At 72.3% G+C, this 55,686-nt stretch carries 55 protein-coding genes and 1 pseudogene (1 of these 56 only partly in view); 27 read left to right on the forward strand and 29 right to left on the reverse strand.

Features of this window, described 5'->3' with window-relative positions:
• The 7 genes from AB0K28_RS42130 to AB0K28_RS42160 all read left to right on the forward strand — a co-directional run.
• On the forward strand, positions 1-2,677 hold the end of the coding sequence (locus tag AB0K28_RS42130; protein WP_364381557.1) for an amino acid adenylation domain-containing protein. 8,261 nt of this gene lie to the left of the window's left edge; 2,677 of the gene's 10,938 nt are visible here — the last part of the coding sequence; the start codon falls outside the window, past its left edge; its stop codon occupies positions 2,675-2,677.
• Position 2,678: 1 nt separating this feature from the next.
• Positions 2,679-4,373, forward strand: a complete 1,695-nt coding sequence (locus tag AB0K28_RS42135; RefSeq protein WP_364381560.1) for an ABC transporter ATP-binding protein — start codon at positions 2,679-2,681, stop codon at positions 4,371-4,373.
• Between the two features lie 21 nt (positions 4,374-4,394).
• Positions 4,395-4,604, forward strand: a complete 210-nt coding sequence (locus AB0K28_RS42140; protein WP_345404707.1) for an MbtH family protein — start codon at positions 4,395-4,397, stop codon at positions 4,602-4,604.
• A 37-nt stretch (positions 4,605-4,641) separates the two neighbouring features.
• Positions 4,642-5,913, forward strand: a complete 1,272-nt coding sequence (locus tag AB0K28_RS42145) for a cytochrome P450 (protein ID WP_364381563.1) — start codon at positions 4,642-4,644, stop codon at positions 5,911-5,913.
• Positions 5,914-5,955: 42 nt separating this feature from the next.
• On the forward strand, positions 5,956-6,684 hold the full coding sequence (locus AB0K28_RS42150; protein ID WP_364381566.1) for a peptidase E: 729 nt from the start codon (positions 5,956-5,958) through the stop codon (positions 6,682-6,684).
• 86 nt (positions 6,685-6,770) lie between these two features.
• Entirely contained in the window at positions 6,771-7,829 is a 1,059-nt protein-coding gene (locus tag AB0K28_RS42155; RefSeq protein WP_364381569.1) for an LLM class flavin-dependent oxidoreductase, read from the forward strand.
• A gap of 31 nt (positions 7,830-7,860) precedes the next feature.
• Positions 7,861-8,256 (forward strand): VOC family protein, encoded by a 396-nt coding sequence (locus tag AB0K28_RS42160; protein WP_364381572.1) that lies wholly within the window; start codon positions 7,861-7,863, stop codon positions 8,254-8,256.
• Between the two features lie 3 nt (positions 8,257-8,259).
• Here AB0K28_RS42160 and AB0K28_RS42165 read toward each other — a convergent pair whose 3' ends face one another.
• The 4 genes from AB0K28_RS42165 to AB0K28_RS42180 form a co-directional block, all read right to left on the reverse strand.
• Entirely contained in the window at positions 8,260-9,624 is a 1,365-nt protein-coding gene (locus AB0K28_RS42165; RefSeq protein ID WP_364381575.1) for a hypothetical protein, read from the reverse strand.
• 32 nt (positions 9,625-9,656) lie between these two features.
• Entirely contained in the window at positions 9,657-10,991 is a 1,335-nt protein-coding gene (locus AB0K28_RS42170; protein ID WP_364381578.1) for a hypothetical protein, read from the reverse strand.
• A 169-nt stretch (positions 10,992-11,160) separates the two neighbouring features.
• Positions 11,161-12,120, reverse strand: a complete 960-nt coding sequence (locus tag AB0K28_RS42175) for a hypothetical protein (protein WP_364381581.1) — start codon at positions 12,118-12,120, stop codon at positions 11,161-11,163.
• A gap of 376 nt (positions 12,121-12,496) precedes the next feature.
• Complete coding sequence (locus AB0K28_RS42180) at positions 12,497-13,618, reverse strand: hypothetical protein (protein ID WP_364381584.1); 1,122 nt, start codon at positions 13,616-13,618, stop codon at positions 12,497-12,499.
• Between the two features lie 222 nt (positions 13,619-13,840).
• Between AB0K28_RS42180 and AB0K28_RS42185 the strand changes: the two genes are divergently transcribed.
• The 3 genes from AB0K28_RS42185 to AB0K28_RS42195 are packed head-to-tail and all read left to right on the forward strand — an operon-like array spanning position 13,841 to position 16,646.
• Complete coding sequence (locus AB0K28_RS42185; RefSeq protein WP_345404674.1) at positions 13,841-14,839, forward strand: ABC transporter substrate-binding protein; 999 nt, start codon at positions 13,841-13,843, stop codon at positions 14,837-14,839.
• Positions 14,836-15,879, forward strand: a complete 1,044-nt coding sequence (locus tag AB0K28_RS42190; RefSeq protein ID WP_364381588.1) for an iron ABC transporter permease — start codon at positions 14,836-14,838, stop codon at positions 15,877-15,879. The genes AB0K28_RS42185 and AB0K28_RS42190 overlap by 4 nt, the downstream gene beginning before the upstream one ends.
• Positions 15,876-16,646 (forward strand): ABC transporter ATP-binding protein, encoded by a 771-nt coding sequence (locus tag AB0K28_RS42195; protein WP_364381591.1) that lies wholly within the window; start codon positions 15,876-15,878, stop codon positions 16,644-16,646. The genes AB0K28_RS42190 and AB0K28_RS42195 overlap by 4 nt, the downstream gene beginning before the upstream one ends.
• On the opposite strand, the gene AB0K28_RS42200 is transcribed toward AB0K28_RS42195, so the two are convergent.
• The 4 genes from AB0K28_RS42200 to AB0K28_RS42215 form a co-directional block, all read right to left on the reverse strand.
• The gene (locus AB0K28_RS42200) at positions 16,602-17,477 is read right to left on the reverse strand and encodes an alpha/beta fold hydrolase (protein WP_364381594.1); all 876 of its coding nucleotides are present in this window, start codon (positions 17,475-17,477) and stop codon (positions 16,602-16,604) included. The two genes, AB0K28_RS42195 and AB0K28_RS42200, sit on opposite strands and share 45 nt — an antisense overlap.
• Before the next feature lie 57 nt (positions 17,478-17,534).
• On the reverse strand, positions 17,535-18,044 hold the full coding sequence (locus AB0K28_RS42205; RefSeq protein WP_364381597.1) for a hypothetical protein: 510 nt from the start codon (positions 18,042-18,044) through the stop codon (positions 17,535-17,537).
• Positions 18,045-18,090: 46 nt separating this feature from the next.
• Positions 18,091-18,609: a hypothetical protein gene (locus tag AB0K28_RS42210; RefSeq protein WP_364381600.1), complete on the reverse strand. Its 519-nt coding sequence runs from the start codon at positions 18,607-18,609 to the stop codon at positions 18,091-18,093.
• Positions 18,610-18,787: 178 nt separating this feature from the next.
• Positions 18,788-19,402: a TetR/AcrR family transcriptional regulator gene (locus tag AB0K28_RS42215; RefSeq protein ID WP_364381603.1), complete on the reverse strand. Its 615-nt coding sequence runs from the start codon at positions 19,400-19,402 to the stop codon at positions 18,788-18,790.
• A 58-nt stretch (positions 19,403-19,460) separates the two neighbouring features.
• Here AB0K28_RS42215 and AB0K28_RS42220 point away from each other — a divergent pair, with 58 nt between their 5' ends.
• The gene (locus AB0K28_RS42220) at positions 19,461-20,117 is read left to right on the forward strand and encodes a CatB-related O-acetyltransferase (RefSeq protein WP_364381606.1); all 657 of its coding nucleotides are present in this window, start codon (positions 19,461-19,463) and stop codon (positions 20,115-20,117) included.
• Entirely contained in the window at positions 20,114-21,271 is a 1,158-nt protein-coding gene (locus tag AB0K28_RS42225; protein ID WP_364381609.1) for a macrolide family glycosyltransferase, read from the forward strand. Before AB0K28_RS42220 ends, AB0K28_RS42225 begins: the two co-directional genes overlap by 4 nt.
• A 107-nt stretch (positions 21,272-21,378) precedes the next feature.
• On the opposite strand, the gene AB0K28_RS42230 is transcribed toward AB0K28_RS42225, so the two are convergent.
• From AB0K28_RS42230 to AB0K28_RS42250, 5 genes are all read right to left on the reverse strand, one after another.
• The gene (locus AB0K28_RS42230; RefSeq protein ID WP_364381612.1) at positions 21,379-22,155 is read right to left on the reverse strand and encodes an integrase; all 777 of its coding nucleotides are present in this window, start codon (positions 22,153-22,155) and stop codon (positions 21,379-21,381) included.
• Positions 22,156-22,255: 100 nt separating this feature from the next.
• Complete coding sequence (locus AB0K28_RS42235) at positions 22,256-22,489, reverse strand: hypothetical protein (RefSeq protein ID WP_364381615.1); 234 nt, start codon at positions 22,487-22,489, stop codon at positions 22,256-22,258.
• A gap of 177 nt (positions 22,490-22,666) precedes the next feature.
• On the reverse strand, positions 22,667-27,820 hold the full coding sequence (fxsT, locus tag AB0K28_RS42240) for an FxSxx-COOH system tetratricopeptide repeat protein (RefSeq protein WP_364381618.1): 5,154 nt from the start codon (positions 27,818-27,820) through the stop codon (positions 22,667-22,669).
• A 70-nt stretch (positions 27,821-27,890) separates the two neighbouring features.
• Positions 27,891-28,088 carry a hypothetical protein gene (locus AB0K28_RS42245; RefSeq protein WP_364381621.1) on the reverse strand — a complete coding sequence of 66 codons (198 nt, stop codon included), beginning with the start codon at positions 28,086-28,088 and terminating at the stop codon, positions 27,891-27,893.
• 27 nt (positions 28,089-28,115) lie between these two features.
• Complete coding sequence (locus AB0K28_RS42250; protein ID WP_364381624.1) at positions 28,116-28,763, reverse strand: TetR family transcriptional regulator C-terminal domain-containing protein; 648 nt, start codon at positions 28,761-28,763, stop codon at positions 28,116-28,118.
• A 62-nt stretch (positions 28,764-28,825) separates the two neighbouring features.
• On the opposite strand from AB0K28_RS42250, the gene AB0K28_RS42255 reads away from it, so the two are divergent.
• Positions 28,826-29,494 carry a GAP family protein gene (locus AB0K28_RS42255; protein WP_364381627.1) on the forward strand — a complete coding sequence of 223 codons (669 nt, stop codon included), beginning with the start codon at positions 28,826-28,828 and terminating at the stop codon, positions 29,492-29,494.
• Here AB0K28_RS42255 and AB0K28_RS42260 read toward each other — a convergent pair.
• From AB0K28_RS42260 to AB0K28_RS42270, 3 genes and pseudogenes are all read right to left on the reverse strand, one after another.
• Positions 29,475-30,353, reverse strand: coding sequence for a YceI family protein (locus AB0K28_RS42260; RefSeq protein ID WP_364381630.1), 879 nt, complete (start codon positions 30,351-30,353; stop codon positions 29,475-29,477). The genes AB0K28_RS42255 and AB0K28_RS42260 overlap by 20 nt on opposite strands.
• 110 nt (positions 30,354-30,463) lie before the next feature.
• Positions 30,464-31,366: a carboxypeptidase regulatory-like domain-containing protein gene (locus AB0K28_RS42265; protein ID WP_364381717.1), complete on the reverse strand. Its 903-nt coding sequence runs from the start codon at positions 31,364-31,366 to the stop codon at positions 30,464-30,466.
• A 108-nt stretch (positions 31,367-31,474) separates the two neighbouring features.
• A pseudogene (locus AB0K28_RS42270) lies at positions 31,475-32,441 on the reverse strand (MFS transporter); the annotation flags it as partial.
• A 142-nt stretch (positions 32,442-32,583) separates the two neighbouring features.
• Between AB0K28_RS42270 and AB0K28_RS42275 the strand changes: the two are divergent.
• From AB0K28_RS42275 to AB0K28_RS42285, 3 genes are all read left to right on the forward strand, one after another.
• The gene (locus AB0K28_RS42275) at positions 32,584-33,228 is read left to right on the forward strand and encodes a TetR family transcriptional regulator (protein WP_364381633.1); all 645 of its coding nucleotides are present in this window, start codon (positions 32,584-32,586) and stop codon (positions 33,226-33,228) included.
• 53 nt (positions 33,229-33,281) lie between these two features.
• Positions 33,282-33,767, forward strand: coding sequence for an Rrf2 family transcriptional regulator (locus tag AB0K28_RS42280; protein ID WP_364381636.1), 486 nt, complete (start codon positions 33,282-33,284; stop codon positions 33,765-33,767).
• 66 nt (positions 33,768-33,833) lie between these two features.
• Entirely contained in the window at positions 33,834-34,274 is a 441-nt protein-coding gene (locus tag AB0K28_RS42285) for a carboxymuconolactone decarboxylase family protein (protein WP_345404626.1), read from the forward strand.
• Positions 34,275-34,283: 9 nt separating this feature from the next.
• On the opposite strand, the gene AB0K28_RS42290 is transcribed toward AB0K28_RS42285, so the two are convergent.
• On the reverse strand, positions 34,284-35,195 hold the full coding sequence (locus tag AB0K28_RS42290) for an alpha/beta hydrolase (protein ID WP_364381640.1): 912 nt from the start codon (positions 35,193-35,195) through the stop codon (positions 34,284-34,286).
• A 147-nt stretch (positions 35,196-35,342) separates the two neighbouring features.
• Here AB0K28_RS42290 and AB0K28_RS42295 point away from each other — a divergent pair, with 147 nt between their 5' ends.
• From AB0K28_RS42295 to AB0K28_RS42305, 3 genes are all read left to right on the forward strand, one after another.
• Positions 35,343-36,203 carry a helix-turn-helix domain-containing protein gene (locus AB0K28_RS42295; protein WP_364381643.1) on the forward strand — a complete coding sequence of 287 codons (861 nt, stop codon included), beginning with the start codon at positions 35,343-35,345 and terminating at the stop codon, positions 36,201-36,203.
• Between the two features lie 65 nt (positions 36,204-36,268).
• Positions 36,269-36,568 (forward strand): hypothetical protein, encoded by a 300-nt coding sequence (locus AB0K28_RS42300; protein ID WP_345404617.1) that lies wholly within the window; start codon positions 36,269-36,271, stop codon positions 36,566-36,568.
• 39 nt (positions 36,569-36,607) lie between these two features.
• Positions 36,608-37,438 carry a helix-turn-helix transcriptional regulator gene (locus AB0K28_RS42305; protein ID WP_364381647.1) on the forward strand — a complete coding sequence of 277 codons (831 nt, stop codon included), beginning with the start codon at positions 36,608-36,610 and terminating at the stop codon, positions 37,436-37,438.
• Here the strand turns inward: AB0K28_RS42305 and AB0K28_RS42310 are convergent.
• Positions 37,375-38,340: an AraC family transcriptional regulator gene (locus AB0K28_RS42310; RefSeq protein ID WP_364381650.1), complete on the reverse strand. Its 966-nt coding sequence runs from the start codon at positions 38,338-38,340 to the stop codon at positions 37,375-37,377. The two genes, AB0K28_RS42305 and AB0K28_RS42310, sit on opposite strands and share 64 nt — an antisense overlap.
• Positions 38,341-38,400: 60 nt before the next feature.
• Here AB0K28_RS42310 and AB0K28_RS42315 point away from each other — a divergent pair, with 60 nt between their 5' ends.
• Both AB0K28_RS42315 and AB0K28_RS42320 read left to right on the forward strand, forming a co-directional pair.
• Positions 38,401-39,306 (forward strand): SDR family NAD(P)-dependent oxidoreductase, encoded by a 906-nt coding sequence (locus AB0K28_RS42315; protein WP_364381653.1) that lies wholly within the window; start codon positions 38,401-38,403, stop codon positions 39,304-39,306.
• 37 nt (positions 39,307-39,343) lie between these two features.
• Positions 39,344-40,504: an erythromycin esterase family protein gene (locus AB0K28_RS42320; protein ID WP_364381656.1), complete on the forward strand. Its 1,161-nt coding sequence runs from the start codon at positions 39,344-39,346 to the stop codon at positions 40,502-40,504.
• Position 40,505: 1 nt separating this feature from the next.
• Here AB0K28_RS42320 and AB0K28_RS42325 read toward each other — a convergent pair whose 3' ends face one another.
• From AB0K28_RS42325 to AB0K28_RS42345, 5 genes are all read right to left on the reverse strand, one after another.
• Complete coding sequence (locus AB0K28_RS42325; RefSeq protein WP_364381659.1) at positions 40,506-41,864, reverse strand: tachylectin-related carbohydrate-binding protein; 1,359 nt, start codon at positions 41,862-41,864, stop codon at positions 40,506-40,508.
• Entirely contained in the window at positions 41,861-43,180 is a 1,320-nt protein-coding gene (locus tag AB0K28_RS42330) for a M23 family metallopeptidase (protein ID WP_364381662.1), read from the reverse strand. Before AB0K28_RS42330 ends, AB0K28_RS42325 begins: the two co-directional genes overlap by 4 nt.
• A 90-nt stretch (positions 43,181-43,270) precedes the next feature.
• A complete protein-coding gene (locus AB0K28_RS42335) occupies positions 43,271-43,918 on the reverse strand; it encodes a response regulator transcription factor (RefSeq protein WP_345404590.1) in 648 nt (215 codons plus the stop codon).
• The gene (locus tag AB0K28_RS42340; RefSeq protein WP_345404587.1) at positions 43,909-45,141 is read right to left on the reverse strand and encodes a histidine kinase; all 1,233 of its coding nucleotides are present in this window, start codon (positions 45,139-45,141) and stop codon (positions 43,909-43,911) included. The genes AB0K28_RS42335 and AB0K28_RS42340 overlap by 10 nt, the downstream gene beginning before the upstream one ends.
• A 126-nt stretch (positions 45,142-45,267) precedes the next feature.
• Positions 45,268-45,813 carry a TetR/AcrR family transcriptional regulator gene (locus AB0K28_RS42345; RefSeq protein WP_345404584.1) on the reverse strand — a complete coding sequence of 182 codons (546 nt, stop codon included), beginning with the start codon at positions 45,811-45,813 and terminating at the stop codon, positions 45,268-45,270.
• Positions 45,814-45,918: 105 nt separating this feature from the next.
• Here AB0K28_RS42345 and AB0K28_RS42350 point away from each other — a divergent pair, with 105 nt between their 5' ends.
• The gene (locus AB0K28_RS42350) at positions 45,919-48,423 is read left to right on the forward strand and encodes a molybdopterin-dependent oxidoreductase (protein ID WP_364381720.1); all 2,505 of its coding nucleotides are present in this window, start codon (positions 45,919-45,921) and stop codon (positions 48,421-48,423) included.
• 198 nt (positions 48,424-48,621) lie between these two features.
• Positions 48,622-49,542 (forward strand): FAD binding domain-containing protein, encoded by a 921-nt coding sequence (locus AB0K28_RS42355; RefSeq protein ID WP_364381667.1) that lies wholly within the window; start codon positions 48,622-48,624, stop codon positions 49,540-49,542.
• 4 nt (positions 49,543-49,546) lie between these two features.
• Here the strand turns inward: AB0K28_RS42355 and AB0K28_RS42360 are convergent, their stop codons facing one another.
• Both AB0K28_RS42360 and AB0K28_RS42365 read right to left on the reverse strand, forming a co-directional pair.
• Positions 49,547-49,924: a hypothetical protein gene (locus AB0K28_RS42360; RefSeq protein ID WP_364381670.1), complete on the reverse strand. Its 378-nt coding sequence runs from the start codon at positions 49,922-49,924 to the stop codon at positions 49,547-49,549.
• A 295-nt stretch (positions 49,925-50,219) separates the two neighbouring features.
• Entirely contained in the window at positions 50,220-51,326 is a 1,107-nt protein-coding gene (locus tag AB0K28_RS42365; RefSeq protein WP_364381673.1) for an RNA-guided endonuclease TnpB family protein, read from the reverse strand.
• Between the two features lie 289 nt (positions 51,327-51,615).
• Here AB0K28_RS42365 and AB0K28_RS42370 point away from each other — a divergent pair, with 289 nt between their 5' ends.
• Positions 51,616-51,954 (forward strand): transposase, encoded by a 339-nt coding sequence (locus AB0K28_RS42370; protein ID WP_364381723.1) that lies wholly within the window; start codon positions 51,616-51,618, stop codon positions 51,952-51,954.
• The gene (locus tag AB0K28_RS42375; protein WP_345404575.1) at positions 51,909-52,064 is read left to right on the forward strand and encodes a zinc ribbon domain-containing protein; all 156 of its coding nucleotides are present in this window, start codon (positions 51,909-51,911) and stop codon (positions 52,062-52,064) included. The genes AB0K28_RS42370 and AB0K28_RS42375 overlap by 46 nt, the downstream gene beginning before the upstream one ends.
• A gap of 88 nt (positions 52,065-52,152) precedes the next feature.
• On the opposite strand, the gene AB0K28_RS42380 is transcribed toward AB0K28_RS42375, so the two are convergent.
• The 4 genes from AB0K28_RS42380 to AB0K28_RS42395 all read right to left on the reverse strand — a co-directional run bounded on the left by AB0K28_RS42380 (position 52,153) and on the right by AB0K28_RS42395 (position 54,295).
• Positions 52,153-52,320: a hypothetical protein gene (locus AB0K28_RS42380; protein WP_345404572.1), complete on the reverse strand. Its 168-nt coding sequence runs from the start codon at positions 52,318-52,320 to the stop codon at positions 52,153-52,155.
• 75 nt (positions 52,321-52,395) lie between these two features.
• A complete protein-coding gene (locus AB0K28_RS42385; protein ID WP_364381677.1) occupies positions 52,396-53,079 on the reverse strand; it encodes a nucleotidyltransferase domain-containing protein in 684 nt (227 codons plus the stop codon).
• Entirely contained in the window at positions 53,076-53,648 is a 573-nt protein-coding gene (locus AB0K28_RS42390; protein WP_364381680.1) for a TetR family transcriptional regulator, read from the reverse strand. The genes AB0K28_RS42385 and AB0K28_RS42390 overlap by 4 nt, the downstream gene beginning before the upstream one ends.
• Before the next feature lie 53 nt (positions 53,649-53,701).
• Entirely contained in the window at positions 53,702-54,295 is a 594-nt protein-coding gene (locus AB0K28_RS42395; protein ID WP_364381683.1) for a TetR/AcrR family transcriptional regulator, read from the reverse strand.
• A gap of 91 nt (positions 54,296-54,386) precedes the next feature.
• Here AB0K28_RS42395 and AB0K28_RS42400 point away from each other — a divergent pair, with 91 nt between their 5' ends.
• On the forward strand, positions 54,387-54,821 hold the full coding sequence (locus tag AB0K28_RS42400) for a nuclear transport factor 2 family protein (RefSeq protein ID WP_364381686.1): 435 nt from the start codon (positions 54,387-54,389) through the stop codon (positions 54,819-54,821).
• Positions 54,818-55,636 carry an ergot alkaloid biosynthesis protein gene (locus tag AB0K28_RS42405; protein WP_364381689.1) on the forward strand — a complete coding sequence of 273 codons (819 nt, stop codon included), beginning with the start codon at positions 54,818-54,820 and terminating at the stop codon, positions 55,634-55,636. Before AB0K28_RS42400 ends, AB0K28_RS42405 begins: the two co-directional genes overlap by 4 nt.
• Positions 55,637-55,686: the final 50 nt, after the last annotated feature.

Raw genomic sequence — 55,686 nt, forward strand, 5'->3', positions numbered from 1 at the left:
GCTGCGCGACCTGTTCACCGCCTACGAAGCGGCGCTGGCCGGGGAGCCGCTCGACCCGGAGCCGGCGACGCCGAGCTTCGAGGAGCACGCCCGCGCGCTCGACGCCAGGGACCCCGCCCCGGCCCGGCGCTTCTGGGCCGGGCAGCTCGCCGGGCTGTCCGGCCCGACGCTGCTGGCGGGCCCGTCTCCGGCGCTGCGGGACGAGCTCCCGCGCGCGCTCGTCCGTACGCTGCCGGCCGAGCAGTCGGAGCGGCTGCGCGAGGCGGCGAAAAAGCACGGCGTCACCCTGAACACGGTGCTGACCGGCGCGTTCGGCCTGCTGCTCGGCGCGCACACCGGCCGCTCCGACGCGGTCTTCGGCGTCACCGTCTCGGGCCGCGACGGCGAAGGGCCGGGCGGCCGGGCGCTGGACGACATGGTGGGCGTGCTGCTCAACACCGTCCCGATGTGGACGCGGCCCCGCCCGGCCGACACCGTAGGCGACTATCTGGCCGGCGTGCAGGCGGCCAGGGTCGCCGCGATGGAGCACGAGCACCTGGGGCTGGGCGACATCCAGCGCGACACCGGCCACGACGCCCTGTTCGACACCCTCTTCGTGCTGCAGAACTTCCTCGACCTGGACGCGCTCGCCGAGATCAACGCCAGGCACGGCATCGTCGAGGTGCTGGCCGACGACTCGACGCACTACCCGTTCACCTGGGTCGTGACGCCGGGTGAACGGCTGACGGTGAAGCTGGAGTACCGCGACGGCGACACCGGCCGCGCCGAACGCCTCCTGGACGACTACCTGCGCCTGCTGGACGACCTGACCCGGGCGAGCGGCCCGGTCGGCGCGCTGCCGGGGCCGGGCGCGGTGCCGGGCGCGGTGCCGGTGGCGGTGCCGGTGGCGGGGCCGCGCAGCGACGTCGGCACCGACACGGTGGTGGACAGGTTCGACCGGGCGGCCGAACGCTCACCGCACAGGACGGCGCTCGTCGCGGGCGGCGCGAGCATGACGTTCGAGCAGCTCAGGGAGCGCAGCACGGCGGTGGCAGGGGTGCTCGCCCAGCGGGGCATCGGCCCGGAGCGGACGGTCGGGCTGGCGATCCCGCGCTCGCTCGACTCGATCGTGGCGCTGTTCGCTGTGCTGCGGGTGGGGGCCGCGTACGTGCCGCTGGAGCTGGACCACCCGGACGAGCGGATCGCCGCGATCGTGGCGGACGCACGCCCCGACGTGATCCTCACCGTGAGCTCCGTCGCGCCCAGGCTGATCGGCGAGCTGATCGAGCTGGACCGGCCGCTGCCCGAGGCGGAGCCGTACGTGACGTTCGCCCCGGACGACCCCGACCGGCTGCGGCATCCCGCGTACGTCATCTACACCTCGGGCTCGACCGGCCGGCCGAAGGGCGTGGTGACCGAGTACGCCGGGCTGACGAACATGCTCATCAACCACCAGCGCCGCATCTTCGAGCCGGTGCTGGCCGAGCACGGGCACCGGGTGTTCAGGGTCGCGCACACGGTGTCGTTCGCGTTCGACATGTCGTGGGAGGAACTGCTGTGGCTGGCCGACGGCCACGAGGTGCACATCTGTGACGAGGAGCTGCGCAGGGACGCGCCGCGGCTGGTCGCGTACTGCCTGGAGCACGGCATCGACGTCGTCAACGTCACCCCCACCTACGCCCAGCAGCTGCTGGCCGAAGGGCTGCTGGACGACCCGGCGCGGCGGCCGCCGCTCGTGCTGCTGGGCGGCGAGGCGGTGACGCCCGGCCTGTGGCGGCGGCTCGCGGAGACGGAGGGCACGTGCGGCTACAACCTGTACGGGCCCACCGAGTACACGATCAACACGCTCGGCGCCGGCACGTTCGAGTGCGCCGACCCGGTGGTGGGCGTGCCGATCGACAACACCGACGTGTACGTGCTGGATCCGTGGCTGCGCCCGGTCCCCGACGGGGTGCCGGGCGAGCTGTACGTCTCCGGTGTCGGTATCGCCCGCGGCTACCTGGGGCAGAGCGGGCAGACCGCGCACCGGTTCGTCGCCTGCCCGTTCGGCGAGCCGGGCGAGCGCATGTACCGCACGGGTGACCTGGTGCTGCGGCGGCCGGACGGGAACCTCGCCTACCTGGGACGTACCGACCAGCAGGTCAAGATCCGCGGCCACCGGGTGGAGCCGGGCGAGGTGGAGGCGGCGTTCGCGGCGCATCCCGCCGTGCGGTTCGCCGCCGCGGTGGCGCAGCCCGACCCGGGAGTGGACGGCGCGTACCGGCTGGCCGCCTACCTCGTGCTCGACGGCGCCGACCTCGCGGCCGTCGCGGCCGAGGTGTGCGCCGCGCTGCCCGACCACCTGCGGCCCACGCACTACGCTCAGGTCGCCGCGATCCCGCTGACCGTGAACGGCAAGGCCGACACCAAGGCGCTGCCGGAGGCCAAGCCGCTCGGCGCGCTGACGTCGGCGGGCGAGCGCGGGCCGGCGACCGAGACGGAGGCGGTGGTGTGCGAGCTGTTCGCCGAGACGCTCGACCTGGACGACGACGAGGTGAGCGCGGTGAGCGACTTCCTCGCCATGGGCGGGCACTCGATGCTGGCGCTGCGGCTGGCCGGGCTGCTGCGCCGCGAGTTCGGCCCGATCGTCACCGTACGCGACCTGTTCACCCTGCGAACCCCGGAAGCGCTGGCCCGACACCTCGATGAGCAGTCCTGACGTGAACGACCAGCGCCCGGTCCGTACGGGCTCCGACGTGCTGCGCGCCGCGCTGCGCCGCAACGCCGGCGCGATGGCCGCCGGCACCCTGCTCATGGGGATGTACCAGGCGGCCGAGACCGCCTTTCCCATCGCGCTCGGCCTGATCGTCGAGCACACGCTGCAGGAGCGCGGCCTCGACTCGCTGGCGCTGTCGATCGCCGCGCTGGCGGTGATCATCACGACGGTGTCGCTGTCGTGGCGGTTCGGCATGCGCATCCTGCAGAAGGCCAACACGACCGAGGCGCACCGGTGGCGGGTCAGGGTCGCCTCCTGCGCGCTCCAGCCGGTCGCCAGGGACACCGACCTCAAGTCCGGCGAGGTGCTGACCATCGCCACCGAGGACGCCGACCAGACCGCCGACATCATCGAGGTGGTGCCGCTGCTGATCAGCTCGCTGGTCGCGGTGGTGGTCGCCTCGGTCGCGCTCGGCCTGGCCAGCCTGCCGCTCGGCCTGCTGGTGGTCGTCGGCACGGTCGCGATCCTGTCGGCGCTCAGCGTGCTGTCCCGCCGCATCGGCTCGGGCACCCGGGAGCAGCAGGCCAGGGTGGCGCGGGCGGGCGCGAAGGTCGCCGACCTGATCAGCGGCCTGCGCCCGCTGCACGGGTTCGGGGGCGGGCACGCGGCGTTCCTGTCGTACAGGCAGGTCAGCGCGCGGGCGCGCGACCAGGCGGTCACGGTCGCGAGGGCCAATGGCGCGTACGCCGGCACCGCGCTCGCGCTCAACACGCTCCTCGCCGCCGCCGTCACGCTGACGGCCGGCTGGCTGGCGCTCGCCGGCGACATCACCATCGGGGAGCTGGTGATGGCGGTGGGGCTGGCGCAGTTCATCATGGAGCCGCTCAAGCTGTTCTCCGAGATGCCGAAGTACGTGATGGTCGCGCGGGCCTCGGCCGACCGGATGGCGCTGGTGCTGGCCGCGCCGCCGGTGCTGACGCCGGGCTCCGGCCTGCCGCCCGGCGCCGGCGAGCTGGAGGTGGACGGCGTCCGTCACGGGGCGCTCGACGGGCTGAAGTTCCACGTGCCGGCGGGCGCGTTCGTGGCGATCGCCGCCTACGACCAGCGCGCGGCGGCCGACCTCGTCGCGATCCTGGCGGCGCGGGTGCCGCCCCACTCCTACGAGGGCGTCGTGCGGATCGGCGGCCGGGACACGCGGGAGCTGTCGATCGACGGGATCCGCGAGCACCTGCTGGTGAACCCGTACGACGCGGAGATCTTCGCGGGCACCCTGCGCAGCAACATCGACCCGGCGGGCACGGGACACGACCTGGCGGCGGCGGTCGAGGCGTCGATGCTGACCGACGTCGTCGCCCTGCACCCCGAGGGGCTCGACCATCCCGTACGCGACCGCGGCGCGAACCTGTCGGGCGGCCAGCGCCAGCGCCTGTCGCTGGCCCGCGCGCTCGCCGCCGACCCCGCCGTCCTCGTGCTGCACGACCCGACCACGGCCGTGGACGCGGTCACCGAGCAGCTCATCGCCCGCAACCTGGCCACGCTGCGCCACGGCCGCACCACGATCGTGATCACCGGCAGCCCGGCCCTGCTGGACGCCGCCGACCGCGTCCTCGTGCTGGACGGCGGCAGCGTCGCCGCCGAGGGCGCCCACCGTGACCTGCTGACCCGCGACGAGACCTACCGCCTGGCCGTCGCCAGGTGACCGGCATAGAGAGGATCGACGATGACCAACCCCTTCGACGACGCGGACGGCCGTTTCCTGGTCCTGGTCAACCCCGAGAACCAGCACTCGCTGTGGCCGTCGTTCGCCGCGGTGCCCGCCGGGTGGACGGTCGTGCTGCCCGAGACGACCCGCGCGGCCTGCCTGGAGTACATCGAGACCCACTGGACCGACCTGCGGCCCCGATCGCTCGCCGAGACCGTGGACGGCTGAGCCGTTTGCGGGCCGCCGCGCGGGGCAGGCACGGCGCATGCCTGTTGTCGACCAGACCTCGATGCTGTTGCTCAAGGGCTACGCCTGGCTCCCCGGCCTCCGCAGGCGGGCGGCAGGTGACGTGGTGCACACGCGGCTGCTCGGCCGCCGGGCCACCGGGTTGTGCGGGCCCGACGCCGCCCGCTTCTTCTACGACGAGCGCAACGTGGAGCGGCGCACGGCGCTTCCCGGGCCGATCAAGAGCACGCTGTTCGGCCACGGCTCGGTGCACGGCCTCGACGGGGCCGCCCACCGGGTGCGCAAGGCGATGTTCACGTCGCTGTTCAGCGCGCCCGCCGTGGCCGCGCTCGTCGCGCACGTCACCACGGAGTGGGATCTCGCCGTCGCCTCGTGGGAGGGGCGGCGGGTGGTGCTGTTCGACGAGACGGCCGAGGTGATCACCAGGGCGGTGTGCGACTGGGCCGGGGTGGCCGTGGACGACGGCGACCTGCCCGAGCTGGCCGCCGACCTGGTGACGATGGTGGACGGGCTGGGCTCGTCCGGGCCGCGCCACTGGCGGGCGCGGCAGGCCAGGCGGCGGCGCGAGGCGTGGCTGGAGCGGTTCGTCCGGGACCTGCGTGACGGCAGCGAGGACGCGCCGCCCGACTCGGCGGCCGAGGTGGTGGCCGTGCACCGCGACGCAGGTGGCCGGCCGCTCCACCCGCGCGTGGCGGCGGTGGAGCTGCTCAACGTGCTGCGGCCGACCGTGGCGGTGTCGTGGTTCGTCGCGTACGCGGCGCACGCGCTGCACCGCTGGCCCGAGCACCGGGCGCGGCTGGCGAGCGGCGACGCGGAGTTCGCCGAGGCGTTCGCGCATGAGCTGCGGCGGTTCTACCCGTTCGCGCCGCTGCTGGGCGGGCGGGCGGCGCGCGAGCTCGACTGGCGGGGCGAGCACATCCCGGCGGGGTCGCTGGTGCTGCTCGACGTGTACGGCCAGCACCACGATCCCCGGTTCTGGCGGGATCCGTACACGTTCGACCCCAGGCGATTCCTCGGTACCGAGCCCGGCCCGTACGACCTGATCCCCCAGGGCGGCGGCGACCCGGCGAGCGGGCACCGCTGTCCCGGTGAGACGCTCACCGTGGCGCTGCTGCGCACGCTCACTCCGCGCCTGGCCCGGCTGGACTACGACGTGCCGCGCCAGGATCTGAGCATCTCGCTGCGGCGCTTGCCGGCCCGGCTGTCCAGCGGTTTCGTGCTCGTCCCCGCGCTCACCCCCATGCACCGGCCCGCGGCGCCCGTACGGCAGGCCGAGGGCGACCCCGCCTGAGCGCTTGCGGCCCCGTCCCCGGCGGGCGGAGCATGGGTGCCCATGATCAGACAACCGCAGATCCTCGCCTGCTCCGGCGTCCTGTTCCCGCCCGCCGGCTACCGCCACCCCGGCGCCCAGATCTGGCAGGCGATGCGGCTCGCGGACGTCCGCAGGCCGCGCGTCTGCCTCGTCGCCACCGCGACCGGCGACTCGCGCGAGCACATCCAGGGCTGGTACGAGCGGGCCGCCGCGTTCGGCGACGCCGAGCTGTCGCACCTCACGCTGTTCACGCAGCCGAACGTGCCCGACGTGCGCGCCCACCTGCTCGCCCAGGACGTGATCTTCGTGGCCGGCGGCAGCGTGGTCAACCTGCTGGCGGTCTGGCGCGCGCACCGGCTGGAGCCGATCCTGCGGGAGTGCTGGGAGTCGGGGGTGGTGCTGGCCGGGCAGAGCGCGGGCAGCCTGTGCTGGCATCTCGGCGGGGTGACCGACTCCTTCGGTGACCGGCTCGACGTGGTGGCCGACGGGCTGGGGTTCCTGCCGTTCTCCAACGGCGTGCACGACGACCTCGGCGACCAGCCCAGGCGGACGAGCTTCCGCCGGGCCGTGGGGGCGGGCGAGCTGCCCGCCGGGTACGCCACCGAGGACGGCGTCGCCCTGCACTACGTGGGCACCCGCTTCCATGAGGCGCTGGCCGTGCTGCCCGATCGCAAGGCCTGGCTGGTCGAGCCGGATCAGGACGGGAAGCACCGGGAGACGATGGTGCCCGCCCGGCTCTGGGTGCCCTGAGGACTTTCTCGTCAGACGCTTCCGTAGCGGCGTACTCGCATTTTATGCTTTTCCTATCCAGATACTAGGAATATGGAGACGCATCGATGAGCCTCGAGTTCCTCTGGTACATCCCCAACCAGAACGACCCAGGACACCGCGGCGACGACGTCGTGGCCGGCCACAACAGCCTGGAGACCCTCACCGGCCACGCCCTGGCCCTGGAGGAACACGGCTGGGCGGGCGCGCTCATCGGCACCGGCTGGGGGCGGCCCGACACCTTCACCGTCGCCGCCGCGCTCGCCGCCCGCACGACGACGTTCCAGCCGCTCATCGCCGCACGGCCCGGCTACTGGCATCCCGCCAAGTTCGCCTCCGCCGCCGCCACCCTGGACCACCTGACCGGCGGGCGCGTGCTCGTCAACGTCGTCTCGGGCAAGGACGACCTGGCCGCGTACGGCGACAGCGAGGGCGACCAGGCGCACCGCTACGCGCGTACCAAGGAGTTCCTGCGGATCGTGCGGCGGCTCTGGACCGAGGAGGACGTCACCTTCCACGGCGAGCACTTCCAGGTCACCGGCTCGACCGTGGAGCCGCGCCCCGTCGCCAAGGACGGGCGCCGTCACCCGAGGCTCTACTTCGGCGGCGCGTCCGAGGCCGCCGAGCGGGTGGCGGCCACGGACGCCGACGTCCAGCTCTTCTGGGGCGAGCCGCTCGACGGGGTCGCCGAGCGCATCGACCGGCTCAAGACCCTCAGCGCCCGGCTCGGCCGCGAGCTGCCGCCGCTGGAGTTCGGGCTGCGGATCACCACATTCGTCCGCGACACCACCGAACAGGCGTGGACCGACGCCGAGGCCAAGGTCGCCAGGATGTCGCAGGACGGCACCTTCCGCGACCCCAACCGGCACCCCGCCGTCGGCCAGCAGCGCCTGCTCGACCTGACCGCGCGGGGCGACGTGCTCGACGACAACCTCTACACCGCGCCGGGCAGGTACGGCGGCGGCGGAGCCGGCACCACGTGGCTGGTCGGCTCGCCCCAGGACGTCGCCAAGTCGCTGCGCCGCTACCAGGAGCTCGGCATCACCCACTTCGTGCTGTCCGACACCCCGTACCTGCCGGAGATCGAACGCCAGGGCACCCGGCTCCTCCCCCTGCTCCGCGACTGATGCTCTCACGCTCGGCTACGGTCGGGGCATCATGACCGATCTCCTTGGCATCAACCATCTGACGCTGTCCACGACCGACCTCGACCGGCTCGTGACGTACTACACCGATCTGCTCGGAGCGACGCTCGCGTTCGAGCGGGCCGCCACCGCCGCCGATCCGCGGGTCGCGGTCCTCGACGTGGGCGGGGCCGACCATCTCATGATCGTCGAGACCGCCGCCGCGCCCGCCCCCTCCCTCGATCCGCTGAACCGGGCGGGCTGGGGGCTGCGCGTGTCCACCTACGAGCGACTGGCCGGCCTCCGCGAACGGATCCTGACGGCCGGGCAGCCCGTCGGGGAGATCGAGACCCTGCCGACGCAGTGGACGATGACGGCCCGCGACCCCGACGGCCGCCCCGTCGACATCCGGGCCCATCGCCCTCGCTGACGATCACCGGCAGGCGAGGCGGACCGGGCCCGCCACCACGGCCTGGTCGCCGGTCGTGTTGCCCATGCCGGTGTCGGTGATCTGCACCATCGCCAGCCCCGTGCCGATCACGACGGGGGTCGGCGCGGCGACCCACTTGCCGCGCCGCATGCGCTGGTCGAGGGTGAACTCCGCGACCGTACGGGCATCCTGGTCGAAACCGTCCTTCACCGTGTACCAGACGCGCTGCCCCGCGAACCCGGTCTGCGGGATGGAGACCCCCACAAAGCACTGATGCCGACCGTCCAGCCCGGTGGTGAAGCGCCACTGGAAGACGTTGCGCGGGTGCGTCTGCGCCGCCGGGTCGTACGTCAGCTCAGAGAACAGGAACCCGTCACTGCACCCCGCCCCGGTGTAGCCCGGGGCGCGGGCGTCCTTCCACCCGTCCCGGCCCGGCAGACCGTCGATGCGGACGCTCCTCCTGGCGTCACGCGGGCAGGAAGGCCCGGCGACCGCCAGAAAGGCCGGCTTGACCGTCCGGGCCTTGTCACTCGCCGGCGACGAACTCTCCGACGCCCGGCCCCCCGGCGACCGCCCCTCGGCCGCCTGGCCCTCAGACGCCCGCCCCTCGGACGCCTGGCCCTCGGACGCCTGGCCCTCGGACGCCTGGCCCTCGGCCGCCCGCTCCTCGGACGCCTGGCCCTCGGGCGCTCGCCCCTCGGATGCACGGCTCTCGGATGCACGGCTCTCGGATGCACGGCCGGCCTCGGCGGCCGGCGCCACGTCCCTGCCCGCTGCCGCCGACACGGCCGTGGACGCCTGGTGCTGATAGACCAGCAACGCCCCTGGCACGGCCAACTGCGCCACGATAGCCACCACCACCCACGGCCGGATTCTGCGCTTCCTGGCAGGAGGCGGCTCAGCGGCCGAGCGCGCTCCGGCGTCCGCCGGCGGCACTGGCATGCCTTCAGCGACGGCCGGCCCGGAGGCCGGGTTTCCCACGGCGGGCAGCGGCTGCGGGGGGCGGTGGTGCGGGGTGGGGCGGGGGTAGTGGACGGTTTCGTAGGCGCGGTCGGTGTCGCCGACCTGGAGGAGGGCGTTGAGGACGTGCCATTTTCTCGTCCACTCGGCGCGGTCGCCGCCGCATGCCGTCACGTACGCGAGCGTCGTCTTCAAGGTGGGCAGTGCGTCGCCTGATGCGGCGGCGGACAGCTCGGCCACGGGGTGGCCGGTCCGGCGGCGCATGGAGCGCAGGCTCGTTCCGCCCGCCGACGCCCGCAGCTCGCGCAGGCCCCGTGCGAACTCCTGCAGCGGGTCGGGCGCCACCGGCCGTGCGTGCCGTCCCCGCGGGCCGCCGCGCGGCGTCCTGATGGTGTCGTTCCTCGTCATCGTGCCCCCAACGATCGTGTCGGTCCCTGTGGTCACGGGCAGGAGAGCCGGACCGGGCCGGCCGCCATGGCCTGGTTGCCGGTGGTGTTGCCGTGGCCGTCATCGGCGATCTCGACCATCACCAGGCCGCCGGTGATGACCAGGGGCGCCGGCGCAGGCACCCACTGGCCCTGCCGTACGCGCTGGTCGAGCGTGAACTCCCCCACCGTGCGCGCCTCCTCGTCGAAGCCGTCTCGCACCGTGTACCAGACCCGCTGCCCGGCCAGCCCCGACTTCGGCACGTAGACGGACAGCGTGCAGTGGCGCGGCCCCGGCAGGCCGGTGGTGAAGCGCCATTGGAAGACGTTCCGGCGCGCCGGCTCGGCCGGCTCGCCGCCGTGCCGCTCATCGCCGCGCAGCTCCGAGAACAGGAAGCCGTCCCCGCAGCCGGCGCCCCGCCAGCCGGAGGATGCGGCGTCCTTCCAGCCGTCGCGGCCGGGCAACGCCTCGATGCGAACGCTCCTCGTGGTGTCACGCGGGCAGCTCGGCCCGGCAACGGCGGTGAAGCCAGGCACACTTCGCCGCCCCGGCTCCACCATCTGCCCTGCGCCCCCACCCGCCTGTCCGACCGCGCCCGCCTGTCCGACCCCAGCTGCCGGTCCGACCCCGGCTGCCGGTCCGACCCCGCCCGATTGCCCGATCTCGTTCGTCTGCTGAGCCGGCTGGCCGACCTCGCCCGTCTGCCGACCCTCCTGCGCCGCCTCACCAGTCGCCGACAGGAAACGGAACAGCACGTCCTGACGGAACGCACCGGCCGTGGCCAGCACGGTCACGCCCAGCGCCACGAGCAGCGCCGACAGCTTGACGAACCGCTGGTACGGCCGCTGGTACGGCCGCTGGTACGGCCGCTGACAGGGCCGCCGGTAGGACTCCCGCCACAGCTCGGACCCGCCCCCGGCGGAAGCACCACCCTCCTGAGGCCGGTCGGTGCCCGCCGCGGAAACCCCGACCTCAGGCTCGCCGATACCGGCTGCGGAAGCCTCGCCTCCAGGTCGATCGGTGCCGGCTGCTGGAGCCTCGGTTTCCTGGGGTGTGGCGTTGTCCTGGTTGGCGCGTAGGTCGTGCCATCTGTCGCTCCAGGCGTCCTGGTCGCCGCCGCACGCCCCCACGTACGCCAGCGTCAGGGCCAGGCTCGGCAGGCGGTCGCCTGCGGCGGCGGCGGAGAGTGCCGACGACGAGTAGCCCGCCCTGCGCTCCATGGCGCGGTAGCTCGGGTTTCCCGCCGCCGCCCGCAGGTCGCGCAGCCCCTGGGCGAACTCCTGGAGCGGCCCGGGCGGGACCGGCCGTTCCCGCCTGCCCCGCGCGGTGGTGGTGCCTTGGTGCATCATCGTGCCCCCTGACCTATGTGAATCGCGGCCCCCGGCGATGTGACTTCGGGCCCTATTCGCGGTCACGCGGCCCGTGGACGTCCCCTTCGGCGTCGGAAAATGACGATGACCACATGCCGGCGGGTGGCCCTCACGTTCCGAGGACCACCCGCCGCGCGAAATCACCCGGCTATCGACGCCTGATCTTGCCGAGCACGTCCACGACGGGCTCGTTGCAGGTGTTGACGTAGCGGACGATCACCTTGTACGTGACGCCCCTCTTCAGAAAGCCGGTCGAGTAGCGGACGCGGTCCTCGAGGACGGTGTTGCCGGCGACCCGCGGCTGCGGGCGCAGCACCTCGGCGCCCCTGTTCGACAGGAACACGTAGTTGACCGTGCTGAACTTCTTCAGCTTGTCGCCGGACGGAGCCAGGAACGTGTTGGGCCCGACGACGAGCGTCCTGCCCAGGTTGACGCCGCCGACGAACGCCCGCGGCGCGAACCGGCCGCTGCGGACGGTCGTGCCGAAGAGACGGACGTTGCCGGGCGCCCGGCACGACTGCCGCTGCAGCTCCGGCTTGAAGTAGCGGTCGGGCTGCCCGAACGAGCCGTAACCCTTACGGTCCCGTCCCGGCTGCCGCTTGACCAGCCAGTCCACGAAGTTGATGCCGGCCTCGCGGAGGACCCGCTCGACCTGCTCCGGGATACGCTTGCCCGCGGCGGTCGTGCTGGGCAGCTGCTGGGCCAGGCCCGCGTCGGTGGACTGCCCGCTCTGGCCGCTCTGCCCGGTCGAGGTGCTGGGCGCGGACTGGCCGCTGTTGCCGTTGTTGCCGTTGTTGCCGTTGTTGTTCTTGTTCTTGTCGCGGTTGAGGAGCTCGTCGATCGCCCGGTTGCCGAGCTGCCGGCCGAGGTCCTTGCCCAGGTCCTTCAGGAAGTCGCCGAGCGAGCCTGAGGAACTGCTCGCGGGCGGCGCCGGCTGCGGCGCGGTGAGCCCGAAGTCGAACGAGCTGCCTGAGCCGCCGGGGCTGCCGAACCCGAACGGGTCCGCCGTCTGGGCGTGCGCCGTGCCGCCGGCCAGGCCGCTGCCGACCAGCACGCCGCCGACCGCCAGGCCGGCCGCCGCGATACGAAGCTTCGAAGGTGCTTTCACGGTGGTTTCCCCTCTCATGGTGACGCCGGTACGCGGCGGGAGCGGGCTTTCGGGGAGCCGCCCCGGGCCGCCGGGTGGCGTCCGGAAGTTTCCTGCCACTCCTGCTTAAGGGGCCCGGTGATGACCATCCAGGGGCGGATGATGTCCATTGCCCGCATCCATTGGCCATCGCCGGGGTTGTCCTTGTCCGCCCTGCTCAGCCGGCCCGCGGGGGCCGGGCACCGCCCACCTCAGCCCGCCTGCGGAGGGCCGGAACGCCGCGCGTGAGACCGGAACGCCGCGCATGAGAAAGGGCCGTGCCCGGGCTCCGGTGAGGAGGCCCGGGCACGACCCCGGTCATGAGTGCGGCAGGAGTGCGGTCATGAGCGCGGAGGGCTCAGCACTTGTTGCGGAGCATGGCCGCGTCCTCCGAGAAGCGGAGCTTGTTGCCGCCCTGGCCGCGCTTGGCGGCGATGGCTCCGAACGTCTCCAGCCGCTTGGCGGCGGCCTCGTAGTCGGCCTCGGTCAGCGGTTGCTTCTCCGCCAGGGCCGCCTGGGTCGCCGCGTTCACCTCGTCGGCGATGTCGTTGATGTTGCCGGGCCGCATGTACGCCACGTCGATCAGCGCGGCCTGCACGGCCCGGGGCAGCTTGTCGAAGCTCTCGATGCCGCGCCGGGTGACCATGTCCTTGGCCTCCTCGTACGTGACCTCGAACAGCATCGTCACCTGCTCGTCCGTCAGCTCGGTCACCCCGGCCTTGAGGTCGTCGAACGCCTTGCCCGACTTGATGTCGGCCTGCTTCGACTGCGGGCTGGTCTCGCTGAGGATGCGGTTGATGATCGTACGGGCGTCGCCGCGGCTCATGTTGAAGCCGATGCCGATGGTGACGATGTTGCGGCTCTTGCCGCTCCTGGTCCGCTCACCGGCGTCGTACGCCTTCGTCCTGACCCCGCCTTCCCGCTTGATCAGCATCTGCCGGACGCTGCCCTTGTACGTCACGGTGAAGGGGCAGCGGGTCGGGTCGTCGGCCGTCTGGGTGGTGGCGGTGTCCTCGACCTCGTCCGACTCGACCTCGGCGATGGTCTGCCCGGCCTTCTCCGAGGCGCCCGTCTCCTCCGCGTCGTCGATCTCGTCGGAGACCTCGGCGTCGTCGGACCCGGAGTCGGCGCCGGTGCCGGAGTCGGCATCGGCATCGGCGTCGGCGTCGGCGTCGGCGTCGGAGTCGGAGTCGGTGCCGGCATCGGCGTCGGTCTCCGTCGTCTCCTCGGCGTCGTCGCCTTCGTCCGCGACGCTGACCTCGTCGGAGTCAGCGGAGTCGGCGGACGCGCCGGAGTCGGTGTCGTCGGCGGTGGCCAGGAGGGAGTCCTTGGTGACGGCCGCCTCCTCCACCATCGTCAGGTCGGGGTCGTCGTCGCCGAGCTGAGCCGTCGCGACGCCGACGGTGAGCCCGGTACCGCCGAGCGCGATGACTCCGGCCAGAGCGGCGTACGTCAGGCGTCGCCGTGAACGCATATTCATCGAGTGCCTCCGTGAGGGACTTGAGGTCCGTTGGACCTTCCTGAAGGCATGCCTATGGCCCCCCACATTGACCAGCCAGACCGTTATGTCCGCCCCCGTCCACTGGCCACCGCCCGGGAGCCTCCGACCGGATGTCCACCTTCGCGCCGACCAGCCAGGACATCACCGGCCACCTAGTTGCGATTTGATGGCAGTTGCGAAATAAGTGCAGAATGGGGGCCCATGAGGAGACTGCTCGTCCTGGTGGCGGCCCTGACCCTGACCGCCTGCTCTCAGCCCGCGCCGAAAGCGCAGGAGCAGCCCCCGGCGCCGGGCTTCCCCGTCACGGTGGACAACTGCGGCCGCAAGCTGACCTTCGACCGCCCGCCCTCCAAGGTGGTCACCGGCTACCACCCGAGCCTGGAGACGCTGCTGGCGCTCGGCCTGGGCGACCGGATCGCGGGGCGGACGTACTTCGGCGAGAGCGCCTTCCTGCCAGGGCAGAAGGAGCAGTACGACAGGATCCCGCAGATCTCCGGCACGATCATGCTGCCGCAGAAGGAGGTCATGCTCTCCCAGGGCGCGGACTTCGTCCTCGACAACGCGATGGCGAGCTTCGACGCCGCCGGCGGCTACGCCACGGTGGAGGAGCTGGACGCGGCCGGCAGCCCCGTCTACATCCTGGGCGGCTGGTGCAGCCCGGAGGAGGTGCTGCGGTTCACCATCGACGACACCTTCACCGACCTGCGCAACCTCGGCAAGATCTTCGGCGTCCCCGACCGGGCCGAGAAGCTGGCCGGCGAGCTCCAGGCGCGGCTGGCGGAGGTGAAGCAGCGGGTCGCGGGCCGTACGCCGGTCAAGGTGCTCGCCACGGACGGCGGCAAGGGCCCGGTCAACGCGTACGGCGGCGCGGGCGTCACGAACCAGATGATCACCATGGCGGGCGGCGAGAACGTGCTGGCCGACGTCAAGGCCGACTACACCGAGGTCAGCGCCGAGCGGATCAGCGCGGCCCAGCCGGAGGCGCTGCTGGTCAGCGACTACGCCACGCTGCGCGGCGCGGACATGCCGACCTCGCCGGTCAAGGCCGAGGAGGCGTTCGCGATCGCCAGGAACAGCCCGGCCGCCAGGGACAAGCGCTATCTCGCGCTGCCGGTCGCCGCGCAGCACCCCGGCTACCGCAACCTCCTGGCCGTCGCCGACATCGCCAGGTTCCTGCACCCGGACGCGTTCGACCAGTGAACAGCAGCCGCTTCGCCGTGCTCGTGACCGTGCTCGCGGTCGCCGTCGTCGCCTCGACCTGGCTGGCGGTGAGCATCGGCGCGGTGCCGGTGGCGCTCGGGCAGGCGTGGGGCATCGTGGCCGACAAGCTCGCCCCCGGGCTGGTGCCGCGCACGTGGACGCCGGTGCAGGAGCAGATCGTGTGGGAGTTCCGGCTGCCGCGCGCGCTGCTGGCACTGCTCGTCGGCGCCGGGCTGGCGGTGGTGGGCGCGGTGCTCCAGGCGCTGGTGCGCAACCCGCTGGCCGACCCGTTCCTGCTCGGCATCTCGTCGGGCGCGTCGTTCGGCGCGGTGCTCGTGGCCATCGTGGGCGCCTCGGCGCTCGGCGGGCTGTCGATGTCGGCGGCCGCGTTCGCCGGCTCGCTGCTCGCGCTGGGCCTGGTCTACCTGCTGGCGCAGCGGGCGGGGCGGCTCACGCCGTCGCGGCTGGTGCTGGCCGGGGTGGCGCTGGCGTACCTGTTCCAGTCGGCCTACTCCTTCGTGCTGCAGCTCGCGCAGAGCGGGCGGGCGGCGCAGCAGGTGCTGTTCTGGCTGATGGGCAGTCTGGGCGGGGCCCGCTGGCACCTGCTGCCGGTGCCGGCCGTGGTGCTGGCGGCGGGGGTGACGTACCTGCTGATGCAGCACCGCCCGCTGAACGCGCTCGCCGCCGGCGAGGAGACGGCCGTCTCGCTCGGCGTGAACGTCGGCCGGTTCCGCCTGACGTTGTTCCTGCTGACCTCGCTGCTGGTCGGGGTGCTGGTCGCGACCAGCGGCGCGATCGCGTTCGTCGGCCTGATCGTGCCGCACGCCGCCCGGCTGCTGGTCGGCGCCGACCACCGCCGGGTGCTGCCCGTGACGGCGCTGCTCGGCGCGGTGTTCCTGCAACTCGTGGACGTGGCCGCGCGGACCGTCAACGCGCCGCAGGAGCTGGCGCTCAGCATCGTGACGGCGCTGTTCGGGGTGCCGTTCTTCCTGTGGCTGCTGCGCCGCAGGTCCGCGGACCGGGAGGTGAGCGTCACGTGAGGCTGGCGCTGAACGGGGTGTCCGTCGCGGTCGAGGGCACGCCGATCGTGCACGACGCCGCGCTGGAGGTGGGCGACGGCGAGTTCGTGGCACTGGTCGGGCCGAACGGGTGCGGCAAGTCCACGCTGCTGCGCTCGATCTACCGGGCGCTGCGGCCCTCGGCAGGGCTGATCGCCGTCAACGGCGACGACGTGCACCGGCTGCCGGCCCGCGAGGCCGCGCGCAGGACCGCCGTCGTGGCGCAGGAGACACCGGCCGACCTGGACTTCACGGTGGCGGAGATCGTCCGGATGGGGCGCACGCCGTACCGGGCGGATGCCTCTGTGGACGAGGAGCTGTGCGGGCGCGCACTCGACCGCGTCGGCCTGGGCGAGGCTTCCGGGCGGATCTTCGCGACGCTGTCAGGCGGCGAGAAGCAGCGCGTGCTGCTGGCGCGGGCGCTCGCGCAGGACACGCGGCTGCTCCTGCTGGACGAGCCCACCGCCCACCTCGACATCCGTCACCAGCTCGACCTCCTGCATCTGGTACGCGAGCTGGGCCTCGCCACCCTGGCCGTGCTGCACGACCTCAACCAGGCCGCCGCCTTCTGCGACCGCCTGTATGTGATGAACGCCGGCCGCATCGTCGCCGGCGGCCCGCCCGGCGAGGTGCTCACCCCCGACCTGATCGCGCAGGTGTACGGCGTGCGCGCCGTCCGCCGCACCCAGCTCGTCTTCGAACGGTCACAGGCGGACGAGGTCGCCGACCTCCTCGGGCAGGCCAGGTGACGTCATGACGTGCCCCATGCCGGGCACGACGTGCAGGACCGCGCCGGGGATGGCCGCCGCCAGCGCCTCGGCGTGCGCGAGCGGGTAGAGCGGGTCCCGGTCGCCGTGCACGATCGAGGTCGGGGCGGTGATCGACGACAAGGGGGCCTTCAGGGTGGGATCGTCCCGCCAGACGGCCCGGTTGTGGTTGGCCGCCGCGCCGGGATCGGTGGCCCGCGACAGCGCCAGCTCCAGCATCGCCCGGGCGGCCTGCTCGTCGAACGGCCTGACCGGCCCGTTGAACATCCGGAACAGCGCCACGTCCGACTCCACGCCCGGCGGCAGCCCGGCCGCCATGTGCGCGAGGAACTCCGGGGACGGCGGCGGCAGATCGTCCGGGTCGGCCGGCTCGCCCGCCGGCGCCCGCTCCCGCACCGGCGCCGGGTCGTGCCCCATCGGCGAGCTGGACATGATGGTGAGCGACCTGACCCGGTCCGGCGCGTGCACGCCCAGCCACTGCGCGATCATGCCGCCCAGGGACGTGCCGGCCACGTGCGCCGCGTCGAGCCCGTAGCCGTCCAGCACGGCCAGGCAGTCGCGTGCCAGGTCGCCGATCGTGTACGGATGCGCGTCGAAGTCGACGAGGCCGGACCTGCCGGTGTCGCGATGGTCGTACCTGATGACCTGCGCGCCCCGCTCGACCAGCCGGTGGACGAGCGCATCGGGGCAGCTGACGCCCTGCGCGGCGGACCCCATGACCATCACGACCGCGGGATCGTCAGGTTTCCCGATGCGCTCCGTCCATATCCGTACCGGCCCGGAGTCCACGTACCGCTCATGCGCTCGCGTCACGAGGGCACGCTAGCGACTCCGGGCCGCCGTCCTCCAACCCTTATCGGGCCGGGGCGCTCACTTGGCGAGGTTGTACTGGATGGTGTACTGCCGTGCGCCGCAGCAGCCGGGGTGGGGCGGGTTGGGCGTGCGGATCCACAGCTGGCCGAAGCTTCCCCTGCGTACCTTGAGGGTTTTCATCACCGAGTACGCCTTCTTGCCGCCGTCGCAGATCTTGCCGTACCGCCCTCGCTGAGCCTCCCAGTTCGCGCTCGTCACGAAGAGGTCGGGGAAGATGCAGGCGCCCTTCGGGAAGCCGGCCTCGCGGATCACGATGCTGCGCAGCTGCGCGGACGTGGACGACTTGTAGGCCCAGGTCGCGGTCACCTTGATCGGGTAGTTCCGGCCCCTGTGATCCTTGATGCTGACCGTGGTGATTACGGACTGGATCGCCTTGATGCGCTTGACGTAGCTGATCTTCTGGTCGGGCGCGGCGTGCGCGGCGGGTGACACCAGCAGGCCGCCACCGAGGCCGGCGACGAGAGCCACTCCGATCGTGGAAACGCGGAGTCGCGTGAGAGGTCGCACCTGTTCTCCTTTGTCGTGCAAGGCGGTTCTGGACGGATGTCCGGTATCACTTGGCCGCGATGTTGTACTGGATCACGTACGTCCGCGCGCCACAGCAGCCGGGGTGGGGCGGGTTCGGGGTGCGGATCCAGAGCTGCCCGAGGTTACGGGCCTGGCGCACCTTGAGGGTCCTCATGACGGTGTACGCCTTGTGCCCGCCGTCGCAGAGGATGCCGTGCTTGTTGCGCAGCGCCTTCCAGCTCGACGTCGTCAGGGCGAGGTCCGGGTAGATGCAGGTGCCCTTGGGGAAGCCGTTCTCGCGCAGCACGATGGTCCGCATCTGCGCGGTCTTCGAGTTGATGTAGCGGAAGGTGACGGACACCTTGATCGGGTAGTTCCGGCCCTTGTGGTCCTTGATGCTGACCGTGGTGGCCACGGTCTGGATCGGCTTGACGCGCTTGACGTAGACCATCCTGTGGTCGGGCGGCGCGGCATGCGCGGCGGGCGCCACCAGCAGACCGGCTCCGAGCGTGGCGGTGAGACCCGCGCCCATCGTGGCAACGCGCAGTCGCGTGAGAGGTCGCACTGATTCTCCTTCACCGTGCATGACGCTTTCCGGCCGGACGATTACCCGGCCTGACGCAGCACGGTAAAGGGCCTCGGTATACCTGCGGGATATGGCCGGAATACGCGCCCAGGACGGCCGTGCCCGGTCGCCGCCGGCTCCTGCCCCGGCGCGATCCCGGCGTACGCCGCCGTGCCCATCACCTCGTGACGAAGGCGCCGGCGCGGGCGGCCAGCACGGCGGTCCTGGCGGCGTCGGCGGGCAGGGCGGGGTCGGGCGGCGTACGCAGGAGCACCAGGTGGTGGTAGACCGGCGCGGTCGCCGCGACCAGCAGCCGGCGCGCGTCCGTGCCCTCCGGCAGCTCGCCGCGCCCGACGGCCCGGCGGACGATGGCCTCGCAGCGGGTGTAGCGGTCCTCCCAGAGCCGCCGCACCCCGCGCGCCGCCTCCTCCGACCGGAACGAGGCGGCGAACAGGGCCATGACGAGCGGCGGCTGCGCGGTCATCGAGTCCTGGCTCTCCTGGTTGAGCGCGGTCAGGTCGCCCTCAAGCGAGCCGGTGTCCGGCGGCTGCCAGTCGTCGTCGCCCGCCGCCGCGAAGACGTCGGCGAGCAGGCCGCCGACGTCGCGCCAGCGCCGGTAGACGGTGGCGCGGTGGACGCCGGCGCGGGCCGCGACGCCGTCGATGGTCAGCTCGTCGTAGCCGCGTTCGGCCAGCTCGGCGCGTACGGCGTCGATGACCTGCGTACGTATGCGGCTCGTGCGGCCACCCGGGCGGCGGCGAGGGGTGTCGGGTTGCTGATCCGGCGGGGCCATGACAGCATCTTAATGTAGCAACTGTCGCATTAAGAGCTCCCGTTTGCGAGGAACACCCATGAATTCCCTGGTGCCTGCCGATCCCGACGTGCTGCACCCCATGCCGGGGCAGCCGCGGGTGGTGCAGCTCAGGCCGCTGGTCACGTCGCCGCTGATCGAGGTGGGGGCTTACTCGTACTATGACGATCCGGACGACCCGACCGCGTTCGAGACCCGCAACGTGCTCTACCACTACGGGCCGGAAAAGCTGATCATCGGGAAGTTCTGCGCGCTGGGCACGGGGACGCGGTTCATCATGAACGGCGCCAACCACCGCATGGACGGCCCCTCCACCTTTCCCTTCCCCACCCTCGGCGGCTCGTGGGCCGACCACTTCGACCTGCTCACCGGCCTGCCCGGCCGGGGTGACACGGTGGTGGGCAACGACGTGTGGTTCGGGCATGGGGCGACGGTGCTGCCCGGCGTACGGATCGGGCACGGCGCGATCATCGGCGCCGGCTCCGTGGTCACCTCCGACGTCCCCGACTACGGCATCGTCGGCGGCAACCCGGCGCGGCTCATCCGCACCCGCTACGACGCCGGCGACGTCGCCCGGCTGCTGGCCGTCGCGTGGTGGGACTGGCCGGCCGAGCACATCACCCGGCACGTCCGCACGATCATGTCCGGCACGGTCGCCGACCTCGAGGCCACCGCACCCTCCCCGAGCGCGTCATGACGCACATCGCGATGGTGAACGTCCCGATCGTCAGCCACGTCCTGCCCGGCTTGGAGGTCATCCGTGAGCTGGTGGCCCGTGGGCACCGGGTGACGTACGCCACCGACCGGGCCCGCGCCGACCTGGTCAAGGGGGCAGGGGCGGAGCTGGTGCCGTGCACGTCGGTGCTGCCGTTCGCCGGGAACTCCTGGCCCGACGACCCCATCGCCGCCGCGAGCCTCTTCCTCGACGACGCCGTCCAGACGCTTCCGCAGCTGCGCGCGGCGTACTCCCGGGATCCCGCCGATCTCTACCTGTACGACGTCGGCGCGTACGCCGCCCGCGCGCTCGCCGAGGCGCAGGGCCGTCCCCTGCTGCAGCTCTCGCCGACCTTCGTCGCCTGGCAGGGCTACGAGGAGGACGTCGCCGCGCACCTGCGCCGGCTGCCGGGCGCCGACGCCTACCAGGAGCGGTTCGGGCGGTGGCTGGCCGAGTGCGGGGCGACCACCACCGACGTGGACGCCTTCTCCGGCCTCCCCCACCGCGTGCTGGCCCTGATCCCGCGGGCCATGCAACCGAACGCCGAACGGGTGGACGGCGACCGGGTGACGTTCGTCGGCCCCTGCTACGGACCCGCCCAGGACCGCTGGACCCGTCCGGTCGATGCCGAACGGGTCCTGCTCATCTCCCTCGGCACCGCCTACAACCACCGCCCCGAGTTCTACCGCTCCTGCCTGGCCGCCTTCGGCGACCTGCCCGGCTGGCACGTGGTCCTGCAGATCGGCCGCCACACCGAGGTGAGCGAGCTGGGCCCCATCCCCGCGAACGTCGAAGTGCACTCCTGGGTGCCGCAGCGGGCGATCCTCGCGGAGGCGGACGCCTTCGTCACGCACGCCGGGATGGGCGGGAGCAGCGAGGGCCTGGCGGCCGGCGTGCCGATGATCGCGGTGCCGCAGGGCGCCGAACAGTTCATGAACGCCGACCGCCTGGTGGAGCTGGGCGTCGCCCGCCGCCTCGACACCGAAGCCGCCACCCCCGACGCGTTGCGCGCCGCCCTCCAGACCCTCGTCACGGACGCGGACGTGGCCCACCGCCTTCGCGTGCTCAAGGCCGAAGCGCGTGCGGAAGGAGGCACCCAGCGCGCAGCCGACCTGATCGAGGGCCTGCTCGGCTAGCGGCGGGTCGGTCCACGGGCGCCACGCGGATCAGGTGACTCGCATCCTCCACCACCGTTCCTGAGGCACGCACGAGGCCACGGTCACAGTGGTGACGTGGGCGAAGGTCAGGCGGGCCGGGTGAGGGAGGTGCAGTGGGCGATGGTCGCGTCGTCCGGTGGGACCGCTTGACGCTCCTCCGCCTCCCGGACCCGGCGGATGACCTCGGCAGGGCCTTTCCGCGCCAGCTCTGTCATGAGCTCGGGCCAGTCCGCGAGCCCGAACCTGTCCACGATGCGGGAGGCGCCGTTGCTGAGCAGGGCGGCGGAGGCCGGGCCGGGGACGGTGCCGGTGACCGCTTCGCGGGCCGCGCCGGGGTCGTCCTTCGCCACCCAGAAGCCGCCCGGCCGGTTCCGGTGCGAGCGCAGCTCACCCAGGATGCGACGGTACTCGTCCGAGCCCGGGTCCGCGGCCTTCAGCGCGGGCTCGTACCTGCCGCTGATCACCACCTCCCTGCGGTCGGTGACCACGACCGGCGCGCCCTCCTCTGAACGGTCGATCACGATGGTGGCGTCGCCCAGGACCAGGTAATCGGCGCGATCACCGGACAGCCGCAGCACGGCCACCGCCGCCGACGGGCTGATGGGGTCGGTGACGGCGCAGGTGTCGCGGTGGTCGTCGGTGACGTGCGTGATGGCCTCGGCGAGCAGGTCGGCCAGGTCGCGGTCTTGCGGCAGCAGGCCGAGCAGGGTGCCGCCCAGGTGGCTGGCGTACCAGGCCACACCATGCCGACAGGTCACCTCGCCACCGGGGATGCCGGCCCCGTCCACCAGCACCGCCGCCTCCGGCAGAACCCCGACGAAATCCTCGTTGATACGGCCGGCCCGCTTCCCGACACTGGCCATCGCCACCCGCATACGCCGCCCCTCTCCGCGGATCAGGGCGACGACCCTACCCGACCACAAGCCCTTCCTGCGCTCACGACCTGAGGGCCGGCGTGGACGACTAGTCCGTGGGCTCGGCGTCGGCCCGGGGCTCCTCGGCGTCGTCAGCCGCCGCCTCCTGCCGCTCCTCTTCGAGCTTCTGCTCGGGATCGGGCGGAGGTTCGACCGGCTCGGCCGGGATGGGACGGCGGGTCTCCCTGACCTCCACACCGGCCCGCTGGGCGATCGTGTCACTCTCCCCGTTCACCTGGCCGACAGCCGGGGGCATGGGGGCGGCTTCATCCTGTTGGCTCATGCTTGAGCCCCTGCCCGGGATCCACGCGAGCAGTCCGCACCCCCTCAAGACAAAACGGACATAAGCATAGAATTAGGGCAACGTGGGTAGAAGGCAAGAGGGATCGATTGCCCACCCCGCAAGGAGCGCCCCGGCTGTGGGGAAGCAGCCGGGGCGCTCCCTGCCTCGGCCCCAAAGTCAGAGCGGGGGCGGGTCGAACTCCACGTCCACACGTTCATTCCGGGTCGCGCGGTCAGCGTCGGGGTGATCGATGCCGAGAGCGTCGGCATACGACCGGAAAGTCTCATCGCGCAGGACCTGACGCTCCTCCGCCGTGGCCGTCCGCAAACGGTCGAGGCGCAGGTTCGCCGCGCAGGCCAGCGTAGTCGGATGCGCCGGGCCGAGAACGCGGAGCAACCGTGCCTCGGTGTCCGCGCCGAGCTGCAGCGCCCTCTCCGTGTCGCCGGACCCGGCCAGGTCGGAGGCCAGATTGACGGCGACCGCCAGTGCGTACGGGTGGTCACGGCCGAGCCGCGCATCGAGCCCGGCCAGGGCTCGTCGGTCCAGGTTCATGGCCGCCGCGTGATCGTCCGAATCCCGATGCCGGAGGGCCAGGTTCCCCATGGAGGCGTAATGGAACGGATGATCCGCCCCAAGCGTCTCGGCGTAACCGGCCACCACCTCTTCCGCCAAGGCGTTCTGGAATCTGCGCGAGTTCGAGAGGGCGATGAGCGCGGCGAGAGTCCCGGGATGGCGGGGTCCGTACCTGTGCAGGTGCGCGGCATGCACCCTTATGGCGAGGTTCTCCGCATCGCCGAGCTCTCCCACCTGCCGTAAACCGACGGCGAACTCCCGGCCGGCCCGCAACGTTCGCGGATGGTCGAAGCCGAGCGCGTCGGTGCTGTACTGAAAGACTTCCTCGGCCGCGTCGCGGGCCTCCAGCGGGCGGCCGTGCAACCGGAGGCAGCACGCCATCACCTCCCAGGCCTTCATCCGCAGCCCTACATGCCCGTCCCATCGGGACGCAGCGGTGAACGTCTCCTCACTGAGCCTCAGCGCGTGCTCGTAGGCACCTGTCAGACAGACGCTCAGTGCCGTGTCGCACCGGAGGAGCACCGTCAGCGGGTGGTCGTTCCCGTACGTTCCACGGGCTTGTTCCAGAGCTTTCCCGGCCATCGACCTGGCTTCCCCGAAATCCCCGCGAGCGCGCAACGCCGCAGCGACGCCGCGGACGGCCAGTGGCATGAGGGGGTGTCGCTCGCCTTCCTGATCTCCCGACGATGTGAGCGTCTCGAGGTCGAGCTCGTACGCGCTCGGCCGCTCTCCAACCCCTCGCATGGCGTTGGTCAGCAGGAGGCGTGCCTGGATCACGTGCGGGTCCGCCGGGCCGGACACGACGCTCCACTTCCCGACAAGTCGCTCAGCCAGCGATCGAGCATCTGCGTAGTCCCCGGCTGCGGAGAGGTAGTTCGCGCAACGAAGAGCCAGATCCCGCACATCGGCATCCGTGCTCTCCTCCACGGATAGCGCCTCGAGATGGCCGGCGACGCTCGCGTACTTCTTCCACGTGGCGGGATCATAAGGATCTTCCCGGACATAGGACGCCATCAGCAGGCGCACCTGCTCGCAGATGCGCTCCTGCTCCTCCTCCGGGACCCGGTCTCGTGTCATGGACCGGACGAAGGGATGCATGTGGAGCGTCCAGGAATCGGGCTCGGACCTGATGAGCGTGTAACGATGGAGCGCGCGCACCGCCTGGCTCAGCCTGATCGGGTTGTCGCGCAGGTTCTCCAGCAGGGCGACTGGCCGGACGGCAGGCGCGGAGAAGAGATCACGCGGCACGGGTGCGGGCCCGAAGAACGCCAGCACGCGCAGGAGTTCGACCGCGTCAGGATCGTCCCGCCGGAGTTCGTCCACGGACAACGTCCACACGACACCCACCGCCGCCGGGATAGAGACGTTCCGGCCATGGAGCGCGACCGACTCGTCACGCAGCAACGTCAGGTATTCCCTCGCCCGCATACCGGTCGTGGCCATAAGGGACGCCGCCTGCCGCAACGCGAGGGGAAGATCCCCGAGTTCCTCTGCGAGTTCGTCGGCCTCCTCCGCGTCAAGACGTGCACCCACCGCTCGGGTGAGGAACTCGACGCTCGCCATCCGGTCCAAGGTGACGCACTCCATGGGTTCGAACCGTGGCCCCCAGTCGCTGCGCCGCGACGTCACCAGCACGTGGCCCGGCCCTTCCGGGACAAGGCCCTCCAGATCTTCCGGGTCGCCGACGTTGTCGTAGACCACCAGCCAACGCTGGTATGGGGTGCCGTCGCGGAGCGCGCCGAGAACGGCGTCCGCGGCACCTGCCACGCCCACGACCTCCGCAGGCGGCAGCCCGAGCCCCGGCGCCAGAGCAGCAATGGTCGCCGGCATGAGCTCAGGCTTGTCGGCGGGCACCCACCAGACGACGTCATAGTCGTCACGGTGGCGGTAGCAGTACTCGATCGCTATCGCGGTCTTGCCTGCGCCGCCCCAGCCATGCACTACCTGCGCGGACGCACCTCCCGCGAAGCGCTCTCCGATCAGCGCGAGGAGAGTCTCGCGACCGGAGAAGTGCGTGCTGGGCTCCGGTATCCGGAGAGATCTGATGGGCAACTCGTGGAGACGCCGCATGGGTACTAGCCCCGCTGTCGGATCCCGCTCCGACGTGCGGGCGCCCACCTCTTCCTGCAGGGCTGCCACGAACGGGTACCTGGTCCTGAACCCTGCGCCGAAGGTGGCCGCGACCCGGTTGAGTTGGTGGCGTGCCGGTTCGTCCTGCTCCGTGGCCAGCGCGGCCAGCAGTGGCACCCTGACGTCCAACGACCGCTCCTCGTCGGCGGCGGCCGCGCGCAGCCGGGTCACGATCTCCGGCTCGTCCGTGCCGTCGCCGATCTGAGCGACCGCGCGGGCCGCGTCGAGGCGTTCCTGCGGGGTGAGCGCCGCGTGCTCGATGGCCTCGACCAGGCTCGCCTCCCAGCCGGGCTCGCGGCGGTATGCGAGCATGACGAGCGCGTACAGGCGGTGGCGGGGCAGGCTATGCGGGCTGCCGGCGACGTGGCGGTACCATTCGCCGGCCCGGTCTCCTGAGGTGTCGCCGTCGGGGAAGACGAGCGCGTCGCCGGCGGCGCGGGCGCGTTCGGCGTCGGTGGCCTCGCCGTAGCCGATGAGCAGGACCAGGATGCGGTGGCGCAGGCCGGCGTCGCCGGTGGCGCCGAGCACGTGGCGCAGCAGCCGTACGCCGGTCGTGCGGGCGACCCCGCACAGCGCCTCGGCGACGTCCGCCCGCACCCAGTCCGGGTTGTCCTGGTCGGTGACGAATGCCGCCAGCCGGTCCATGACGTCGGAGTCGGTAGTGAGGTCGGCGAGGACGCGTACCGCCTCTGCGGTGGTCTGGTCCTCCTGCCTGAGCCGCTGGAAGAGCTCGCCGGTCACACGGCGGCGCAGCTCCGGGCGTACGCCGATGCCGTCGGCGACGACCGCGCCCGCGATGTTGACGTCGGCGCCGCCGCGCTCGAGCAGCAGCTCTACGAGCGAGTCCGCGGTGGCCGTCCCGGGCCGGCGTTCGGCCAGGCGGGCGAGCACGAACAGGGCCAGCGACCGGCTGTCGGGGCCGCGCGCGTCGGCCAGCCACGTCTCGAGGTCGAAGGAGCCGGCGCGGGGACCGGCCGCGAGGTATTCGGCGAAGCTCGGGTGGATGAAGGCGAGAGCGCCGTCGCGGAGCGTGACCAGGCTGGTGGCGGTGAGCACCGGGGGCAGCGCCGCCTTCCAGCCGGGCACGGCGTAGAACATGCCCGTCGGCGCCCGCTCCAGGATGCACTCCACAGCGCACTCGACCAGCGGCGGCGTGCCGGGAGACAGGTGATGGTCGGCGACGTGCTCGAGGATCGTCCTGAGACTCTCGCGCAGCCAGGTCCAGGCCCGCTCCCCCTCCTGGTCCGCCGTGAACACGGTGCCCGAGACCGCCTCGTCCAGCCGGCGAGCCCCGAACAGGTGCTGGACGTACGTGTCGTACAGCCCGGCGCGGCCGGTCGGCAGCGCCGTCTCCTGGCTCCACTCCAGCAGCAGGGCGGTGATCGTGGCGATGAGCGGCGTCCTGACCAGGGTCGTCAGCTTGGAGGCCGCCACGCTGGTGAGGAACGTCTCGACAGTGATCGGCCGTTCGATGCCCGGCACGTGGCGCGAGCCTCGGTAGGCGGCCCACCGTTCCGCGAAGGTGCGCAGGCCCTGCTCGCTGAAGCGCTGCAGCGCGTACCCGTCGATGGGAGCGCCGAGCAGGCCGACCTCGCTGCCGAGCAACGGCCGCGTCGTGATCATGAAGCGGTAGTGGTCGGGCGACTGCGCGATCCACTGGCCGAGGCGTTCGAGTACGGCGCGCCGCTCGCGGGTGACGAGGATCTGATCGAGCCCGTCGATCAGCACCAGCCACGACCGTGCCCCGGGTGGCGGCGTCCTGAACCAACGCGCGTCGAGCCCGCCGCCGCACTCCGCGGCCATCGCGTCCGGGAGGGTCGAGCGGCCCTGCAGGTCCGCGGGCAGGGAGATCGGTATGGAGGGTCCGTACGGGGCGCGCTCCGGCCTGGCGGAACGCCGGGCGGCCAACCACCACGCGGCCTGCTCCTGGAGCACCCTGGCCACCGCCGTGGACTTCCCGACGCCCGGGTCGGCGACGACGAGCGCGTGACGTCCGGCAGCGAGCATCTCGGCCAGCGTCATCGCACCCGCCCTGGCCACGGGAGGGGCCGTCGGCAGGTGGTCGGCACGCTGCTCGACGTAGATCTCCAGCAGGGGCGGTGCGCTGCCGAGCGCGTAGTCGTAGTGGTGGCGCGAGGCCGCCTCCTGGCGCTGGCGTTCGAGCAGGCCGCGCAGCGCCTCGGGCAGCGGCTTGAGCCGCCGGCGCCACCATACGTAACGGCCTCCGACGATGCCGCCCGTCGCGGTGCCGGCCACCGCCGCACCCACGAGCGAGGCGGCCTGCCACTCCCCCGGCACCCATCCCACGGCCCGCGCCGCCACCAGCCCCGCGGCGAGCGCGCCCGCCGCGGCCACCGCCCACAGCCAGGCCCGCGAATCGCCCTCCTCAGGCGCCCCCACCTCGTCCCGCTGCCGATCGCCGACCATGGCCTGCAGCAACGCCATGACGACGACCAGTGCCAGCCCCGCGAGCAGCAGGTTGGGCGCCCAGCCCCTGAATGCCTCCAGGCCGAACGGCAGCTTCTCGCCAGTGACGATGTTGCCCACCAACCCGGTGAACGCGGCGACCAGTGCGTTGACGCCGGACACGGCGAGCAGAACCCCGGACGGCCTCCCTCGCTCCCGCATCCCGGACCTTCCACTCAGCCCAGCGCCAGATCAATGGTCGCAGATTCGCGGGGTGACGTGGCCTGGACGATCAGTGCCGGCCGCGGTGGAACTCGTGGCCCTCGTCGTCGGCGAAGGTGGCCGCCCCCGCAGGTGTCTCCGGCCACTGCGGGTCGGCCTTCAGGAGGGTCAGGCGGGTGCCGCCGCCTGAGGGCTGGATCTCGATCCAGCGGTTCTCGCCATCGGCCCTGTCCCTGGTGACCGTGAACCCCATCTCCCTGCTGGTCACGCACGTACCGCGAGCGCGACGGGACGGTCACGCCGGCGGAGCCGCGGGATCGGTGAACCCCGGCACGGCCTCCAGCAGGGCGCGCAGCAGCCGCCTGGCGTCGTCGCCGGAGAGCCGGTCAGGGGTGTTGACGAGCTGCGCGGCCAGCCCGTCCACGAACGTGTGCAGCACCGCCGCCCACAGCTCGACCTGCGGGTCGGGGTGTGGGCGGAGCGCCGCGCCGGGGTCGCGGTCGGGCCGGCCGCGCAGCTGCGCGATGCACTGGCGGTGCAGGGCCCGCTGGTCGTTCCAGGTCTGGGAGCCGTCCTTCGGCGGGTGGTCGCGTTCCCACTCGATGACGGCCTGCCACAGCGCGTATTCCTCGCGCCGCTCGTCGTCGAGCGGGAGCAGCTCCTCCGTCAGCGAGATGATGCCCTCGACCACGGAGCCGACCGTGCGGGGGCGCATGAGGCGGGGCAGGACGCGGGCGCGCAGGGCGTCGGAGGTGGCGCGCGCGACGTAGGACTGCAGCTCGTGCTGGTTGGCGAAGTAGTGGCGCAGGGACCCGGTGGACCAGCCGGCCTCGGCGGCGACGCCGCGGACGGTCACGCCGGCCAGGCCCTCGCGCAGGATCACCCGGATGGCCGCCGCGCCGATCTCCGTCCGCCGCTGCTCATGATCGACGAGTCTGGGCACTCGCCCATGCTAACACGCCCGTGTTACCTTAACTGACACGGGTGTGCTGCCAAGGGGGGACCATGTCCATCGAGATCATCGGTACGGTGCTCGGGCTCGCCCTGCTCGACACGCTCAGCCCGAGCGTCATCGGGGTGACCCTGTACGTGCTGCTGGCCGGCCCGAGGAGGACGGCGGCGCTGCTCGGCACCTACTTAGGCGCGGTCGCGGCCGCGTACTTCGCGCTGGGGGCGCTGCTCATGCTCGGCCTCGGCGCGGTCGTGCCGGTCATCGACGGCACCGCACTGGCCTGGGGCGAGATCGTGCTGGGCGTGACGCTCCTCGTGGCCAGTTACCGCATCCCGCGGCAGGGCGCCGCGCCCGAGGCCCGGTCGTTCACCGTGAGGGCGATGCTGATGCTGGGGCTCGGCACGTGGTTGTTCGAGTTCGCCACCGCCGTGCCGTACTTCGCCGCCATCGGCATCATGACCTCCGCCGGGCTCGCCGCGGCTCAGTGGATGGCGCTGCTCGGCGCGTACGTGCTCATCATGGTCCTGCCCGGCCTGCTGCTCTGGCTGGCCTGGCTCGCTCTGGGCGAGCGGACGCGCGGGCGGTTCGAGACGTGGCGGGCGAAGCCGGCGTCCGGCTCGCGCGCCACGCTGAGCTGGGTCGTCTGGATCGCCGGGTTCCTCATCGTGGCGGACGCGGCGGCCACGCTGTTCTCCGGGACGGTCACCGTTCCGTGGCGGTGAAGGGCACCGAATCACCGCGTACGGCCTGGATGTCCAGCTCCACCTTCACCGTCGCGCCGATCAGCTGCACCCCGGCCCGCACGATCTGGTTGTAGGTCATCGCGAAGTCCTCGCGCCGCAGCTCGGTCTCGGCGTGGAACGACGCCCGCAGCCCGTCCCACGGGTCCCGCCCGGTGCCGAGGTAGGTCAGGTCGAGATCGACCGGCCGCTGCGTGCCGGCCAGGCTGAGCATGCCGTGCACGATCCACCGGTCGGTGTCGGCCGCGGTCAGCCCGGAGCCGCGATAGGAGATCATCGGGTACGTCGCCACGCCCAGGAAGTCGGCCGAGCGCAGGTGGTCGTCCCTGGCGGTGTTGCCCGTGTCGATCGAGGCGGCCGCGATGTCGGCGGCGACCGACGACGCCTCCGGGGTCGTCCCGATCTCGATCCGCCCGGCGAACTGCCTGAACCTCCCGTGCACCCGGCTGAAGCCGAGATGCTGGGCCGAGGCCCCGATCCTGCAGTGGGCGGGATCGAGCGTCCAGACGCCGGGCGGCGGCAGATCACGCCCGCCCTGCCTGGTCAGCACCACGTCACCCAGGTCGGCCAGGCCCGAGCCGGTCACGATGGCGGTCTGCGCGGCCGGGTCGAAGCCGGCCGCCGTGACGACCGCCGTGTAGGCGCCGGGCGCGAGCGGATCGGTCGCGACGGCGCCGTGCGCGTCCGCCTCGGCCCGTGCCGCTTGCCGGCCCGCCGGGTCGGTCAGGGTGACGATCGCGTGCTGCACGGCCCAGCCGTCCCTGGTGCGGATCCGGGCATGTACGCCCCGCCGTTGGACGGGCCGTGCGGGGGGAGCCTGCTGCTCCCAGGTGGTGTCCATGGTGTTCCCGCTCTCCCCGCTCGCCGACGGCGAGCGGTCATTCGCCCCGCCCGGGCCCGCCGGGCGAGTGCTCATTCCTCGTGCTCAGTCCTCGTGCTCATTCCTCGTGCTCATTCCTCGTGGGCCAGCCACAGGTCGCGGCCCTCCTCGTCGGCGCCGTTCACGGTGACGGTGTCGGCGACGGGCGGGTAGCCGGTGGCGATGACGGTGTACTGGCCGCCGGTCAGGTCGGCGAAGGCGTACGCTCCGTCGTCCCCGGTGATCGTGGTGCCGACCACGTTCCCCGCCGCGTCGAGCAGCGTCACCCGGGCGTCGGTCAGCGGGAGCCCGTCACGCACCCGTACGGTGCCGCGGATCCGGGTGCCCGGCCGCAGCTCGACGTCGCAGCGGGTCCTGCCGGTGGCGGTGACCTCGGTGGGGACGGCGGCGGGGCGGTGCGAGCCGGCGCTGACGGCCAGCGTGTAGGCGCCGGGGGCGACGCCGGAGAAGGCGTACGCGCCGTCCGCGTCGGTCGTGCTCGTGGCGACCACCTCGCCGCGCGCGTCGGTCAGCGCCAGCACCGCGCCGGGAACCGGCTTGCCCTCCTGGTCGCGTACGGTGCCGGCGAGCCGGCTCGACCCGGCCAGCCGCACGTTGAAGTCGAGCGGCCGCGAGCCCACCGCCAGCGTCGCCACCTGCGGGTCGCGGTGGGCGACGGAGGCGATCAGCACGTACGTGCCCGCGCCCGGCGCCCAGATGCTGTAGGCGCCGTCGGCCAGGGTCATGGCCCTGCCGAGCTGGGTGCCGCGCATGTCGATGAGGGTGAGCGTGGCCTGCCCGATGGGGGCGCCGTCGTCGCCGCTGACGAAGCCGCGGATCTCGACCCCGCCGAACGCCTGGGCGTAGGCGGGCTCGCGTGCCTCGGCGAAGGCGGAGGGAACGGCGTGCGGCAGGGACGGGTGCGGCGCCGTCGCGTGCGGGTCCGCCGCCTGCGGCGCCGACAACCCAAGGGCCGGCGTCCCAGAGGCCGTCATCCCAGAGGCCGGCGCGTCAGGGGCAAGCGTCCCAGAAGCCGGCGTCCCAGAGGCTTGCGTCCCAGAGGCTTGCGGCTCAGGGGCGGGCGCGGCGGCTCTGGCGTGGCGCGGCAGGAAGAACGCGATCAGGAACGACACCAGCGCCGCCCCTCCCCCGATGGCCAGCACGACGCGGAACCCGTCGTCGGACGGCAGCTCGGCGGGCCCGAACCGGGTCGTCATCCCCGCCAGGATGGCCCCGGTCACGGCGCTGGAGACGGAGGTGCCGATGGCCCGCATGAGCGTGTTGAGGCTGTTGGCGGCGGCCGTCTCGGTGACCGGCACGGCCCCCATGACGAGGGCGGGCATGGACGCGTACGAGAACCCGATGCCGGCCCCGATGACGACGGAGACCAGCACGAGGTGCCACACCTCGGACATCAGCACGATGTTGAGCCCGTAGCCGCCCGCCACGATGATCGCCCCGATCATCAGCGTCAGCTTGGGGCCGCGGGCGGCCGACACGCGGGCCGCGATCGGCGCGAGCAGTCGAAGTTCTCGGCGAGCAGCGCGGCGGCGGGCAGGCCGAGCGCGCCGCCGACGCCGAGCGAGGCGCTCATGGACGCGATGGCCGAGCCGAGCCGCTCGGGCGGCAGCTCGTCGCGCATGATGCTGATGCCGAGCGGGATGACGCCGGCGGCGAGGCCCTGCAGCGCCCGTCCGATGATCATGGGGGTCAGCGAGTCGCTGAGCCCGCAGATGACCGAGCCGGCGACCAGCATGGACATGCTGATCAGCAGCACGCGCCGCTTGCCGTACATGTCGCCGAGCCGTCCCATCACCGGCGTCGCGGCGGCGCTGGCGAGCAGCGTCGCGGTGACCGCCCAGGCGGCGTCGGCGGCCGACGCCCCGAGCAGCGTGGGCAGCTCGGGCACCAGCGGGATCACCAGCGTCTGCATCAGCGACACCGCGATCCCGCTGAAGGCGAGCACCACGACGAACGTGGACGCCCGCGACGGGCCGGCCGCGTGGGCGGCGCGGGCGGACGGGTTGGTCATGCGGGGGCCTCCGGTGGGACGGCAGCGCGGGGCAACAGGTTTAATTCAAGCGCTTGAGTTAAAATTACCAGTACGGAAGTTTCCGACTTGTTGCGCCTCCGGGTTTGGCGATGCCCGGCGCCGGCTGAGATCATGGCGGCGGACGTCGGCGCAGGGCAGGCAAGCAGTTCCGGTGCGGTGATGAAGATGACGAGGACCATCCGGGCCGAGCGCGTCGGCGTGACCCGCGAGCAGATCCTGACGGCGGCCGAGCGGCTGTTCGCCGAAGACGGGGTGTGCGCGGCCTCCAACCGGCGCATCAGCGAGGCGGCAGGGCAGGGCAACACGGCCGCCGTGGGCTACCACTTCGGCGCGAAGGCCGATCTCGTCCGCGCGATCGCCCGCAGGCACGCCGAGCCGATCGAGGCCCGCCGGGCCCGCATGGTGGCCGCCGCCGAGGGGTCGGACGACGTACGCGCCTGGGTCTCGTGCATGGTGCGCCCGGTCACCGAACACCTCGCCGAGCTTGGCTCCCCCACCTGGTACGCCCGCTTCCTCTCCCAGGTCGGCACCGACCCCGCGCTGTGCGTGATCCTCCAGGAGGAGAACCGCACGTCACCGTCGCTGCGCCTGGCCGTCGACGGCTTCCACCAGTGCCTGCCCGAGCTGCCCGCCGCCGTGCGGGCCGAGCGCGGCGAGATGATGCGCCAGCTCATCCTGCACACCTGCGCCGACCGCGAACGCGCGCTCGCACTGGGCGCCGCCACACCGCGGGCGAGCTGGCACGACGCGGCGACCGGCCTCATCGACGCCCTCGTGGGCCTCTGGCTGGCCCCGACGTCATGAGACCCGGCGTGCCGCGTTTGCGCGCACCTATTCTGGATGTCTAATATCCAGATATGCGGATGAGCGAGGGCGTCGAGTGGGCCATGCACAGCTGCATCAACCTGTCCTGGCTCGACCCGGACGAGGCCATGACCGCGGCGCGGCTGGCGGCGTTCTACGAGCTGCCGCCCGCGTACCTGAACAAGCAGCTTCAGGCGCTGGCCAGGGCGGGCATCCTCAGCTCGACGCCGGGGCCGCGGGGCGGGTTCAGGCTGGCCCGCCCGCTCGAGCGGATCACCTTGCTCGACGTGGTGACGGCGATCGAAGGGCCGGGCGAGGCGTTCCGGTGCGAGCAGGTGCTGCGCAAGGGCCCGGTCGGGCGGGAGGACGTCGACTATCGCAAGGCGTGCTTCGTCTCGCAGGCCATGCGGCAGGCCGAGTCGGCCTACCGCAAGGAGCTGGCCGCCCAGACGCTGGCCGACATCAGGGCGAAGGTGGAGCGCCACATCCCCGACACGCCTGAGGTCACGCGGGCGTGGTTCGCGCGGCGTCGGTCCTGAGCGGCCTTCGCCGTTCGTCAAATTCTGGATATCTAATAACCAGGTTATCGGTAAAGGAGACACATCATGCGTATGGACGTCAGTCGATCGGCCGCCGCGGGATACAAGGGCATGTACGCGGTGGAGGCCTACATCGGCTCCGGACCGGTGCCCCGCAGCACGCTGGAGCTGCTGCGGCTGCGGGTCAGCCAGATCAACGGCTGCGCCTTCTGCATCGACATGCACGTCAAGGAGGGGATCGAGGCGGGCGTGCCGGAGCGGAAGCTGCACGCGGTGGCCGCCTGGCGGGACACGCCGTACTTCTCCGACGAGGAGCGGGCCGCGCTGGCGCTCGCCGAGGCCGCGACCCGGATCGCCGACAACCCCGAGGGGGTGCCGGACGACGTGTGGGACGCGGCGGCCGACCTCTACGACGAGGAGTCGCTGGCCGTGCTGGTGATGGCGATCGCCGCGATCAACACGTGGAACCGCCTCAACGTCACCGTCCGCAAGGGCCCCGCCGAGTGAACCACGTGTTCACAGGTGCTCGCCGAAGAAGGCGGTGAGCCTGGCGACGGCGGGCGTGACGTACACGTCCCGGTCGTAGAGGTCGATGTGGGTGGCGCCGTCGATGACGTGCAGCTCCTTGGGCTCGGCGGCCCGCTCCATGGCCTCGCGGCTGATGTACGCGCTCTCCGCCTCCGACCCGACGATCATCAGCACCGGCCGGGGCGAGATCAGGTGGGCCATGGCGAAGGAGTCGTACTGGGCGATCCTGTCGATGCTGCGCAGCACCCACCCCTGGACGGCGCGGGGATGGTGGCCGCGCGGCGTGCGGTAGTACTCCCAGGTCTCGCGGAACTGCCGGGTCTCGGTGGCGAAGCGCTGCTCGGCGTCGTCGGGGATCCACGGCACCATCCAGGGGGCCTCGCCGCGCGCCTCCGCCGTACGCGCGGCGCCGGCCTGCTGGAGCAGGGCCGGCAGCACCGCGGGGTCCTGGGTCCTGCCGAGCCCTTCGCGGAAGGCGTGGCCCAGGTCCGCGGCGCTGACGGTGGCCACGGCGCGGATGCGGTGGTCGGTCTGGGCGGCGTAGGCGACGTAGCCGCCGGAGGCGCAGATGCCGAGCGCGCCGATGCGGCCGGGGTCGATGTCGTCGCGGGTGGTGAGGTGGGTGACGGCGGACTTGACGTCCTCGGCGCGCTGGAAGGGGTCCTCCAGGCCGCGCGGCTCGCCCTCGCTCTCGCCCTGGTACGCCGCGTCGAACACGAGCGCGGCGAACCCGGCATCGGCCAGGCGCCGGGCGTACAGGCTGGGGCTCTGCTCCTTCACCCCGCCTCCGGGGTGCCCGATGACGACGGCGGGCAGCGGGCCGCCGGTGTGGCCGTCGGGGGTGAACAGGATCCCGGCGAGGGCGAGCCCGTCGCTGGGGAAGGTGACGTTCGTCTGCATCGCACTTCTTTTCGGTATGGGGTGGTTCGTCACGAGGCTCGCAGAGCTCGTACGGGAGCGGGAGAGGCGAGTCGTGTCCCAGGTCAGCGCTGTCCTGGGACAGAACCGGCCCCCTCATGACGGCCCTGCCTGCGGCAGACTGGTCCCATGACACACCCCACCGAGCTCGGCGCCTTCCTGCGCGCCAGGCGCATGGAGCTGAGCCCGGCCGAGGTCGGCCTGCCCGCCGGCGGCAGGCGGCGGGTCAAGGGGCTGCGCCGCGAGGAGGTGGCGCTGCTCGCGTCGATCAGCACCGACTTCTACACCCGCATCGAGCAGGGCCGCCGCCAGGCGTCGGCGTCCGTGCTCGACGGCATCGCCCGCGTGCTGCGGCTCAGCGACGACGAGCGGTCCTACCTCTACGAGCTGTCGGGCAAGGAGGCCGCGGCCCCGGGCCGGCGGGCCGCGCAGCGGGTCCAGCCGCAGCTGCGGCGGCTGCTCGACGACCTGGCCACCACCCCGGCCGTGGTCCTGGGCAGGCGCACCGACGTGCTGGCCTGGAACGCGATGGCCGCCGCGCTGTTCACCGACTTCGCGCGGCTCCCTGAGGAGAAGCGGAACTTCGTGCGGCTGGTGTTCCTCGATCCCACCTTCCACCGGCTCTACCCCGAGTGGGAGCACGTCGCCAGGGCCTGCGTGGCGCAGCTGCGCATGGAGGCCGCCCGCGACCCGGCCGACCCGCGGCTGGCCGCGCTGGTGGGCGAGCTGTCCGTCCGCGACGACGACTTCCGCCGGTGGTGGGGCGGCCATCACGTCGAGGTGCGCGACGTCGGCAGGAAGGTCATCGACCACCCGATCGCCGGGCGGCTGGCGCTCGACTGGTCGGCCCTGGCCTGCACCACCGACCCCGACCAGCAGCTCATCACGCTGACGGCCGAGCCGGGCACGCCGTCACACGACGGCCTGCGCCTGCTCGCCTCGTGGCAGGCCGGTGAGCCGAGCCGCGTGGGTGGTACCGGCCAGACCTAGTCTGCACGGGGCCAGCCGGCGTGCCCTTTCTGCGGGTTCCGAGGCGTTCCTTCAGGTGAACGCCCATGAACCGAGGAGAGGTCACCGAGATGTGCACGATGGCGCTGCCGCACGAGCTGTGCCGGCTTGGCGCGGACGCCGGTCATGCCCTGCGCACGCCCGTCGCCGCGCTGCGGGTGGAGCTGGAGGAGGCCCGCCTGCACCGCGACGAGCTCGACGTGGACGCGCTGCTGTGCCGCGCCATGGACGCCGTCGCCCGGCTGGAGCGGGTCGTCGAGCAGCTGCGCCTGCTCGACGACCCCTCCTACGCCGTCGAGCACGGCCACCGGTTCGGTGAGCGGCTGCGCGGCTTCCACCCCAGGTGAATGACCTGGGCTTTGCCCGCCGCCCTGCATACTGACCGTATGAGGCGGCCTGACCAGCTGCGCGAGTTCCTGCGATCCAGGAGGTCACGCGTCTCGCCACGGGACGTGGGGCTGCCCGCGCGTCCAGGACGCCGGGTGGCGGGCCTGCGCCGCGAGGAGCTGGCGATGGCCGCCGGGGTCAGCGTCGACTACTACACCCGCATGGAGCAGGGCCGGGTGGGCAACGTCTCCGACCAGGTGATGGAGGCGGTGGCCGCCGTGCTGCGGCTGACCGCGGAGGAGTTCAGGCACCTGCGCGAGCTGCTGCGGGACGAGCCTGGCACACCGGAGCGGCCCGGCAAGGCGCCGATCAAGCCGAGGGCGGCGCTGCGCATGATGCTGGACACGCTCGGCCCCGTGCCCGCGCTGCTGATGACCGGCGTGATGGACGTCGTGGCGGTCAACCGCATGACGGCCGTGCTGCTGGCCGACTTCGAGGCGATGCCGCGCTGCGAGCGCAACATGATTCGCTGGGTGTTCCTCGATCCGCGCGCTCCCGAGGTGCTGCCGGAGCGGGAGGCGATCCTGAGCGAGGCCGCCGCCTGGCTGCGCGGCGCGCTGGGCAGGGCGGGCGACGACTCGCGGCCACAGGAGCTGGTGGACGAGCTGACGGCGCGCTCGCCGGAGTTCGTCCGGCACTGGGCCGAGCACCAGGTGACCTACTGCACGTACGGCGACAAGCGCTTCCACCATCCGGCGGTCGGCGGCTTCACGCTGCACTGGGAGACGTTCGCGCCGACGGCCGACCCCGACCTCTATCTCGTCGTCTACACCCCGCCCACCGGCTCGGCGTCGGCGGAGCGGCTGGCGGCGCTGGCGGCGCTGCGGTAGTCGCGCGGCGCCAGGCCGGTCAGGCGCTTGAAGGCGTTGCTGAGCGCGCTGACCGAGGCGTAGCCGACCTCGCGGGCGATGGCCTCCATGGTCGCCTCGCCGTCGCGCAGCCGGCCCGCGGCCAGCTCGATGCGCCAGCCGGTCAGATATTCCAGCGGCCCCTTGCCGACGACCTGCTTGAACCGGGCGGCCAGCGTCGAGCGGGACACCGCGCACACGCCGGCCAGGTCGGCGACCGTCCAGGCGTGGGCGGGGCTGGCGTGCATGGCGCGCAGGGCCGGCGCCACCACGGGGTCGGCGAGGCCGGCCAGCCAGCCCGAGGTCTGGCCCGGCGCAGTGGCGACGTGCAGGCGCAGCAGGTGGATGAGCATGACGAGCGCGAGGTGCTCGGTGACCAGGGTGGCGGCGGGCTGGGAGGCGCGCAGCTCGGCGGCGATCAGCTCGAGCGCCCAGCGCACGGTGGTGGCCTCGGTGGTGCTGGCGGGCACGTGGATCACCGGCGGCAGCACGTCGAACAGCAGCTCACCGGCCCGCTCGCCGAAGTGGAACCGGCCGCTCATCAGCTCGACGTCGTCGCCGTCGCCGACGCGGGCCGGGCCGCCCGCCGCCGCCCTGAACACCGGCCCGGCCGGGGCGGGGGTCACGCCGGGGCCGCTCGCCAGGGTGAAGGCGCGCGGCTGGACGAGCAGGAAGCAGTCGCCCTCGCGCAGCTCGATCGGCTCGGGCACGCCGTCCACGGTGAGCAGGCAGTGGCCGCGGCGCACGGCGTTGAACTTGACCCCGTCTGGAGGGTCGAACGCGAGCGCCCACCGGCCGCCGGCCACCAGCCCGACGGACAGGCGGCTGGTGGTGCCGACGAGCGTGAGCACGTCTTCGAGCGGATCGGCTTGCCGGACTGTCACGCAACTATCCTGGACGATTGAGGCTTCTGCGTCCAATCGCGGCTTTCTAGGGTGACGGGCATGACACGTATCAGCACCCCTTTCACCGCCAGGACCACCGCCGCCGAGGTGCTCGCCGGCGTCGATCTGACCGGCCGCCGGATCATCGTGACCGGCGGGGCCTCCGGCATCGGCCTGGAGACCGTACGCGCGCTGCGGGGTGCCGGGGCCGACGTCACCGTCGCCACCCGCAACCCGGCCGCCGGCGAGCGGCGGCTGGACCTGAGCGACCTCGGCTCCGTCCGCGCCTTCGCCGCCTCGTGGACGGGGCCCCTGCACGCGATCGTCGCGAACGCCGGCATCATGGCGCTGCCCACCCGCCAGGTCACCGCCGGCGGCTGGGAGCTGCAGCTCGCCACGAACTTCCTCGGCCACTTCGCCCTGGTCACCGCCCTGCACGCCAACCTGCGGCAGGCCGGCGACGCGCGGGTGGTCATGGTCAGCTCGGGCGCGCAACTGGGAGCGCCGTTCGACTTCGACGACCCGCACTTCGAGAAGCGCCCGTACGACCCGTGGACGGCCTACTCGCAGTCGAAGACGGCCGACGTGCTGCTCGCGGTCGGCGCGGCGCGGCGCTGGACGGACGACGGCATCATCGCCAACGCCCTCGAACCCGGCTACATCCACACCAACCTGCAGCGGCACGTGGACGCCGCGACGATGCGATCGATGGGCGCGATGGACGAGGCGGGCCGCCTGCTGACCCCCGACTACTTCAAGACTCCCGAGCAGGGGGCCGCCACGTCGGCGCTGCTGGCCGGGTCGCCGCTGGTGGCGGGCGTGACCGGCCGGTTCTTCTCCGACAACCAGGAGGCCGAGGTGGTGCAGGGCGGGCCAGGGGTGATGTCGGGCGTGGCGTCGTGGGCGGTGGACCCGGAGGCGGCCGACCGGCTCTGGGCGTACGCGCTGGACGCCATCTCGTCGTAGAAGTCTCAACAGGGAGTTCAACGATACCGTCGAAGGTATGACGAACTCCCCGTACGACGATCTCCTGCGGCTGCTGCCCGCCCGGCCGCGGCTGCTCGCCCTCGGCGAGCCGACCCACGGCGACGAGACCCTGCTCGGCCTGCGCAACGAGCTGGTCAGGCGGCTCGTCGAGCAGGAGGGCTACCGGTGCGTCGCCATCGAGAGCGACTGCGTGAAGGGGCTGGTGGTGGACGACCACGTCACCTCGGGCGCCGGGGACCTGTCCGCGGTGATGGCGGGTGGTTTCAGCCATGGGGCGGGGGCGGCGGCGGGCAACCGCGAGCTGGTGCGGTGGCTGCGGGCGTACAACAGGGGCCGTCCGCCCGCCGACCGTGTGCGCTTCGCGGGCTTCGACGCGCCCATGGAGATGACCCACGCGGCGAGCCCCCGGCAGGCGCTCACCGCCCTGCACGCCTACCTCGCCGCCCACGTGGACACCGGCGTCCTGCCGGAGACGCTCGACCGCCTGCTCGGCCCCGACGAGCGGTGGACGGACGAGCAGGCGGTCTTCGACCCGTCGCGGTCGATCGGCCGGTCGGACGCGGCGAACGAGCTGCGGTTGCTGGCCGACGACCTGGCCTGCCTGCTCGACGTCCACGCGCCGCAGCTTGTGACGGCGGGCGGGCGCGACGCGTGGGAACGAGCCCGCCTGTACGCCCGCACCGCCACCGGCCTGCTGCGCTACCACGCGCAGATGGCAGGCGCCGCGCCCGGCCGGGTCAACGCGATGATGGGCCTGCGCGACGCGATGATGGCCGCCAACCTGCTCGCCCTCGCCGACCGCGGCCCGACCCTCGTTCACGCCCACAACCGCCACCTGCAGCGGCAGAGCAGCACGGTCATGCTGGGCGAGCTGCGGGTGGACTGGTGGAGCGCCGGCGCGCAGGTCGCGCGCCGGCTCGGCGAGGCGTACGCGTTCGTCGCCACCGCAGTCGGCACCATCCACCACCAGGGCGTCGGCGCCCCACCCCCGGACACCGTCGAGGGCCTGCTCCACGCGATGCCTGGAGACCACTTCCTGATCGCCTGCCGGGAGCTGGACGGCACCGGTCTCGTCCCCCGCGACTCCGCGTGGTACGGCTACCTCCCGCTCACCCCGGAGGACCTGACCGGTAGCGACGCCCTGCTCTACGTCAGAGACCTGCCGCCAGGTCCCTGACTCAGGTGACGGTGCCGGGCTGCGCCGAGAGCAGAGTCTGGGCCCAGCCGATGGTGTCGACGGTGCCGTGACCGCTCAGGTCGTCGCCCTTGCCGTCGTAGGGGTCGCCGTCGTGGTAGCGGTACAGCGCGCCTGCCGGGCTGTGGCCGTAGTAGACGCCTCCGCCCGGCGACAGGAGAGCGTCGAAGTTCTGCCACGTGCTGTCACGGAGCTGGTGCCGGTCCCAGTCGTCCTTGCCCTTGATCTTGTACGACAGCAGCAACCCATTGGTCGTGGTCCCCAGGATCCAGTCGGGCCCCGTGGTCGTCAGCGTCTTGAGCGTGAACCCCGTACCGATGAGCGTGTTACCCGTGATGTTGCCTATGGCGGGTTTCGTGGCCGTGAGCGTGTAGCGGCGCAACGTCCCGGCCGCGATCCCGAAGAGATGACTCTTGCCGTCGTAGGCCAGCAGGTCATGCGTCCAGCCGGTGCCGAGCAGCACAGGCGTCTCGAAGATCAGCTCTTCGTTGTTCGTCCGGATGTCCACCCGATACAGCTCGCCGTCGTTGCCGGGCTTGGTCACCAGAAGCGTGTTGAAGTTCAACGTCGCGATCGCCTTCGGCGTGAAGCCGAGACTCGCCGCCGAGACCACCGCCCCATGCGTCCGCTCACCCGACTCCGCATCGATCGTGGTGTAGGTGAGCCGCCCGTCCGGCAGCGCCCCATAGATCTTCGCGGTCCCCTCAGGGCCGCTGACGTGCGGCCAGATGGCATCCGTGATGATCTTGGCGTCGCCGGCCTGGACCTGGTACCGGTCGGGATAGGCCGACACCTGCACCGCCTGGCAGACCTCGCCGATCGGCGCGGACTTCCAGCCGTTGCCGGGGTAGACGCGCAGCATCTTGTCGAGGAAGGCGTTGGTGGCCCAGGCCGGGTCGAGGCGCTGCGACCTGCTGCCCCAGCTGGCGCGCTGCTGGAACAGCCCCAGGCTGTCGTGGTCGACCTCCTCGCTGATGTTCTGGACGCTGGTCTCCACGATGATCGTGGCCACCGCGATCACCGCGGCCCGCCGGTCCAGCCCGCGGTCGTGCACGGCCTTGACGACCATGCGGGCGCAGGAGACCCGGTAGGCGGACATGTAGCCGCGCATCTTCTCGTTGAGCGTGCGGTTGAGCGAGGTAGCCAGGGACGCGTCCGTCGAGGTGGTGCCGCTCTTGTCACATGGGGCGGTCTGGTAGGCGGCGGTGATGTCCGACGTGGCGGGCGGCTGCGTCCGTAACTCCGCCTGCGGTTGAGGGTCGGCGAATGCGGGGGACGACGAGCCGATCACGATGGCCGTCGCGGCCGCCACCAGGGAGGTGAACACGTGGCGAAGTCTCACGACGAGGTCACCGTGCCGGGCTGCGCGGAGAGCAGGGTCTGGGCCCAGCCGGTGGCGTCGACGGTGTTGTGAGCGGTCAGGTCGTCGCCCTTGCCGTCGTAGGGGTCGCCGTCGTGGTAGCGGTACAGCGCGCCCGCCGGGCTGTGGCCGTAGTAGACGCCTGCGCCGGGCGACAGGAGGGCGTCGAAGTTCTGCCAGGTGCTGTCACGGAGCTGGTGCCGGTCCCAGTCGTCCTTGCCGTTGATCTTGTACGACAGCAGCAGCCCGTTCGTGGTGGTGCCCAGGATCCAGTCAGGACCCGTCGTCGTCAGCGTCTTGAGGGTGAACCCCGTACCGATGAGGGTGTTTCCGGTGATGTCGCCGATGGCCGGCTTGGCCGCCGTGAGCGTGTAGCGGCGCAACGTGCCGGCCGCGATCCCGAAGAGATGGCTCCTGCCGTCGTAGGCCAGCAGGTCATGCGTCCAGCCGGTGCCGAGCAGCACAGGCGTCTCGAAGATCAGCTCTTCGTTGTTCGTCCGGATGTCCACCCGATACAGCTCACCGTCGTTGCCGGGCTTGGTCACCAGAAGCGTGTTGAAGTTCAACGTCGCGATCGCCTTCGGCGTGAAGCCAAGGCTCGTGGCGGAGACCACCGCCCCATGCGTCCGCTTACCCGACTCCGCATCGATCGTCGTGTAGGTGAGCCGCCCGTCCGGCAGCGCCCCATAGATCTTCGCGGTCCCCTCAGGGGACGTGGCCGAGCAGTTGCGGCTGGTGACGTTGTTCCATTCGCGGCCGTTCGCCTGCCCGTAGGTGACGCCGTCGAAGGTCGGTCTGACCCGCTCGGAATTCTTGGTGCCCCAGGAGGCCCGTCCGTCGCCGTTGGCGTCGTAGCCGAGCTCGAAGTGCAGGTGCGGGTGGTTGTTGGCGGTCTCGCCGTCCTTGCCGACCTTGCCGATCACGGTTCCCCGCTGCACCCGGTCGCCGGCCGAGACGGCACGCGACTGCAGGTGAATGTAGGTCGTGTAGTAGCGGCCACCGTGATCGATCTGGATCATGTTGCCGGCGTTCTCGTGCCGGTACGACTGCTTGACCGTCCCGGCGGCGGGGGCGATCAGCGTCGCGCCCAGGGTGCCGTGCTGGTCGGGCTCCTTGACCATGTCCAGCGCGGGAGCGTGCTCCCAGGTGTTCAGCTGCCACTTCTGGCCGCAGGGGAAGGGGAGCTGGAGATCGGGCGCGGCCATCGTCTCGCGTGCGGACGTGGCCGTCGCCTGGCTCGCCGTGCCGGCGACGATGAGCATCGCGGCGACGACGGCGGATAAGCGGACGAAACGCATGAATGTCCTCCCAGTACGGATGCGTGGCATGCGGCGCCACGGTCACGACCGTAGGGAGGGGAGGTATGGCGGCGGTATGCCGTTGATCGGCTAGGAGTCGTTCAGGTAGGTCAGGACGGCCAGCACACGGCGGTTGGTGTCGTCGTCGTCGGTCAGGCCGAGCTTGCCGAACATCGACGTCGTGTACTTGCTGATCGCGCTCTCGCTGAGGAACAGCCGCCGTCCGATGGCCTGGTTGGACAGCCCTTCCGCCATCAGGGCGAGCACGTCGAGCTCGCGCCCGGTGAGGCCGCCGAGGCGGCGGGTGGACGCGCCGCTGGACAGCAGCTTGCCGATGACGGCGGGGTCCATCGCGGTGCCGCCGGCCGCGACGCGTTCCAGGGCGTCCACGAACTGGTCGGCGTCGAACACGCTCTCCTTGAGGAGGTAGCCGACCCCGCCGGAGCCGTCGGCGAGCAGCTCGCGCGCGTACAGCTGCTCGACGTGCTGGGAGAGGATCAGCACCGGCAGGCCGGGCACCTCGCGGCGGGCCGCGACGGCCGCTTTGAGCCCTTCGTCCGACTGTGACGGCGGCATGCGCACGTCCACGACGGACACGTCGGGCCGCCACGTCAGCAGCGCGTCGAGCGTCTCGGGGCCGGTGGTCGCGGTGGCCACCACCTCGTGCCCGAACGCCTCGATGAGGCGGACCATCCCCTCGCGCAGCAGGTAGAGGTCCTCGGCGACGACTATGCGCATGGGACCACCATCCTGGCACGGGTCGGGCCGCCCGCCGGGCTGGTGACCTCCAGGGCACCGTCGAAGACGGCCAGGCGGCGGCGCAGCCCGTCGAGCCCGCCGCCGGCGCGCGGGACCGCTCCGCCCCTGCCGTCGTCCTCGACCTCGACGACCAGGTCGGTGTCCGCGCGGGCGATGGAGATGCGGGCGCGGGTGGCGTGGGCGTGCTTGGCGGCGTTGGTGAGCAGTTCGGCGATGCCGAAGTAGACGGCCGACTCGATCGGCGGGTCCAGGCGCAGCCGCCCCTCCGCGCTGACGGACGCTTCGAGCGGGCTGTCCAGGGCGAGGGCGCGTACGGCGTCCACCAGCCCGCGCTCACTCAGCACCGGCGGGTTGATGCCCTGGACCAGCTCGCGCAGCTCGGTCAGCGACGAGGCGGCGCCGGCCCGCGCCTCGCGCAGCAGCGCCCTGGCCCGGTCAGGGTCGCTCTGCATGAGCTTCTCCACGGTCACCAGGGAGATCCCGAGCGCGACCAGGCGGGCCTGGGCCCCGTCGTGCAGGTCGCGCTCGATGCGGCGGATCTCGGCGGCCTGCGCCACCGTGGTGTCCGCGCGCTGGGCGGTCAGCTCCTCGACGCGGCCGGCCAGCGCCATGGCGGGAGAGGGACGCAGGAAGCGGGCGGCGACGGGCGGGGCGGCGCGCCAGGCGTACGGGGAGGTCGCGACGGCCACGACGGCGGCGAGCACGCCCGCGGCGCGCGGCAGCGGCGACGGCTGGAGGAGCCCGGCGACCGCCGCTGCCAGCGCGGCGGGCGGCACGGCGGCGGCCAGCCCGGCGGTGAAGGGGACGATCGCGACGAACCGCAGGTCACGCCAGGTCGCGGGGTCGCGCACCCAGGTCCGCCACCGCTGGTCACGCTCGGCGTCGCGGCGGTTGCGCTCGTAGGAGTGGCCGTTCCACCAGTAGCCGGTGGACAGGCGGGTCACCGGGGCCGCCTCGCGGTAGCCGCCGGGGATCTCCATGCCGGTCCATCGCGCGACCAGGTTCCTGAACCACCCGCATATCCTGCGCGACAGCGCGACCGTCAGGAACGCCGCCCAGAACGGGCCGACGCCCCACATGCCGCCGCCCCACCACAGGCCCAGCGCCACCGCCACCGCCCACAGGGCCGGGACGAGCAGGCTCACCCCGAGGACGGCGCACGCCCGCGCGAATCCCGCCCAGGCGCCGGTCAACCATCGCATGCCCGCTCTCCACTCCTTCGGTGCCGTCGTGCTTCCACTGTGCACCCGGCCGGAGGGACTTTCGCCCAGGTGGGCCCAGGAGTGGGTCTGGCCACACCCCTCTGTGCGGCCAGACATATCCCGGCGTCAGGGGCGGGTGGCGCGGGTGACGATGACGTCGATGATGTCGTCGGTGCTGATCCCTTTGTGGGCGAGATCACCCACGGTGACCAGCTCGGCGATGCCGTGGGCGCTGGCCAGCACGGCCGCGACCGCGGCCTTCTCGCGGGGACCGCCGGTGCCGTCGTCCACGCTGAGCGCGGTCATGATCTCGTCGATGCCCTGCTCGATCTCGGGGTGCCGCCTGGCGACGAAGACCGAGGAGAAGACCAGCCGGTATTCCTCGTGGTGGCGTACGGCGTAGTCGATGTAGCTGCGGTAGAAGGCGCGCAGCCGCTCCTCCTGGGTGCCCTGCGACAGCACGGCGGTGGCGATGTGCTGGGTGATGTCGGACATGACGCGGGCGGCGAGCGCCGCGAGCAGCGCGGTCTTGTCGGCGAAGTGGCGGTAGGGGGCCATGCGCGACAGGCCGGCCGTTTCGCCGACCGCGCGCAGCGTCACGGCGTCGAGCCCTTCCTCGCGCAGCAACGTCAGCGCGCTCTCTATCAGCCGGGACCTGGTGCCGTCGATCATGCCTTCACTCTCTCACGACCTCCCGTGTTGACAATGTCAGCAGTTGCGCTGACACTGTCAACATACCCCAATGTTGACAACGTCAGCAGGAGCGCTATGAAGATCATGGTGAACGGCGTGCCCCACGAGGTGGACGCCGGGCGAGACGATCCGGTGGTGGACGTCCTGCGTGACGGCCTGGGCCTCACCGGGACGAAGGCCGTGTGCCGTACGGGCGTCTGCGGCGCGTGCACGATCTCCGTGGACGGCACCCCGCAGGCGAGCTGCCTGCTGCCCTGCGCGGCGGTGGAGGGCAGGGCCCTGACCACCGCCGAAGGGCTCGACCACCCCGTGCAGCGTGCGTTCGCCGCCCACGACGGGCTGCAGTGCGGTTATTGCACGCCCGGCTTCGTGGTCGAGGCCGCCGCGTTCGTGGACGCCTGGCGGGCCGGGCACGGCGACGTGACGCCGTCCCGTGAGGAGATCGCCGCGGCCCTGGCCGGTCATCTGTGCCGCTGCGGCGCGTACGCGGGGATCTACGCGGCCGTCGCGGCCGCCTGCCGGGGCGAGCACGACACGGACACCCCCGCACCCGTCCGGGTCGAGGCGATGGAGAAGATCACCGGACGCGCCCGCTACACCACGGACGTCCGGCTGGACGGCCAGCTCGAAGGCGTGATCATCCGTTCGGCGCAGGCGCACGCGCGGGTCACCTCCGTGGAGGTGGACGGCGTCCCCGTGGTGGATCTGCTGCCCGATGACCGGATCGTGCGCTACGCCGGCCAGCCGATCGCCGCCGTCGCCGCCGCGACCCGCCGGGAGGCCCAGGCGATCGCCGAGGGCGCCAGGATCGGGTACGAGCCGTTCCCCGCCGCGCTCGACGACGGCCCCGACGCCCCGCCGGTCTACGACGAGCAGAGCAGGAAGAACGCCCAGAGCTCCAGCGAGGGCATGACGGTGCCCGGTGGCTGGGACGGCAACGTGCGCGGGCCGTTCAGCGGGGCGAGCAGGCGGGCGGGCAAGGCGGCCAGGCTGATCGACGAGGCCCGCAGGCGCGACGACCCGCTGCTGGTGACGGGCGCGTTCAGCACCGCCGTGCAGGTGCACACGCCGCTGGAGCCGCACGCCTGCGTGGCGCGGTGGGACGAGCGCGGCGACCTCCACCTGCACCTGTCCACGCAGACGCTGGCCATGGCCGCCGAGCAGGCCGCCAAGCGCTGGAAGCTGGACGAGAGCCGGGTGCACGTCGTCGCCGAGCACGTGGGCGGCGGGTTCGGCGCGAAGTCCGGGATCACGGTCGAGTCGGTCGCGGCGGTCGAGCTGGCGCGGGCGTACGGCGCTCCCGTACGCGTGGTGTTCAGCCGCGCCGAGGAGCTGACGGACGCCGGCAGCCGGCCGGGCAGCAGGACGAACATCGCCCTGCTCGCCGACACCAAGGGCGAGCTGGCCGCGCTCGCGATCGACGTGCGGGGCCGGGGCGGCGTCTCCATCGGATCGACCTCAGCGTCCCTGGCCCGCCTGGTGTACGGCAAGGCGCCCCGCCGGCTGCGCGACTACGACGTGGTCACCAACGAGCCGCCCGGCACGCCCTTCCGCGGTCCCGGCGCCCCGCCGATGCTGTGGGCGCTGGAGCAGGCCGTGGACGAGATGGCGCACCGGCTCGGCGAGGACCCGATCGTGTTGCGCCGCCGCTGGGACGGCAACCCCAAACGGCGCGCCCTCTACGAGCGGGTCCTGGAGCTGCCCGTCTGGCGGGACAGGCCGCACAGCGGGTCGCAGACGGGACGCTTCCGCCGCGGCGTCGGCGTGGCCGTGGCCAACTGGATCTACCTCGTCGCCACGGCGACCCAGGTCGAGCTGGAGGTCCAGGGCGACGTGGTCGTGGCGCGCACCGCCACCCAGGACATCGGCACCGGCGTGCGCAGCGTCATCGCCGGCGTCCTGCGCGATGAGCTGGGCCTGCCCGCCGAACGCATCCGCGTCGAGATCGGCAGCTCAGCCAGCGTGCCGGGACCGCCCGCGCTGGGCAGCCGCAGCACCACCTCGGTGGCGCCGGCCGCCCGCGACGCCGCCCGCCGCCTGCGGGCCCAGGGCCTGACCCACGGCGCCAAGGTCGTCGGCAGGCGGCGGGGCGACCGGGGCGGGTACGTGACGCCGTTCTCGATCGACGGCATGTCGATCGGGCGCGGGTTCAGCGGCGCGGTGCACGTCACCGAGGTCGAGGTGGACACCAGGCTCGGCACGGTCAGGCCGCTGAGCGTCTGGGGCGGCCTCACGGCCGGCCGCATCTACGCCGAGCGCCCGGCCCGCAACCAGTGCGAGGGCGGCATCATCCAGGGCATCGGCTACGCCCTGTACGAGGAACGCCACACCGACCCCGTCACCGGCACCGTCCTCACCGCGAACCTGGAGGACTACCGCATCCCCGGCATCGGCGACACGCCGGAGATGACCATCCACTTCCACCAGGAGGGCTGGGACCACGTCAACGGCGGCGGCGTCGGGCTCGGCGAGGTCTCGACGGTCGGAGTGGCGGCCTCGGTGGCCAACGCCGTCCACAACGCGACCGGCTGGCGCCCCCACGACCTCCCCATCCGCCCCGACCGCCTCCTCAAGGGCCTCACCTCATGACCGCCGCATCCCGTAAGACGCCCCTCGGCGGCGGCTGCGCACCTCGCCCGGTGACCACCCGCTCCGGGCATCGCCGGTATGCGCGGGCTCAGGAGGCTCCGCCACTCGGGGAGCTTCGGTGATCGCCGCCGAGCCACGCCGCTCGCGGGCCGCCGCCTCTCCCCCTCAGGCCGTTTCGCATCTCGAAGGGATCCGACCTTGACCGTCTCCACCGATCTTCTTGAGGCCGCGCGGCACGGAGTGCCGCGGGCGGGTGGCACCGATGTGATGAGCCGGCCGGTGGCCGGGCCGTTCGTAGATCTGGCCGAGCTGCGTGACGTGCCCGGCATGTCGGGCATCACCTGGCAGCCGGACGGCTCCGCCCGCCTCGGTGCGCTGACCACCGTCGCCGAGGTGGCCCGCGACGAGCGGCTGCGGGCCGCGTACCCGGCGCTGGCCCTGACCGCGAGAGGGCTGGCCACGCCGCAGATCAGGGCCGTCGCCACCGTCGGCGGGAACCTGCTCCAGCGCAACCGCTGCTGGTACTACCGCAACCCGGCCTTCACCTGCCACCAGGACGGCGGCGACTCCTGCCCGGCCCGCGCCGGCCAGAGCCTGTACGCCGCCGTCATCGACACCGGCCCCTGCCTGGCACCCCACCCGTCCTCGCTGGCCATGGCGCTGCTGGCGTACGACGCGGCCGTCGAGGTGCACGGCAGGAGCCCGTTCCCGGCCGCCGACCTGTACGGCGACGGCTCCGACCCGGCCCGCGACCACCTCCTCGGCCCCGGCGAGCTGCTCACCTCGGTGCACCTGCCGCCGCCGGTGGCCGGGGAGCGAGCCGCGTACCGGAGGGCCATCGCCCGCTCCGAGGCCGAATGGCCGCTGGTGGAGGCGACCGCCCGCCTGGTGATGGACGGCCCACGGGTCACCGCCGCCGCGGTGGCGGTCGGCGGCGTCGCCCGGGTCCCGCTCCGGCTCGCCGAGGTGGAGACCGCCCTCCTCTCGGGCGAGTCCTTCGAGACCGCCGCCGCCCTGGCCGCCGCCCGCTGCACCCCGACCCCGCACAACGCCTACAAGGTCACCCTCCTCACCGCCACCATCCTGGAGGTCCTGGAACAGGCAGCGGCCGACGACTGACCGGTCAGGCGCACTTGCCGTCGAGCCAGGCGCGGTAGTCCTTGGTGTAGTTCGTCATCACGCTCTTCGGCGCCTGGGCCAGCACCTCCGCCCAGCGGGAGGTGTTGCCGTTCCAGGCGGCCGGGGGTTCCTGCCAGGCCACGCTGTCGGTCCAGCGGGCCTGGGAGCCCTTGAGGAGGGTCGGGTGGCGCTTGGCGAGTTCGGCCTGGATCCAGGAGTCCTGCGAGTAGACGAGGATGCGCATCGACGCCTGGCGTTCCTTGATCGGGTCGGAGACCTCCTTCCAGGCCGCCGCCCCGTACGTCCCGAAAGGACGGGCCGGGCCTCGGGCTTGATCTCCAGCAGCGCGATCATGCCGCGCGAGCGCACGTGGTCCAGCCACTGCCGCAGCGTGTGCACCTGCTGCCCCTTGTAGGGCCCGCGGGCGATGCTGCGGTCGCGCAGGTTGTCGCTGCCCGCCGTCCACCACAGGTCGGTGATGTTGCGCCGGACGCCGGTCAGGCCGTTTGGTGGTGGTGGTGGGTGGTGGTGGTGGGAGGTGTTGTGCCACTTGACATCCTCCCCCTCGTGGTGAAGGAGGGGGATTCCCACGGTCGCCCGTGAGGGTTCCTGTTTCACAGCCGGTCGCCCGTTCGAGAGGACTCTCGTTGAGGTCTTACACCCGCTCCACAAGCGTTTCAGCTCTCCGCCAGCCCGGCGGCGAGCACGTTCCTGGCCGCGTTGACGTCCCGGTCATGGACCGCGCCGCAGGCACACATCCATTCCCGGACGTTCAGCGGCATCTTCTTCCGCAGGGCCCCGCACTGCGAGCACAGCTTGGAGGAGGGGAACCAGCGGTCGACCGCCACCACAGTCCGCCCGTACCATCGTGCCTTGTACTCCAGCATGGAGCGCAGTTCCCGCCAGCTCGCATCCGAGATGGCGCGGGCCAGGCTGCGGTTGCGGACCATGGTGCGGACGGTCAGGTCTTCCACGGCGATCACTTGGTTCTCGAGAACAAGCCGTGTCGTGACCTTGTGCAGGTGATCCCTTCTGCGGTCGGCGATCCGGGCGTACACCCTGGCGACCTTCACTCTGGCCTTGGCGCGGTTGTTCGACCCCTTCTCCTTACGGGCCAGGGCCCGCTGCGCCTTGGCCAGCCTGCGCCGATCGGCGCGCTCATGCTGGGGGTTGTCGATCTTCTCGCCGGTCGAGAGTGCCGCCAGCGCGGTGATGCCGGCGTCCACCCCGACGCTCCGCCCGGCAGGCGGCAGCGGGATGAGCTTCTCCTCGACCAGGAGGGACACGAACCAGCGTCCCGCGCTGTCACGGGAGACGGTGACCGTGGACGGCTGCGCACCCTCCGGCAGCGGACGCGACCACACGATGGCGAGCGGCGTGTCCATCTTGGCCAGCGTCAACTCCCCGTCACGCCAGCGGAACGCCGAGCGGGTGTACTCCGCCGACGCCCGGGACTTCTTGCGGGACTTGAACGTGGGGTACTTGGCGCGCTTGGCGAAGAAGTTCGCGAACGCCGCCTGAAGATGCCGCAACGCCTGCTGAAGAGGAACCGACGACACCTCGAACAAGAAGTCGAACTTGCCGCTGCGCTTCCACTCCGTCAAGCGCGCGGAGGACTCCACGTAGGAGACACGGCGGCCTTCCAGCCGGTAGGCACGGGTGCGCTCCTCGAGCGCCTTGTTGTAGACGAGACGGACACAGCCGAACGTCCGGGCAAGCTCGCCGGCCTGCTCGGGAGTCGGATAGAAGCGGTACTTGTAGGCCCGCTTCACGATCTGCGCCACGCCCCACATGCTCCCACGATCGGCTAAGGGCCGCGTGTGTGTTCGATACACCGGTTCACCTGACGGCGAACCGGCTGCCCCTGTCCTGCTCCACAGGAGTCCGATTCCTCTCCCGCCTGAAGGCGAGGTTTTCCACGGAGGCATCTGATGACATGGCTGCCCGACCGGCTCACCGACGGCCGGGCACGCGTCCTCGGGGCCACGATCCACGAGATCACGGGCCGGTGGTGGATCTCCTTCCAGGTGGATATCGACCGCGCTGCGCCGCCTGCGCCGCGCCAACAAGGCACTGGCCCGCACGCAGAAGCGATCGGCAAACCGCGGCAAGGCCGTCCGCCGCGTCGGCCGCCTCCACCTGAAGGTCGCCGATCAGCAGGCCGATTTCCTGCACAAGACCACGACGAGGCTCGCGGGATCCAAGCGGGCCATCGCCGTGGAAACCCTGAACGTCACCGGAATGCTCATCAACCGGCGGCTGGCGCGAGCGATCTTGGACCTCGGGTTCGGCGAGTTCTTCCGCCAGCTCGCCAACAAGGGGCCTGGTACGGCTCATCGGCATGGGCGGCCGACCGCTGGTACCCGTTGTCGAAATTGTGCGGCAAGTGCGGCGTGGTCAACTCCAGCCTGACCTTGGCTGAGCGGGTATGGCCGTGCACGTGCGGCACCGTCCACGACCAGGACGTCAACGCGGCACGCAACCTGCTCGCCGCGATGACGTTGAAGCAACAGGCCGCATAAGCCTGTGTCGCCGGGCACTTCCCCGGAGACGTTGAACGCCTGTGGAGGCGACGTAAGACCAGGCTCCGGCTTGGCGGATACCAGCGAATCAGGAATGAGGATCGCTAAGATTCTCCGAACGGTAGCTGCCGTGGCCGAAGACCTCGGGGCAGGCGGCGGCCCGGGCGGCCGGCCGTGCGTACGCGGCCGGCGCCGCGAGCGACGTGCCGAGCGCGGTCAGCGCGGTCACCAGCGCCGCCTTCCTCGTGATCGTCATGCTTGCTGACTCCCTAGGGTCGGGGGATGATCGGCACGGGCAGGCTACGCGGCGCGAGCCCAGATGATCAACGGGTCAGCGGGAGAGGGCGTCGGCGACCAGGTCGAGGTAGGCGTGCCCGGCCGCCACGCTGTTGGGCGGTCCGAGGACGGCGAAGTCGTCGAGCAGGCGGCGCAGGGCGGCCAGCTGCTGCTCCCAGGTGGCGTCGGGGGCGTACGGGCCGGCCGTGCCGGGCGAGCGGCGGGCGACGCCCTTACCCGCCACGGGGACGAGCCCGAGCTTCAGCGCGCGTTCCTCGTCGGGGCCCTTGGGGGTGGGCGGCTCCGGCTCGCCGGACGCGAGCTGCTCGCTGAGGGTGAGCGGGCTGCGTTCGATGCCGTGCCGGTCGAACAGGACGTCGCAGTCGGACGGCCAGCTCGCCAGCGAGACGGGGTGGACGTACCAGTCGGCCCAGAGCGGCAGCCCGTCCGTCACGTACTGAGAGCTGAGGCCGCGCGTGCCGCGCGGGCCGTTGTGGCGGGCGTCGATGGTGATGACCGGCTCGACGGGCGCGGGCGGCGCGTAGCCGTCGAGGCGGGCGTCGGACACGACGACGAGCAGATCGACGTCGCTCCAGTCGTCGGCGCGGCCGGTGCCGAACGAGCCTGCCAGCGCGGCCCCCGCCACGGCCGGGTCGTCGCGGAGCTCGGCGGTCACGGCGTCGAGCCAGCGGGAGCGGAGTGCGGCGAGCCTGGGGGCCGGGCGGGCGGCGGGCGTCACGCGGCGTCCGTGGCCAGCACGCCGTTGAGCAGGGCTTTCAGGTAGCGGGTGGCGACGGCGGGATCGTCGGGATAGGGGCTGTTCTTGACCGCGTACGCGACGCCGCACAGCAGCACCAGCAGGTCGGGCGCGTCGATGCCGGGCCGCAGGACGCCTTCTGAGACCGCGCGGGCGAGCAGGTCACGGATCATGCCGACCAGCTCGTCCCTGAGCTCGCGGGTGCGTTCGGTGGTCGGCGCGGGGCCGAGCGCCTCGGCGGCGAAGGCCTCGTCCTCGACGTACGCGGTGAGCGCGTGGTCGAGGAACGTGTGCAGGGCGGCGCGGACGTCGGGCGCGGTGACGCCCCGGCGGACCTCGGCGATCATCGCCTCGAACCGCTCCTCGGCGAGCGCGGCCAGCAGCGCCTCGGGGGTCGGGAAGTGGCGATAGACGGTGCCCACCCCGACGTCGGCCTCCCGGGCGACGGCGTTGAGCTGCAGCGTCGCGCCCGCGTCGACCATGGCTCTGGCCGTCTGCAGGATCTGGCGGCGGTTGCGGGCGGCGTCCTTTCTCAGCGGTGTGGCGGGCATGTCCCCCACCCTACAACCGGATAGCCGCTCGATTCGGATGATCGATCCGAGACTCAGGAGGTCGCGGACAGCGCGCGCAGCAGCACGTCGGTGAGATCGTCGAGGTAGGTGAGCCCGGTCTCGGCGGCGCGGACGGCGAGCCGCCAGTAGACGGGGGCGGCGATCAGGTCGAGTGCCAGGTCGATGTCGGTGTCGCGGGGCAGCTCGCCGCGCTGGATGGCGCGCCGGAAGATCTCCGCCGTACGCTCCCGCTTCGGCTCGCCGACCAGGAGACCCACGACCTCGCCCAGCTCGGGGTTGCGGGCCGTCTCGGCCACCAGGTCGGGCAGGATGCGCGCGAAGCGCGGGTGGGTCAGCCACTGGGTGAGGGCGTCGAGCGAGGCGCGCAGGTCGCCGCGGAGGGTGCCGGTGTCGGGCACGCTGATCATGGCGATGCTGTACGCGCAGATCACCCCCATCGCCATCTCCTGTTTGGACGCCCAGCGGCGATAGAGCGCGCTCTTGCCGACGCCGGCTCGTTTGGCGACCGCCTCCATCGACAGGCGGGCGTAGCCGTTCTCGGCCAGCTCGTCCAGCACGGCTTCGGTGATGGCCTCGGTGACCTGGGGCTGCAGCACGGCTGCGCCGGTGGGAGTGCGGCGGCTCATGGCGTGCAGTCTAGCGATTGGACGAGACGGTACCGTCTCGTCTATGGTTCACGACGGGACGGTACCGTATCGTCCTAACGGAGGGAGAACGGTGCAAGCCACTGAGCTGATCGAGCACGGCGTCGAGCTGCTGCTGGCCAAGGACATGGCGGGGTTCGCCGGGCTGTGGGCCGAGGACGGGGTGATCGAGTTCCCGTTCGCGCCCGCCGGGTACCCGCCGAAGGTGGAGGGGCGTGCGGCGATCCGGGAGTACCTGCGCGGCTACCCGGACATCTACGACATCCGGGAGGTCGTCAGGAAGGTGATCCACCGGACCGAGGACCCGGAGGTGGTGGTCGTGGAGCTGGAGGTGGCCGGGATCGTGCCGCGCAGCGGGAAGCCGTACCGGATGGGTTATGTCGCGATCGTCACCGTGCGGGACGGCGAGATCCAGCACTACCGCGACTACTGGAACCCGTTGCAGGCCGCCGAGGCGCTGGGCGGGCTCGAGTCGTTCACGGGGGCGTTCGCGGGCGGTGCCGCATGAGCGAGGTGCTGGTGATCGGTGCGACCGGGACGACCGGCTCGCGGGTGACGGCCTTTCTGCGTGAGCGCGGGGTGCCGGTCCGGCCGGCGAGCCGTAAGGGCGATCAGCCGGGGTTCGTGCGCTTCGACTGGGCCGCACCGGAGACCCACGCCCCGGCGCTGGCCGGGGTGCGGGCCGCCTATGTGCTGCCGCCGATCGGGGTGACCGAGCCGGTGCCGCTGGTGGAGCCGTTCCTGCACGAGGCCGTACGCCAGGGGGTGCGCCGCGTGGTGCTGCTCGGCACGTCGGCCCGGCCGGAGCGGACTCCCGGGGCGGCGGCGCTGTACGACCTGGTCCGTACGGTGATGCCGGAGTGGACAGTGCTGCGCCCGTCGTGGTTCATGCAGAACTTCACCGGCGAGGCCGTCGCGCTGCGCCGCCGCGACGGCGAGCTGATCTCTGCGACGGGCGGCGGCCGGGTGGCGTTCGTGGACGCGGGCGACATCGCGGCGGTCGCCGGGCACGCCCTGACTAATCCGGTGCCGCACGACACCGACCACGTGCTGACCGGCCCGGAGGCGCTCACCTATGACGAGGTGGCCGCGCTGCTCACCGAGCTGGGCGCCGGCCCGCTGCGCCACCGCCCGGTCACACCGGACGAGCTCGCCGCGCACTTCGCCGCCCACGGGATGCCCAGGGAGTTCGCCGCCCTGCTCGCCGCCCTGGACGCCGAGATCGGCACCGGCACGGAGGACCGGGTGACGGACACGGTCGAACGCGTCACCGGCCGCCCGCCGCGCGCCTTCCGCGAGTGGGCGGCCAACGGGCTCCGCTGAACACGGGGGCGCGACCGGACAGCCGGTCCCCGAGCGGGCCCCGCTCGGGG

Origin of the sequence: Nonomuraea sp. NPDC049504, assembly GCF_040676845.1 — a bacterium.
GTDB lineage: Bacteria > Actinomycetota > Actinomycetes > Streptosporangiales > Streptosporangiaceae > Nonomuraea > Nonomuraea salmonea.

Excerpts from the sequence above, each read along its gene's own strand:
- AB0K28_RS42140 (WP_345404707.1), top strand. The coding sequence starts at position 4,395 with ATGACCAACCCCTTCGACGACGCGGACGGCCGTTTCCTGGTCCTGGTC.
- AB0K28_RS42145 (WP_364381563.1), top strand. The coding sequence starts at position 4,642 with ATGCCTGTTGTCGACCAGACCTCGATGCTGTTGCTCAAGGGCTACGCC.
- AB0K28_RS42150 (WP_364381566.1), top strand. The coding sequence starts at position 5,956 with ATGATCAGACAACCGCAGATCCTCGCCTGCTCCGGCGTCCTGTTCCCG.
- AB0K28_RS42155 (WP_364381569.1), top strand. The coding sequence starts at position 6,771 with ATGAGCCTCGAGTTCCTCTGGTACATCCCCAACCAGAACGACCCAGGA.
- AB0K28_RS42160 (WP_364381572.1), top strand. The coding sequence starts at position 7,861 with ATGACCGATCTCCTTGGCATCAACCATCTGACGCTGTCCACGACCGAC.
- AB0K28_RS42165 (WP_364381575.1), bottom strand. The coding sequence starts at position 9,624 with ATGACGAGGAACGACACCATCAGGACGCCGCGCGGCGGCCCGCGGGGA.
- AB0K28_RS42170 (WP_364381578.1), bottom strand. The coding sequence starts at position 10,991 with ATGATGCACCAAGGCACCACCACCGCGCGGGGCAGGCGGGAACGGCCG.
- AB0K28_RS42180 (WP_364381584.1), bottom strand. The coding sequence starts at position 13,618 with ATGAATATGCGTTCACGGCGACGCCTGACGTACGCCGCTCTGGCCGGA.
- AB0K28_RS42185 (WP_345404674.1), top strand. The coding sequence starts at position 13,841 with ATGAGGAGACTGCTCGTCCTGGTGGCGGCCCTGACCCTGACCGCCTGC.
- AB0K28_RS42215 (WP_364381603.1), bottom strand. The coding sequence starts at position 19,402 with ATGGCCCCGCCGGATCAGCAACCCGACACCCCTCGCCGCCGCCCGGGT.
- AB0K28_RS42220 (WP_364381606.1), top strand. The coding sequence starts at position 19,461 with ATGAATTCCCTGGTGCCTGCCGATCCCGACGTGCTGCACCCCATGCCG.
- AB0K28_RS42225 (WP_364381609.1), top strand. The coding sequence starts at position 20,114 with ATGACGCACATCGCGATGGTGAACGTCCCGATCGTCAGCCACGTCCTG.
- AB0K28_RS42230 (WP_364381612.1), bottom strand. The coding sequence starts at position 22,155 with ATGGCCAGTGTCGGGAAGCGGGCCGGCCGTATCAACGAGGATTTCGTC.
- AB0K28_RS42235 (WP_364381615.1), bottom strand. The coding sequence starts at position 22,489 with ATGAGCCAACAGGATGAAGCCGCCCCCATGCCCCCGGCTGTCGGCCAG.
- fxsT (WP_364381618.1), bottom strand. The coding sequence starts at position 27,820 with ATGCGGGAGCGAGGGAGGCCGTCCGGGGTTCTGCTCGCCGTGTCCGGC.
- AB0K28_RS42255 (WP_364381627.1), top strand. The coding sequence starts at position 28,826 with ATGTCCATCGAGATCATCGGTACGGTGCTCGGGCTCGCCCTGCTCGAC.
- AB0K28_RS42260 (WP_364381630.1), bottom strand. The coding sequence starts at position 30,353 with ATGGACACCACCTGGGAGCAGCAGGCTCCCCCCGCACGGCCCGTCCAA.
- AB0K28_RS42265 (WP_364381717.1), bottom strand. The coding sequence starts at position 31,366 with ATGACGGCCTCTGGGACGCCGGCCCTTGGGTTGTCGGCGCCGCAGGCG.
- AB0K28_RS42275 (WP_364381633.1), top strand. The coding sequence starts at position 32,584 with ATGAAGATGACGAGGACCATCCGGGCCGAGCGCGTCGGCGTGACCCGC.
- AB0K28_RS42280 (WP_364381636.1), top strand. The coding sequence starts at position 33,282 with ATGCGGATGAGCGAGGGCGTCGAGTGGGCCATGCACAGCTGCATCAAC.
- AB0K28_RS42285 (WP_345404626.1), top strand. The coding sequence starts at position 33,834 with ATGCGTATGGACGTCAGTCGATCGGCCGCCGCGGGATACAAGGGCATG.
- AB0K28_RS42290 (WP_364381640.1), bottom strand. The coding sequence starts at position 35,195 with ATGCAGACGAACGTCACCTTCCCCAGCGACGGGCTCGCCCTCGCCGGG.
- AB0K28_RS42295 (WP_364381643.1), top strand. The coding sequence starts at position 35,343 with ATGACACACCCCACCGAGCTCGGCGCCTTCCTGCGCGCCAGGCGCATG.
- AB0K28_RS42300 (WP_345404617.1), top strand. The coding sequence starts at position 36,269 with ATGAACCGAGGAGAGGTCACCGAGATGTGCACGATGGCGCTGCCGCAC.
- AB0K28_RS42305 (WP_364381647.1), top strand. The coding sequence starts at position 36,608 with ATGAGGCGGCCTGACCAGCTGCGCGAGTTCCTGCGATCCAGGAGGTCA.
- AB0K28_RS42315 (WP_364381653.1), top strand. The coding sequence starts at position 38,401 with ATGACACGTATCAGCACCCCTTTCACCGCCAGGACCACCGCCGCCGAG.
- AB0K28_RS42320 (WP_364381656.1), top strand. The coding sequence starts at position 39,344 with ATGACGAACTCCCCGTACGACGATCTCCTGCGGCTGCTGCCCGCCCGG.
- AB0K28_RS42330 (WP_364381662.1), bottom strand. The coding sequence starts at position 43,180 with ATGCGTTTCGTCCGCTTATCCGCCGTCGTCGCCGCGATGCTCATCGTC.
- AB0K28_RS42335 (WP_345404590.1), bottom strand. The coding sequence starts at position 43,918 with ATGCGCATAGTCGTCGCCGAGGACCTCTACCTGCTGCGCGAGGGGATG.
- AB0K28_RS42340 (WP_345404587.1), bottom strand. The coding sequence starts at position 45,141 with ATGCGATGGTTGACCGGCGCCTGGGCGGGATTCGCGCGGGCGTGCGCC.
- AB0K28_RS42345 (WP_345404584.1), bottom strand. The coding sequence starts at position 45,813 with ATGATCGACGGCACCAGGTCCCGGCTGATAGAGAGCGCGCTGACGTTG.
- AB0K28_RS42350 (WP_364381720.1), top strand. The coding sequence starts at position 45,919 with ATGGTGAACGGCGTGCCCCACGAGGTGGACGCCGGGCGAGACGATCCG.
- AB0K28_RS42380 (WP_345404572.1), bottom strand. The coding sequence starts at position 52,320 with ATGACGATCACGAGGAAGGCGGCGCTGGTGACCGCGCTGACCGCGCTC.
- AB0K28_RS42390 (WP_364381680.1), bottom strand. The coding sequence starts at position 53,648 with ATGCCCGCCACACCGCTGAGAAAGGACGCCGCCCGCAACCGCCGCCAG.
- AB0K28_RS42395 (WP_364381683.1), bottom strand. The coding sequence starts at position 54,295 with ATGAGCCGCCGCACTCCCACCGGCGCAGCCGTGCTGCAGCCCCAGGTC.
- AB0K28_RS42405 (WP_364381689.1), top strand. The coding sequence starts at position 54,818 with ATGAGCGAGGTGCTGGTGATCGGTGCGACCGGGACGACCGGCTCGCGG.